At 47.9% G+C, this 56,870-nt stretch carries 49 protein-coding genes, 1 tRNA gene, 5 pseudogenes and 1 CRISPR repeat array; of the genes and pseudogenes, 34 read left to right on the top strand and 21 right to left on the bottom strand.

The window, feature by feature from the left end:
• Positions 1–344: 344 nt before the first annotated feature.
• Positions 345–3,101 carry a S8/S53 family peptidase gene (locus AC4BAN_RS11200; protein ID WP_490564490.1) on the top strand — a complete coding sequence of 919 codons (2,757 nt, stop codon included), beginning with the start codon at positions 345–347 and terminating at the stop codon, positions 3,099–3,101.
• 70 nt (positions 3,102–3,171) lie between these two features.
• On the opposite strand, the gene AC4BAN_RS11195 is transcribed toward AC4BAN_RS11200, so the two are convergent.
• Together AC4BAN_RS11195 and AC4BAN_RS11190 are read right to left on the bottom strand one after the other, a co-directional pair.
• A complete protein-coding gene (locus AC4BAN_RS11195) occupies positions 3,172–4,461 on the bottom strand; it encodes a site-2 protease family protein (RefSeq protein WP_490564489.1) in 1,290 nt (429 codons plus the stop codon).
• Entirely contained in the window at positions 4,448–5,083 is a 636-nt protein-coding gene (locus AC4BAN_RS11190) for an HAD family hydrolase (protein ID WP_490564488.1), read from the bottom strand. The genes AC4BAN_RS11195 and AC4BAN_RS11190 overlap by 14 nt, the downstream gene beginning before the upstream one ends.
• Positions 5,084–5,180: 97 nt before the next feature.
• Here AC4BAN_RS11190 and AC4BAN_RS11185 point away from each other — a divergent pair.
• Positions 5,181–5,254, top strand: a tRNA-Ile gene (locus AC4BAN_RS11185).
• A 132-nt stretch (positions 5,255–5,386) separates the two neighbouring features.
• Positions 5,387–8,811: a CRISPR direct-repeat array (repeat unit 37 nt; unit sequence GTTTCAATCCTTATTACTCTGGATAAGCTACTGGAAG).
• Positions 8,812–9,006: 195 nt separating this feature from the next.
• Here the strand turns inward: AC4BAN_RS11185 and cas4 are convergent.
• The 11 genes from cas4 to AC4BAN_RS11130 all read right to left on the bottom strand — a co-directional run bounded on the left by cas4 (position 9,007) and on the right by AC4BAN_RS11130 (position 19,442).
• Entirely contained in the window at positions 9,007–9,579 is a 573-nt protein-coding gene (gene cas4 / locus AC4BAN_RS11180; protein WP_490564487.1) for a CRISPR-associated protein Cas4, read from the bottom strand.
• A gap of 5 nt (positions 9,580–9,584) precedes the next feature.
• Positions 9,585–9,875 (bottom strand): CRISPR-associated endonuclease Cas2, encoded by a 291-nt coding sequence (gene cas2 / locus AC4BAN_RS11175; protein WP_490564486.1) that lies wholly within the window; start codon positions 9,873–9,875, stop codon positions 9,585–9,587.
• Entirely contained in the window at positions 9,872–10,870 is a 999-nt protein-coding gene (gene cas1, locus AC4BAN_RS11170; RefSeq protein ID WP_490564485.1) for a CRISPR-associated endonuclease Cas1, read from the bottom strand. Before cas1 ends, cas2 begins: the two co-directional genes overlap by 4 nt.
• A gap of 44 nt (positions 10,871–10,914) precedes the next feature.
• The gene (locus tag AC4BAN_RS11165) at positions 10,915–11,583 is read right to left on the bottom strand and encodes a CRISPR-associated endonuclease Cas6 (RefSeq protein WP_490564484.1); all 669 of its coding nucleotides are present in this window, start codon (positions 11,581–11,583) and stop codon (positions 10,915–10,917) included.
• A gap of 40 nt (positions 11,584–11,623) precedes the next feature.
• On the bottom strand, positions 11,624–13,876 hold the full coding sequence (cas3, locus tag AC4BAN_RS11160; RefSeq protein WP_490564483.1) for a CRISPR-associated helicase Cas3': 2,253 nt from the start codon (positions 13,874–13,876) through the stop codon (positions 11,624–11,626).
• A gap of 15 nt (positions 13,877–13,891) precedes the next feature.
• Positions 13,892–14,593 (bottom strand): CRISPR-associated protein Cas5, encoded by a 702-nt coding sequence (gene cas5 / locus AC4BAN_RS11155; protein ID WP_490564482.1) that lies wholly within the window; start codon positions 14,591–14,593, stop codon positions 13,892–13,894.
• 60 nt (positions 14,594–14,653) lie between these two features.
• Positions 14,654–15,550, bottom strand: a complete 897-nt coding sequence (gene cas7i, locus AC4BAN_RS11150) for a type I-B CRISPR-associated protein Cas7/Cst2/DevR (protein WP_490564481.1) — start codon at positions 15,548–15,550, stop codon at positions 14,654–14,656.
• A gap of 16 nt (positions 15,551–15,566) precedes the next feature.
• Positions 15,567–17,429, bottom strand: a complete 1,863-nt coding sequence (locus tag AC4BAN_RS11145) for a hypothetical protein (protein WP_490564480.1) — start codon at positions 17,427–17,429, stop codon at positions 15,567–15,569.
• Between the two features lie 26 nt (positions 17,430–17,455).
• A complete protein-coding gene (locus tag AC4BAN_RS11140; RefSeq protein ID WP_490564479.1) occupies positions 17,456–18,391 on the bottom strand; it encodes a helix-turn-helix transcriptional regulator in 936 nt (311 codons plus the stop codon).
• A 257-nt stretch (positions 18,392–18,648) separates the two neighbouring features.
• The gene (locus AC4BAN_RS11135) at positions 18,649–18,840 is read right to left on the bottom strand and encodes a CsbD family protein (RefSeq protein ID WP_490564478.1); all 192 of its coding nucleotides are present in this window, start codon (positions 18,838–18,840) and stop codon (positions 18,649–18,651) included.
• Positions 18,841–19,070: 230 nt separating this feature from the next.
• Positions 19,071–19,442 carry a DUF7793 family protein gene (locus tag AC4BAN_RS11130; protein WP_490564477.1) on the bottom strand — a complete coding sequence of 124 codons (372 nt, stop codon included), beginning with the start codon at positions 19,440–19,442 and terminating at the stop codon, positions 19,071–19,073.
• Positions 19,443–19,538: 96 nt separating this feature from the next.
• Here AC4BAN_RS11130 and AC4BAN_RS11125 point away from each other — a divergent pair, with 96 nt between their 5' ends.
• From AC4BAN_RS11125 to AC4BAN_RS11115, 3 genes are all read left to right on the top strand, one after another.
• A complete protein-coding gene (locus AC4BAN_RS11125; protein ID WP_490564476.1) occupies positions 19,539–21,983 on the top strand; it encodes a GNAT family N-acetyltransferase in 2,445 nt (814 codons plus the stop codon).
• A 16-nt stretch (positions 21,984–21,999) separates the two neighbouring features.
• Entirely contained in the window at positions 22,000–23,703 is a 1,704-nt protein-coding gene (locus AC4BAN_RS11120; protein ID WP_490564475.1) for an ATP-binding protein, read from the top strand.
• A 92-nt stretch (positions 23,704–23,795) separates the two neighbouring features.
• Positions 23,796–24,191 (top strand): hypothetical protein, encoded by a 396-nt coding sequence (locus tag AC4BAN_RS11115; protein ID WP_490564474.1) that lies wholly within the window; start codon positions 23,796–23,798, stop codon positions 24,189–24,191.
• An 85-nt stretch (positions 24,192–24,276) separates the two neighbouring features.
• Here the strand turns inward: AC4BAN_RS11115 and AC4BAN_RS11110 are convergent, their stop codons facing one another.
• Positions 24,277–26,772 carry a TonB-dependent receptor gene (locus AC4BAN_RS11110; RefSeq protein WP_490564473.1) on the bottom strand — a complete coding sequence of 832 codons (2,496 nt, stop codon included), beginning with the start codon at positions 26,770–26,772 and terminating at the stop codon, positions 24,277–24,279.
• Positions 26,773–27,030: 258 nt separating this feature from the next.
• Between AC4BAN_RS11110 and AC4BAN_RS11105 the strand changes: the two genes are divergently transcribed.
• From AC4BAN_RS11105 to AC4BAN_RS11090, 4 genes are all read left to right on the top strand, one after another.
• Entirely contained in the window at positions 27,031–27,444 is a 414-nt protein-coding gene (locus tag AC4BAN_RS11105; protein ID WP_490564472.1) for an OsmC family protein, read from the top strand.
• A gap of 173 nt (positions 27,445–27,617) precedes the next feature.
• Positions 27,618–27,923 carry a ribosome hibernation-promoting factor, HPF/YfiA family gene (hpf, locus tag AC4BAN_RS11100; protein ID WP_490564471.1) on the top strand — a complete coding sequence of 102 codons (306 nt, stop codon included), beginning with the start codon at positions 27,618–27,620 and terminating at the stop codon, positions 27,921–27,923.
• 88 nt (positions 27,924–28,011) lie between these two features.
• Positions 28,012–28,650, top strand: a complete 639-nt coding sequence (locus tag AC4BAN_RS11095; protein ID WP_490564470.1) for a DsbA family protein — start codon at positions 28,012–28,014, stop codon at positions 28,648–28,650.
• Between the two features lie 246 nt (positions 28,651–28,896).
• Entirely contained in the window at positions 28,897–29,256 is a 360-nt protein-coding gene (locus tag AC4BAN_RS11090; protein ID WP_490564469.1) for a DUF1801 domain-containing protein, read from the top strand.
• Here AC4BAN_RS11090 and AC4BAN_RS11085 read toward each other — a convergent pair.
• On the bottom strand, positions 29,253–30,170 hold the full coding sequence (locus AC4BAN_RS11085) for a cation diffusion facilitator family transporter (RefSeq protein ID WP_490564468.1): 918 nt from the start codon (positions 30,168–30,170) through the stop codon (positions 29,253–29,255). The genes AC4BAN_RS11090 and AC4BAN_RS11085 overlap by 4 nt on opposite strands.
• Positions 30,171–30,320: 150 nt before the next feature.
• Here AC4BAN_RS11085 and AC4BAN_RS11080 point away from each other — a divergent pair, with 150 nt between their 5' ends.
• From AC4BAN_RS11080 to AC4BAN_RS11070, 3 genes are all read left to right on the top strand, one after another.
• The gene (locus AC4BAN_RS11080; RefSeq protein WP_490564467.1) at positions 30,321–31,004 is read left to right on the top strand and encodes a response regulator transcription factor; all 684 of its coding nucleotides are present in this window, start codon (positions 30,321–30,323) and stop codon (positions 31,002–31,004) included.
• The gene (locus tag AC4BAN_RS11075) at positions 31,001–32,398 is read left to right on the top strand and encodes a HAMP domain-containing sensor histidine kinase (RefSeq protein WP_490564466.1); all 1,398 of its coding nucleotides are present in this window, start codon (positions 31,001–31,003) and stop codon (positions 32,396–32,398) included. Before AC4BAN_RS11080 ends, AC4BAN_RS11075 begins: the two co-directional genes overlap by 4 nt.
• Positions 32,399–32,527: 129 nt before the next feature.
• Positions 32,528–34,099 (top strand): SulP family inorganic anion transporter, encoded by a 1,572-nt coding sequence (locus tag AC4BAN_RS11070; protein ID WP_490564465.1) that lies wholly within the window; start codon positions 32,528–32,530, stop codon positions 34,097–34,099.
• Between the two features lie 138 nt (positions 34,100–34,237).
• Here AC4BAN_RS11070 and AC4BAN_RS11065 read toward each other — a convergent pair whose 3' ends face one another.
• Positions 34,238–35,059, bottom strand: a complete 822-nt coding sequence (locus AC4BAN_RS11065) for an SWFGD domain-containing protein (protein ID WP_490564464.1) — start codon at positions 35,057–35,059, stop codon at positions 34,238–34,240.
• Between the two features lie 498 nt (positions 35,060–35,557).
• On the opposite strand from AC4BAN_RS11065, the gene AC4BAN_RS11060 reads away from it, so the two are divergent.
• The gene (locus AC4BAN_RS11060) at positions 35,558–35,959 is read left to right on the top strand and encodes a hypothetical protein (RefSeq protein ID WP_490564463.1); all 402 of its coding nucleotides are present in this window, start codon (positions 35,558–35,560) and stop codon (positions 35,957–35,959) included.
• 57 nt (positions 35,960–36,016) lie between these two features.
• Here the strand turns inward: AC4BAN_RS11060 and AC4BAN_RS11055 are convergent, their stop codons facing one another.
• On the bottom strand, positions 36,017–38,443 hold the full coding sequence (locus AC4BAN_RS11055) for a type IA DNA topoisomerase (protein ID WP_490564462.1): 2,427 nt from the start codon (positions 38,441–38,443) through the stop codon (positions 36,017–36,019).
• Between the two features lie 249 nt (positions 38,444–38,692).
• On the opposite strand from AC4BAN_RS11055, the gene AC4BAN_RS11050 reads away from it, so the two are divergent.
• From AC4BAN_RS11050 to AC4BAN_RS11000, 11 genes and pseudogenes are all read left to right on the top strand, one after another.
• Positions 38,693–39,586 carry an oxidoreductase gene (locus AC4BAN_RS11050; RefSeq protein ID WP_490564461.1) on the top strand — a complete coding sequence of 298 codons (894 nt, stop codon included), beginning with the start codon at positions 38,693–38,695 and terminating at the stop codon, positions 39,584–39,586.
• Between the two features lie 648 nt (positions 39,587–40,234).
• Entirely contained in the window at positions 40,235–41,062 is an 828-nt protein-coding gene (locus tag AC4BAN_RS11045) for a metallophosphoesterase family protein (RefSeq protein ID WP_490564460.1), read from the top strand.
• Between the two features lie 6 nt (positions 41,063–41,068).
• Positions 41,069–41,683: a hypothetical protein gene (locus AC4BAN_RS11040; protein WP_490564459.1), complete on the top strand. Its 615-nt coding sequence runs from the start codon at positions 41,069–41,071 to the stop codon at positions 41,681–41,683.
• Between the two features lie 36 nt (positions 41,684–41,719).
• Complete coding sequence (locus AC4BAN_RS11035) at positions 41,720–41,941, top strand: DUF2905 domain-containing protein (RefSeq protein ID WP_490564458.1); 222 nt, start codon at positions 41,720–41,722, stop codon at positions 41,939–41,941.
• 142 nt (positions 41,942–42,083) lie between these two features.
• Positions 42,084–42,848 carry a YdcF family protein gene (locus AC4BAN_RS11030; RefSeq protein ID WP_490564457.1) on the top strand — a complete coding sequence of 255 codons (765 nt, stop codon included), beginning with the start codon at positions 42,084–42,086 and terminating at the stop codon, positions 42,846–42,848.
• Between the two features lie 562 nt (positions 42,849–43,410).
• Positions 43,411–43,704 carry a type II toxin-antitoxin system HigB family toxin gene (locus AC4BAN_RS11025; RefSeq protein WP_490564456.1) on the top strand — a complete coding sequence of 98 codons (294 nt, stop codon included), beginning with the start codon at positions 43,411–43,413 and terminating at the stop codon, positions 43,702–43,704.
• Between the two features lie 44 nt (positions 43,705–43,748).
• Positions 43,749–44,129: a helix-turn-helix domain-containing protein gene (locus AC4BAN_RS11020; RefSeq protein ID WP_490564455.1), complete on the top strand. Its 381-nt coding sequence runs from the start codon at positions 43,749–43,751 to the stop codon at positions 44,127–44,129.
• A gap of 260 nt (positions 44,130–44,389) precedes the next feature.
• Entirely contained in the window at positions 44,390–45,316 is a 927-nt protein-coding gene (locus AC4BAN_RS11015) for a tyrosine-type recombinase/integrase (RefSeq protein ID WP_490564454.1), read from the top strand.
• Entirely contained in the window at positions 45,303–46,133 is an 831-nt protein-coding gene (locus tag AC4BAN_RS11010; RefSeq protein ID WP_490564453.1) for a tyrosine-type recombinase/integrase, read from the top strand. Before AC4BAN_RS11015 ends, AC4BAN_RS11010 begins: the two co-directional genes overlap by 14 nt.
• Positions 46,134–46,232: 99 nt before the next feature.
• A pseudogene (locus AC4BAN_RS11005) lies at positions 46,233–47,126 on the top strand (RHS repeat domain-containing protein); the annotation flags it as partial.
• 13 nt (positions 47,127–47,139) lie between these two features.
• A complete protein-coding gene (locus tag AC4BAN_RS11000; RefSeq protein ID WP_490564452.1) occupies positions 47,140–47,682 on the top strand; it encodes a hypothetical protein in 543 nt (180 codons plus the stop codon).
• Positions 47,683–48,465: 783 nt separating this feature from the next.
• Here the strand turns inward: AC4BAN_RS11000 and AC4BAN_RS10995 are convergent.
• Entirely contained in the window at positions 48,466–48,756 is a 291-nt protein-coding gene (locus AC4BAN_RS10995) for a HigA family addiction module antitoxin (RefSeq protein WP_490564451.1), read from the bottom strand.
• Between the two features lie 28 nt (positions 48,757–48,784).
• Positions 48,785–49,069 carry a type II toxin-antitoxin system RelE/ParE family toxin gene (locus AC4BAN_RS10990; protein WP_490564450.1) on the bottom strand — a complete coding sequence of 95 codons (285 nt, stop codon included), beginning with the start codon at positions 49,067–49,069 and terminating at the stop codon, positions 48,785–48,787.
• A 170-nt stretch (positions 49,070–49,239) separates the two neighbouring features.
• Between AC4BAN_RS10990 and AC4BAN_RS10985 the strand changes: the two are divergent.
• The 8 genes and pseudogenes from AC4BAN_RS10985 to AC4BAN_RS10950 form a co-directional block, all read left to right on the top strand.
• A pseudogene (locus tag AC4BAN_RS10985) lies at positions 49,240–50,076 on the top strand (RHS repeat domain-containing protein); the annotation flags it as partial.
• A complete protein-coding gene (locus tag AC4BAN_RS10980; protein ID WP_490564449.1) occupies positions 50,066–50,545 on the top strand; it encodes a hypothetical protein in 480 nt (159 codons plus the stop codon). The pseudogene AC4BAN_RS10985 and the gene AC4BAN_RS10980, both read left to right, overlap by 11 nt.
• A gap of 209 nt (positions 50,546–50,754) precedes the next feature.
• Positions 50,755–51,690: pseudogene (locus AC4BAN_RS10975) on the top strand (RHS repeat-associated core domain-containing protein); the annotation flags it as partial.
• On the top strand, positions 51,671–52,228 hold the full coding sequence (locus tag AC4BAN_RS10970) for a hypothetical protein (RefSeq protein WP_490564448.1): 558 nt from the start codon (positions 51,671–51,673) through the stop codon (positions 52,226–52,228). The pseudogene AC4BAN_RS10975 and the gene AC4BAN_RS10970, both read left to right, overlap by 20 nt.
• Before the next feature lie 243 nt (positions 52,229–52,471).
• On the top strand, positions 52,472–53,458 hold the full coding sequence (locus AC4BAN_RS10965) for an RHS repeat domain-containing protein (RefSeq protein WP_490564617.1): 987 nt from the start codon (positions 52,472–52,474) through the stop codon (positions 53,456–53,458).
• Positions 53,459–53,475: 17 nt separating this feature from the next.
• Positions 53,476–53,790, top strand: coding sequence for an outer membrane protein assembly factor BamE domain-containing protein (gene bamE / locus AC4BAN_RS10960; RefSeq protein WP_490564447.1), 315 nt, complete (start codon positions 53,476–53,478; stop codon positions 53,788–53,790).
• Positions 53,791–54,126: 336 nt separating this feature from the next.
• Positions 54,127–55,026 (top strand): annotated as a pseudogene (locus AC4BAN_RS10955) (RHS repeat domain-containing protein); the annotation flags it as partial.
• A 2-nt stretch (positions 55,027–55,028) separates the two neighbouring features.
• Complete coding sequence (locus AC4BAN_RS10950; protein WP_490564446.1) at positions 55,029–55,361, top strand: hypothetical protein; 333 nt, start codon at positions 55,029–55,031, stop codon at positions 55,359–55,361.
• Positions 55,362–55,677: 316 nt separating this feature from the next.
• Here the strand turns inward: AC4BAN_RS10950 and AC4BAN_RS10945 are convergent, their stop codons facing one another.
• Positions 55,678–55,800 (bottom strand): hypothetical protein, encoded by a 123-nt coding sequence (locus tag AC4BAN_RS10945; protein WP_490564445.1) that lies wholly within the window; start codon positions 55,798–55,800, stop codon positions 55,678–55,680.
• 79 nt (positions 55,801–55,879) lie between these two features.
• Between AC4BAN_RS10945 and AC4BAN_RS10940 the strand changes: the two genes are divergently transcribed.
• Both AC4BAN_RS10940 and AC4BAN_RS10935 read left to right on the top strand, forming a co-directional pair.
• Positions 55,880–56,335 carry an excisionase family DNA-binding protein gene (locus AC4BAN_RS10940; RefSeq protein WP_490564444.1) on the top strand — a complete coding sequence of 152 codons (456 nt, stop codon included), beginning with the start codon at positions 55,880–55,882 and terminating at the stop codon, positions 56,333–56,335.
• Positions 56,332–56,790: a PIN domain-containing protein gene (locus tag AC4BAN_RS10935; RefSeq protein ID WP_490564443.1), complete on the top strand. Its 459-nt coding sequence runs from the start codon at positions 56,332–56,334 to the stop codon at positions 56,788–56,790. Before AC4BAN_RS10940 ends, AC4BAN_RS10935 begins: the two co-directional genes overlap by 4 nt.
• Here AC4BAN_RS10935 and AC4BAN_RS10930 read toward each other — a convergent pair.
• A pseudogene (locus AC4BAN_RS10930) lies at positions 56,770–56,870 on the bottom strand (IS982 family transposase); the annotation flags it as partial. The gene AC4BAN_RS10935 and the pseudogene AC4BAN_RS10930 overlap by 21 nt on opposite strands.

Raw genomic sequence — 56,870 nt, 5'->3', positions numbered from 1 at the left:
ATAAGGCTAAAATATTTAGGATTTTCTATTATCTGCGAGGTAAATAAAATGTTATTTTAATTATATGTATTGGGTGGGTAAAATATGACTGTGCAACTGATGGCATCGGTTATAAATGGGTTAAAAGGCTGTATGTTTGCTATTTGTGAAGTGAAAGCGCTTTGATTGTTCTTTGATAGGTGCCAGTAGTTTATAGTAAAATATAATTCTTTGGGGTAGAGGCCGCGTATAAGTTTTTTTGTGCCATAGAGGGTTCACGCAATCCGAAGGCCGTTCTAAATCGAATATACTTACATCTCTTAACACCTTAAACAATTTATGTCACACTTTTACAACTAAACCTTATGAGAAAAATTCTAGCCGTTGTTGCTTTCTGCCTGTTGGCGGTAAGTCAGGTCTTTGCACAGGCCTATGTAGACACTAAACTGAAAGCAGCTATCACCGACAGAATAACCCCGTTACAAGTAGTAGTTACCTTTAAAGGGCAAGGGGCCCCCTCTTTACTCGACGTGGCTGCCCTAACGCAGGCCGGCATAGTAAAGGGCCTTACGCTGCGGGCACTTCCGATAGCCGGAGTTGTTGCCACAGCCGCCCAGGTAGAGGCGCTCGCCCTTAATTCCAGAGTGCTGTCGCTTTACCTGAACGAGTCGCTGCAGTACGAAAACAACTCCGCCACCGCGCTTACAGGCGTAGATAAGGTGCGGAACGAACTTGCCTTCACCACCCGGAACGGTGGTTTTCCGGTTTCAGGGAAAGGCATTGGCGTTTTGGTGAACGACAGTGGCGTGGATGGCACGCACCCTGACCTGACGCTGGGTAAAAACCTGAAGCAAAACGTAACGGCGGCCACCAACCTGAACTCGGTTTCTGGCATTCTGCCTTATACCCCGGTAGAGAACATTCCGAACACCGATGCCACCGGCGGGCATGGCACGCATGTGGCTGGCATTGTGGGGGGCACCGGCCAGGCCTCAGGAGGCAAGTATGAAGGCGTGGCCCCGGGAGCCGGGCTGGTAGGTTACGGCTCAGGCGCAGCATTGCTACTGTTAGACGTGCTATCCGGTTTCGACTATGCCCTGATCAACCAGGCAACCTATAACATCCGCGTTATCACGAACTCGTTTGGCACAACCAGCGATACAGGCACCGACGTGAATCCGGCCGACCCCATTACCATGGCCACCAAACGCTGCGTAGACCGTAACATTGTGGTGGTTTTCTCGGCCGGTAACTCCGGCCCCGGCTCTGGCACCATGACGGGGCAGTACAAAAAAGCGCCCTGGGTAATAGCCGTGGCCGCCGGTGACAAGTCAGGCCGACTGGCAAGCTTCTCTTCCCGAGGCATTAAGGGCAAAGGAGGCGCCTTTACGCTCGATGGCACAGCCTATACCTGGCAAGACCGCCCAACGGTTACCTCACCTGGCGTAGACATTGTTTCTACACGCGTAATTGCCCCGGTATCCTCTTTGGGCGCGCAGCAGGATGTAGAAAACCTTGATCCGGCGCACATTCCCTTCTATACGCATATGAGCGGCACCTCGATGGCTGCACCTCATGTGGCTGGAATTGTGGCGCTTGTACTGGATGCAAATCCCGCACTTACAGTGGCGCAGGTGAAGGAGATCCTGCAGCAAACCGCAACCAACATTCCTAACCGCGAGTCGTGGGAGGTGGGTGCCGGATATGTAAACGCCTACGCTGCCGTAGACAGGGCCTTTAGAACAGCGGCCCCCTATGGCGCTACCCTTAACTACACCAGAACCTTTAACAGCAATGTGAACGCCAATACGGTGTCACAGAACTTTACGATAGACTATAACCCTGCCACCACGGCCACAAACCGCTATACTTTTACTGTGGCCTCTGGTACTACAGGTATTGAGGCTAAGATAAAAGCTACCGGTATTGAGGGCGAAACCGGCAACCCTGTCAGGCTGTCGCTTATCTCCCCAAGCGGTGTGAAGACGAGTGCAGGCATTCCGGTGCTGTTTGCCCTGAGCAACGACCGAGGTGTGGCAGTGGCCTCGCCGGAAGCAGGCACCTGGACGGCAGAAGTGTCTGGCCTGAATGGCGTGGCTTTCCCGGAGAAGATCTCAGGCGTTGTGAACATGATGACAGCTGCCGGCGTAACCGGGCTGAACGACATCGCCGGTCACCCGGCCGAGGCGTCTATCAAAATGGCAGTAAGTGCCCGTTTAGCCGATGGTTTAGCAGGCGCTGGCTTTAAGCCCGACGAGCTGCTGAAGCGCATCGACCTGGCTGATTACCTGATGATGGGAGAGGGCATTCGACAGTTCCTGCCTGTGGACGGGACATTCACCCTTACGGATGTGAAAGACAAAAACCTGCTGGCTGAATCTATTGTGGCAAAAGGAGGCGCCTTGCGCGACCAGGAGCACAAGTTCGGCGGTATCATGCAGCCAGCTGCTCCTGGCAAGTTCTCGCCTGCCGGCAAAGTGAGCAGAGCGCAGCTGACTTACTCCCTGGTGCAGGCCCTGGGCTTACAGGAGTTTGCGCTGGCACGTAATGGCAAAACCCCAACGGTGGAGGTAAACGGCACCGCTTACCCGATAGAGGATGCAGCAGAGATTCCTGCCGGTTTGGAGGGTTATGTTAGCGTGGCGCTGGAGCTTAACCTGATCAACGCGTATTACACTGTTACACAAGGCCCTTACGACCTGCAGCCTACCCTGCACGCCACCTTTAAGCCACAGCAGGATGTTACCCGCGCTGATTTTGCCGTGATCATCACGCGCACCCACGCACAGTGGAACGCCGCCACCCAGCCAATGACAGCTTCAGGAACCGCCTCCGCCGTGGCTGCCTCCGATGTTAAAACGGCAAGGGAAGGCGCCTACAGCTATCCGAATCCATTTACCGGCAGAACCACTATCAGCTATGTAGTGCCACAGGACGGACCTGTGCAGATAGCCGTTTATGACGTGCTGGGCAAAAAAGTGAAAACGCTGGTGGCTACTTCGCTGCGGTCAGGCAGTTACACGGTAGACTTTGACGGAAGCAAGTTGCCCGGCGGCACCTACATCTACCGGGTAGAGGCTGGCGACAAAGTATACAGCAACCGCATGGTGTTAACCAAATAAGTTTACCTGTACGCGCTGCAGGCAGCGCGCAGCAACTATAGAAAGGTCACCCTTATGGGGTGACCTTTTTTTATTCTATAATAAAAGGAGAAGGGCTGAAGCAAAGTATAAAAACTACGAAAGCCAGGATGCCCAGCGCTTTTCTGGCGGGCGTAAGCGGCGCTTCGATGGGGCTGGAGGGATGGAAAATGCCCATCACCCTGGATAGCACAAGCCCGAACAGGAGCCAACCGCTGTACCCGTCAGCATCCGGGAAAAAAGTGCTGATGCCCAGCTGCGCTACAAGTATGACAGCGGCCAAAGCCAGGCTATACGTTAGAGTAGGAGTAGCAGGTTGCAGTACGAACACCAGGTAAAGCAGGTAAAAGGGCCACATCCAGATATAGGCTTCCAGGTGCGGAAAGAACCCGGCAAAGCTATACTGCAGCAGCAGCATGGCCAGCATGGCAACCAGGCCGGTGCGCCGGTTGTCAAAAAATTTCCAGAATGCCCAATACGCGAAGGGCGCGAAAATATAGAGCAGTTCCCCGGCCCATACCGGCTCGCTGTAAGGCGATATCACCCCCAGGCCGGCATAAAGTATAAACAGGCTGAAAAAGATAGGGGAGAGGCGGTTGAAGCGCTTGTAACCTAACAAGCCGTACAGCACGTGCCCGCCATCCAGCTGCCCGATGGGCAACAGGTTCAGCGCGGTGAAAAACAAGGCCAGGTATCCCGCAAAAAGCAGCGGGTAGTGCATCATCTCGTACTGGTTGGGCAACAGGGCCGGGTCGGCCACAAACCGCTCAAAAAACATAAAGAGCAGGTTGGTACCCAGGGCCAGGCTACCCAGCCCATCCTGGTACACCTGCTGCGCATAGTCCGGGCCAAGTTGTTTGTACTCGGGGTGAATGGTGAAGATGTAGTCGGGCTGCGGCAGGTGCGTAAAAGCGTAGAACAGCAGCGGAATGGCCACCGCAAACCCAGCCAGGGGGCCTGCCACGCCGATATCGAAGAACTGCTGCCGCGACACGATCCGGCTTTTGATGCGGATAAAAGCCCCCATGGTGCCGATGGAAGCCGTAATGCCGAACCAAAGCGGGATATAGTAGGGTAGCGTGACAGCTGTTCGGTAATACCGGGCCGTAAAGTAATGCCCGAACTCATGCACGGTAAGCACCCCCAGAAAAGGCAGTGAAAAGTATAAACCTGTTGTTAGCTCTTCCCAAGAAACAGTGCCTGTCCACGAAAAACCCTCACTGCCCAAAAAGAACAGTTTGCCGAAAGTCCATTCGGTGCCGGCCAGGGTGGTGGTAACAAACGTGATGCAGAACAGAAGCAGGTGCAGGCCATGCGTTTGCCGCTGGCTAAACTGCCTCATCCTGAAATACCTGGTTTATAGTGAGCGGCGCTTGCAGGTGCAGCGTTTGGATACCCAATTCGCGGGCGCTTTCGATGTGCTGCAGGCTGTCGTCGATGAACAGCGTCTCGTCCTTGCGTAGGTGGTGCTGGTCCAGGATCAGCTCAAAAATGTCGGCATCGGGCTTGCGCTTGCCCACCAAATGCGAGTAATAAGCCTGCTCAAACAGCGAGTCGAGGCTGGGGATGGTGAAGCTATGGGCCACAATCTGGTTGAAGCGCTTTAAGTGGATGGCGTTGGTGTTGCTAAGCAGGAAAATGCGGTACTTTTTGCCCAGCTCCAGCAACAGGTCGATGCGCTCTTTGGGAATATCGAGGAGCATGGCGTTCCAAGCGGCGTCGATCTCCTCGTCGGTGGCCTCGCGCATTTGGTAGGCCTGTCGCAGGTTATCCCGGAACTCGGCGGGCGAGCTGTCGCCGGTTTCAAAAAGGTCGAAGAGGTGCGACTGTTCTTTTTGGCTGTACTCGATATGGCAGTTATCCTTGCACAGTTTCTGGAGTTCTTTCACACTCCGCTGGTAATCAATGTTTATGATGACCCCACCCAGGTCGAAGATGATATTTTTTATGTTTGTCAGGTTCACGCGGAAAAAAAATAGTAGATGAGTATTTGATATATTGCATGCAAATATGTAAAATTGCACTCCCAATTCAAAGAAAGCGCATTTCTAAGAAGGGAACGGGCCTATAGCTCATTCGGTTAGAGCAACTGACTCATAATCAGTAGGTGCCTGGTTCGATTCCAGGTGGGCCCACGTTGATAATCAAGCACTTATATCTTAAAGGATGTAAGTGCTTTTTTGTTTTTAATTGAGATTTGAGAAACAACTCGCTTTATTCATTAGACGGCTGCTATTCGTTTTCGTCAATATTTCAGGTTTCGTTTTGTTTCAATCCTTATTACTCTGGATAAGCTACTGGAAGATTTGAAGCGTGCTTTACACGAATTTCAACAGCCGGAAGGGGGAATAAAAAGACAGTTTCAATCCTTATTACTCTGGATAAGCTACTGGAAGAATCAAGTTTGTAAAGGAAGAAGTAAGCACTGATGAGTTTCAATCCTTATTACTCTGGATAAGCTACTGGAAGTGTACGAACCCTGTCCTTGTGGCAACTACCAGAAACGTTTCAATCCTTATTACTCTGGATAAGCTACTGGAAGGGCAGCAGCCACGAACAACTTCCTCACTAAGCACTGTTTCAATCCTTATTACTCTGGATAAGCTACTGGAAGCTAATGTGCAGCCAATCCCAGCAAACGCACATTTTCGTTTCAATCCTTATTACTCTGGATAAGCTACTGGAAGTGGGGAAAAACACCCCCCTAAAATAATGAAAAGCTTGTTTCAATCCTTATTACTCTGGATAAGCTACTGGAAGACATGCGTGCCTGGGATGGCTGTGCCGACCATACCTGTTTCAATCCTTATTACTCTGGATAAGCTACTGGAAGTTGTGCGTCCTGATTCCTGCACACATTGCCAATTTGTTTCAATCCTTATTACTCTGGATAAGCTACTGGAAGTCATTGAAAATGTAGGTCTCAAAAAACACGGTAATCAGGTGAGTTTCAATCCTTATTACTCTGGATAAGCTACTGGAAGCTCTTTGTCGGCTACCTGACGCTTTTCCAGGCGTTGTTTCAATCCTTATTACTCTGGATAAGCTACTGGAAGATGTAAGGAGGCACCAACACCAAAATAATTTTAACGTTTCAATCCTTATTACTCTGGATAAGCTACTGGAAGGACCATTCATACTCCCTTATTACTTAACCTAATCATGTTTCAATCCTTATTACTCTGGATAAGCTACTGGAAGAAAAAGAACGATTACGCGTAGCCTACGAAAAAGAATGTTTCAATCCTTATTACTCTGGATAAGCTACTGGAAGAGAAGGAACAGGAGCAGGAAGAGCTTCAGGACAAGCGTTTCAATCCTTATTACTCTGGATAAGCTACTGGAAGAATTGCAATCTGAGGGGATGGATTGGTATAAGAATCGTTTCAATCCTTATTACTCTGGATAAGCTACTGGAAGTATTTTCCCTTCATCTATCGCTAACATTAAATTTGAGTTTCAATCCTTATTACTCTGGATAAGCTACTGGAAGTCAATCGTCCTTCTTGTGCCTGTGCGCTCGGTCACGTTTCAATCCTTATTACTCTGGATAAGCTACTGGAAGAAATGATTCCCCGAATACGGCAAACTGATTAGTGGCGTTTCAATCCTTATTACTCTGGATAAGCTACTGGAAGTCCCAAAGGAGGAGCCGCCAGTTGAGCCAGTTGCCGTTTCAATCCTTATTACTCTGGATAAGCTACTGGAAGAACTGAACAAGGTTTTGAAGTTTTAAATGCTTATGGTTTCAATCCTTATTACTCTGGATAAGCTACTGGAAGGACTGGAGAGCAGCCCCACAGCTCTGAAGGTGTATGGTTTCAATCCTTATTACTCTGGATAAGCTACTGGAAGAACCATCTTAGAAAGGCTTGAATACTTTAAGACACAGTTTCAATCCTTATTACTCTGGATAAGCTACTGGAAGTCAATCAAAGCGCCTAAGGCCATTTTACCGAGCTTGTTTCAATCCTTATTACTCTGGATAAGCTACTGGAAGGCTGCTGACTTCCATCGGCTACCTCCTCCACGGCTAGTTTCAATCCTTATTACTCTGGATAAGCTACTGGAAGACTCGATGCGCTTTGTGGCGGTACCGGAACACCAGGGTTTCAATCCTTATTACTCTGGATAAGCTACTGGAAGATGCCCCGCTCTGCAAGCACTCCTTTTACGAATTCTTGTTTCAATCCTTATTACTCTGGATAAGCTACTGGAAGCCCATAACCACACAAGGTTGTTGTTTAAATCTTCTAGTTTCAATCCTTATTACTCTGGATAAGCTACTGGAAGTTTGCCACTAACATTACCTTTTTATCTGATTCCCGGGTTTCAATCCTTATTACTCTGGATAAGCTACTGGAAGTCATACTTTTCGTGTTGCCCTCCTTTTTGATGGCGGGTTTCAATCCTTATTACTCTGGATAAGCTACTGGAAGATCAATCTTTTCTTTGGCCCCGGCGGTGTTACCGGCGTTTCAATCCTTATTACTCTGGATAAGCTACTGGAAGTCAACGCGGGTTTTACCTGTTTTGCCGGTGTTATCGGGTTTCAATCCTTATTACTCTGGATAAGCTACTGGAAGTTTATTTAACCGCCCATCGGCCGTTTGTGGGTGGCTGGTTTCAATCCTTATTACTCTGGATAAGCTACTGGAAGCCGTTTACCGGCTGTTCTGCTATACATGGCATGGGCGTTTCAATCCTTATTACTCTGGATAAGCTACTGGAAGCTCTTTTATTAAGGTAACGCCAGTGGCCGTAACGCTGGTTTCAATCCTTATTACTCTGGATAAGCTACTGGAAGAAAAGCTGTTACTGGGTTGCTGGGCTTGCTGTGTAGTTTCAATCCTTATTACTCTGGATAAGCTACTGGAAGGGAAGCCGCCTGAGCCAGGTTAGCCTGAACATGGAAACCTTGTTTCAATCCTTATTACTCTGGATAAGCTACTGGAAGCCTTCATGGTGCTACAAAGATGTTGTAGGACGTGAAGGGTTTCAATCCTTATTACTCTGGATAAGCTACTGGAAGGATCTTTTATGGTACTCATACAAAGTTAATTTCGTAGGCGTTTCAATCCTTATTACTCTGGATAAGCTACTGGAAGAGGGCTGCGAAACATGCTGAAAAACTACTTTTTGCGTTTCAATCCTTATTACTCTGGATAAGCTACTGGAAGTGTACGATGGGTTATCCCCGGAATCATACTTGTAGTGTTTCAATCCTTATTACTCTGGATAAGCTACTGGAAGTTGCAGTCCTCGGAGTGACGCTTACTGAGCATGGGAGTTTCAATCCTTATTACTCTGGATAAGCTACTGGAAGAGGAAGCCTACAACCATCCGAATATTGCTGCTTTAGGTTTCAATCCTTATTACTCTGGATAAGCTACTGGAAGTATCTCAGCAACAGGATTTACAGCCGTACAGACCAGTTTCAATCCTTATTACTCTGGATAAGCTACTGGAAGACAGGAGACTACAGACCATTGGACAGCTACTGGAAAGTTTCAATCCTTATTACTCTGGATAAGCTACTGGAAGATCGAAACAAAGAAGATAACATGAAAAAGTTACTTAGGTTTCAATCCTTATTACTCTGGATAAGCTACTGGAAGCGGGTATGAGGTGAAGTTCGTGCTGGTGGTGTGGAAAGTTTCAATCCTTATTACTCTGGATAAGCTACTGGAAGTCGTAAATTCTTGTTAATGACTGATTACTAGTGCTATAGTTATTATTTACTATTCGGTGTTTTGCCATTTTACAATACATCAAAGAGCTGTTTTTCATGCAAAAGCTGAATTTTCCGAAATCACAAATTATTATTAATCAATTAGTTGTGGCCTATTTTGAGGTGTGTCAAAATAAATTTACATCCGGAAAGCTCCTATTTCACACAAATATTCCGGTAGGTGCAATCTAAGCATCTTTTGCGGTATTTGGTAGCCTTTGGGTAGAAGTTATTGTCAATAATCTCCATAATCTGTTTAGCACAATTTTCAACTTCCTTCTTGTTTACATCGGAGATGGGTACCTCCACCAGCTTGTGCTGGCTACGGGTATAAACAAGGTAACCCTTGTTAACTTTTCTTCCAAAGTTCTGCTCAATCAGCCAGGCATAGCAGTAAAGTTGAGTACGGTAGGTCTCATAAATCTTATCTTTAAATTGGGCGAACTTATAGTCGAGCGGTGCCATGGTTCCGTCCTGCAACAATAGCACCTCATCTATGCGGCCACGCAGCAACTCGTTGGTCAGGTACTGGTCCATATACTTTTCCTGCACACCTATCTTCCTGCGTAGATATTCTTTGTTGCGTTCCAGCTTCTGGTCATGCACCTCACGCCCCCGCATCACTTTGTAGTTCTTTGTCTCATATTGCGGTATAGCCAGCACGTATTCAAAGTAGGTGAACCTGGGGCAGTACAGGTACTCGATGATATGGGAAGGGGTAAGGCTCATGGTGCTTAAAAAAACAGGGCTCTTACCTCATCCGACACCAGTTCCTTGTCGAAGGCCTGGCCTAGTAATTCGGTCTGCTGCAACTCGGCCTTGTTCATAGGGAAGATATATACTTTGTCTATCTCCTCGTCTATGTAATCTTCTATCTGTAGCCGCAGCGTGTCTTTCTCGTGGGCACCCAGCGAACCCAGGAATACCGAAAACTGTACCCGGTACAGCCCTGCTTGTTTACACAGTTTAGCCACCTTTGTGCGGCAGCGGTCATTTTTAATGTCGTAGAGCACCCAAACAATCATACTTTCTGAATTAAGCTGTTAGCGAATGTGTGTGCGTCAAACTGTATCGTGTTTGTACGCGTCTGATTCTTGCCTTTATAGCGGATGGTTTCCTCGTCGAAGTACTTGTTGAAGGCAGCCACCAGCAGTGCCTTCCCCTCGCTGTTAAGCGAGTAGCCGTTGGTAATATGGTCAGTATGAATCTTGTTTACTTTTTTACCCGAAAAGAGTCGGAAAACCACCGTTTCGGCATATATCCGGTAGGGCTCTATAAAATCATACACAAAGCTGAGTTGGTTATAGTCATCCCGGTGCAGAAAGCCCAGGTATGGATCGAGACCTGCTATAATGAGTGCCTTCTCGATTTTACTATAAAGTATACCAAAGGCATAATTTAGGAAGGCATTGAAGGGATCTTTGGCAGGGCGACTGCTGCGCCCACTGAACTGATGTTTTTTTGTAAGCACGTAACTTAGCGTCTCAAAATATAGCCTGCCTGCCGTTCCTTCAAGGCCCCTAAGGGTGTCGGCTATTTCAGAAACCAGCTCTGCCTGAAGCAACGAAATAGAAACAGCTAAAGCCTCAAGCCTTGCTATTTTATCGTTTAGGTAGTCAGCCTGCGGTGCCCGGTGCTTCTTCAGGTCTTGTATAAAGTCGCGCTGGTTCTCAAGCTTAGTAAGTAACCAAGCCTTGGTCCATTGCACCCCTGTTTCATTCAGACTGGCTTCTAACTGCCGCTTACGTATTTTTGTCGTGCTGCCCAGCTTGCTGTGCCACACGCGGCCCAGCGGATGCCCGTCTTTCTCGGTAAATACAATATCCACATTATTGAGGATAGCTAACCTGATCGCATCCGTGCTCAGAGCGGCTCCGGTAGTCATTATGATGCTTGTCACCTTAGAGGCAGCAAAATGATGTTTTTTTACCTCGTTAGACTCCTTCTCCCGAATGCGCACCTCAAACAGTTCGTCTTTGATGTGCACATAAGTGCCATACGTATTAATGTATAGTTGCATACTTTTTATGTTAGCATTTGCATGGTTATGGCAAGCAGTTACCGCTATATCTTTTTCACCGTACCAAACCCTCTTGAAACCGACTTGCCCAGGCCGGCAAAGTCAGGCAAGAGCGCGTTGGTGGTGAAGCCGCCACTAAAGGCCAACATCTGCTGGTCTTTGAAGCGGGTGCTCTTCTCCTGCACCTGCAGGCTGAGCAGGATGCGCTGCTCCTTGGGCAGCAGCAGGTCGAAAGATTTGTAGAACGCTAGGATGTTGCTAACGGCGATGCGCTTGAGCTGCTCCTGCCGCTCCCGCTCCGACTCAGTCTGCATGTACCTGCGGTGGTTGTCCTGGTTCAAGCCCATCCAGAGCGTTTCGTAGCGGTAGTTATGAAGGTCGCTGTCCAAGCCGATAGTCCAGCGCTGGTTGCGGATGTTCTTACTCAGCACCGGATAAAGGCATTTATCAATTTGCAGCTCTTGTACTTTCAGAAATAAAGAAGAAAGTAGTTCTCCCCCTTCATTAATGCCCAACCACATGGGCGTATTTTCAATAACCTTGTATTGCACCAGCGGGTAACGGTACTGGCTCTCTCCGTTTTCCAAATGATTGTGCAGGAGTGGTGAGTGGTCTTTGAAAAGATTTCCGAAGTATCCCCGCAGCTTGTGCGCATCGCGGGTTTGCAGCTGGATTTCGGGGAAGGTAATGGCGGTGGTAGAAATTTGTATCATTAATTAAATGTGTGGTCTTGTACATTTATAATAAGCTTCTCTATCCAAAGAAGGCCATAGTAGCAGTCGGTACATCAAACCGAAGTCCTGTTTCTGGACTCTTTTCTGAATCATAAATACAATCTATATACCTAAAGCCTTCATCATCAGGTTTTGAGACTTTAAACTTATATTCCTTAGATCTTCTAATGCTTAGCTCATGTTTTGCCTTCTCTTCAATAGATTTTCCAACTAAAGAATGTCTAAAAATTTCAGGTATAACATTGATTGTATCTAATCCTTCACGTGTATAAATTTCATCATTTCTTGAGTTGTCTTTAATATAGCTAAGGTTGTCTTTCTGGATTTGTTGATATTTCATTAGACCATCCAGATAATGAGCATTAGATTCAATATCAATTTCTTTATATACCTCATCTACCAGCTCGTTTAGAACACGTTCAGTCAATTGTTCCCCATGATGCTTCTGCAGTACTGTGAATGTGTTATCTAAAATGCCATCAGTACTGTAAACAAACTTTTCAGAGACTTCAGAATGTTGGAAAACAATAACTTTACTGTCTTCCTTTTGCCTTTTCCTGTTCACTCTTCCTGCCCGCTGTATGATGGCGTCAATGGGTGCATTTTCTGTGAAGAGAATATCAAAATCAATGTCCAGAGACACTTCTACAACCTGCGTGGCAATCAGGAGTAAAGGTTCATTTATACTTTCCTTTTGAAGGATTTCCTGCTCTTTCTGACTTCTATGTTTTTGAATAAAGCGGGAGTGATAGCAGATAATATTATCATCGGATACATAAGATTTGTACTGCTGATAGAGCCGAATAGCTTCATCTACGGTGTTAACGACTATCAGCACTTTCCTGCCTGCTTCTATTTCTTCTGTGATTTCTTCTTCCAGTTCATCTATTGAGTTTTCCCTTACCTCAAATGTATTTCTGGCAAGATCCAGGAGCTCCTTGTCTTCAATAAGCGTAAAGCCGCTGCTACCGTTGTTGCTGCCAAGTGTTTTTGAAAGTAAAGACTGTAGTTTTTCAGGCATGGTGGCAGTCATGATGTAAAACTGCGTGTTGTAAGCTTCTTGTAAGTAGGCGATGGTTGATATGATGAGCCCCAAAGTATATGGCTCATAAAGATGAATTTCATCTATGATTACTTTGGCATTGAGTAGGTGGAATGTTTTTATTTCCCAGAAGCCCAGGTTAAAGCCTTGGGTAAGGATTTGGTCAATAGTGCAGACGTTCACGTTTCTAAAGAACGTCCTATCTTTCAAATAAACTGTTTTGGTGAAGGTGTCGTCTAATTCTTTCCTGAAGAAGAAGGCGGACGAATGAACAACAGCGCAATTATCCGTGCCGAAGTATGATTTAAGGCGCTGGTATATAGCGTTGGAAGTTACGCGTGTAGGCAAGAGATAAATAATCTTTTCAAACTCCCTCTTTTGCGATGCCCATAATAAAGCCGCTTCCGTTTTCCCGCTACCAGTAGGAGCGATAGCCAGCATATTTCCAGGACGTATACTTTCCTGCTGGAACGGCAGGAACGAAAACCCCGTAGCAATTTTCTCTTTTCCTTCTGCTCTGAGTTTAGCTACTATTCTATCTTGAAGAAAATCCTGCTGGTATTGAAGTCCGTTTGTTAGCGATTTGTCACCAGCAGAGGCTGTCCAGTCTGCAATGTTTAGAAGCGCCTTATGTAAAATGTATTGCCTGCGGGCCTTGGCTGGCAAATCAGCTAACACCCTTTTGTAAAAGCGGTTGTTCCCTTTAAAGGATTCCCATAAATGTATACAGGTATTCTGTTTAGCAAAATTTTGAATTAGCTTCTCCGGAATAGCAAAAGATTTGTTGCAGAAAAACTCTTGAACTTGAGTGTTGATGAATACAGAAAGTTCTTTTAAATCATTTTCATTGACAAAAAGAGGCTTATGGGTTTCCTTTTCAAATATATCATCATTAAGTTTTTTATGATGACTAAACACAGCAAATAAACTTTCCGGATGGTTCTCATAGTATTTTCTGTCTGATAATAATAAAAGCATCCCTGAAATAAACTCATGCCGGATATGGTCTTCGTTCCTGGCATTATACTTTAGTGTATTCTGAAAATTGCCTGTCACTTTCCCTGTATCATGAAACAGTACCGCAACAAAGGAGCGAAACCAGAACTCGTCATGCATATTCAGGACTGGCTGATACCGCTCCCTTAGCTGTTGCCATATAGCCAGTGCATTGCAGGTGTGCTCCGTTAGCTTTTCTTTGGGCACTGACTTAGCGAAGATATTATCTAACATAGGGCTATTGTGGCGTCACAATCTGAACAAGGGTACAAATACATCATCAACTGCTATTCCTTTCTTCTCCACATTCAGCAGCATTTCTTCTCCAATAAAAGAAAACTCCTTCCGCTTAGTTACTCTCCGCATGCCGTAGTCTTTGGTATAGCTAAATTGTACTGGCAGTTGGTATGCAATAGGGTCTGAGGTGGAGTAGATAGAAAACTCAAGCCCGTTCTGCGCATTGTTTATCACTTCGTCTACCACATTACCTTCAAGCAGGCAGTGGCTTAGCTTATGGCTGCTGCTTGTTTGGGTGGTCGAAATGACTTGCTCTACTTTAGCCAAGGAATCGCTGCTGCCCATGGTGAGGCAGTATGTAGGATTACTGAAAGCCTGCTCCAGTTCATTAATTTTATCCTGATTCTCGCTTCCGTAGATGATTACAAACTGATTATGGAACATAATTTCCCGCTGAATGATGCTACCAGTGGCAAAGTCGTTATATTTCCACAAATCATTGGCAACACCCTGTGTTAATGCATAAGCTCCCATTTCAAACTCCTCCTCATCAAAATAAGCTTGCGCTTGTTTCGGGCTGAGACCTAAAGCCGCTCCTGCTATTCCTATAAGCGTTGTAGGTGGAGGTATCAGGAAAGATTTATGATAGTTAAAAAACTCTGGATTTCTGAAAGTAGCTGTTTGCGACTTTAGCTTTACAACGCAATATTTCATAAGTGTTTTAGATGTAAGTAGCGACGCAATACTTTGCGCCGCTACTGTATTTCTGCTTATTTAAGATTCAGAATAATAGTCTCTTACCCAAGCCTCTAAAGCTTCGAAACCTTCTTTCAGGCTTATTACATTCTCGCCGTTTCTGGCAAAAACACTCTCCTGGCTAGCAAACACATGGTCTTCCATAAATTTACCGTAATCGCTTGCAACAGTCTCCAACTGCGCCACATTTACCTGCATTTGCTCGTTCACATTCACAGCTTCCAGAAAAACAGGATTCTTTGCTTTCATGTAAGCCGCTGCAATAAACTTTGGTGAAATGTCAGCAAGGAATCTTGACTGGCGACCAGAGCTCCACAAGTTTTGGAAAGCGTCTAAGAACGCCGTAACGCGATTTGTTTTTTCTTCACCGCTAATTTCCCCGCTTTCAAAGCCCTCTCCCTTTCCAATTCTATCCAGTTCTATCAGGATGGTGCCTCTGTAAATGCCTGAATGAATTTCGGTTTCAAAAATATTCGGGTCTGCGCCCGCTGCTTTTCCCATATAGTTAGTCGCAAAGTCTAAATCACCTTTATAGGATGATAAGGCTAAAAGTGACTCTACTCGAACAGGGGAAGTTCGCGTGGTTGATTTGCCCTTGGTTTCGTTTTCGCCTTTGGAGGCATCCATGTAGCCGAACAAATCATCATCGATATATTTTGCGGGGCTTAAACTCGTTTTGGGAGCACCTTTTTTAACGCTTGCCTCACTTACTGGTGAAAGTTCCCAACCCATTTCAGATAACCTGTCACGTAGGGCACGGCGCAAGGCCTGTGAAGAAACATAGGGCAGTTCTTCGCCAGTGCTCAGCGTTACCTTTTTGATAGGATTAATATTATCAACTTCTTTATCAGCGCCGTTAAGGCTGGCAAAGGACACTTTAGAAAGGTAAGTAACAGTGATGCTATTCTTTTTCATTGTTCTGAGTGTTGTTTTATGAGTGTAAAGCGGAATTAAGTTGATTTAAAGCGCTGATGGTTGCAAACTGTTTGATATAGACAAAGTTCTCTTGCTTTATCTCTTGTAAAATGTCGTTGCTAACGCTGTTCCCGAACTTGAACTGAATGCGTGTCAGTTCGTCCAAGAATTGAGTTAAGGTGCGGGCTTTTCGGATGGCGATAATGTAGGCTTTACCTTGTTTTGCGTTAGCGGTTTTAGTTTGGCTGGCATCGTGGTTCAGGATGCCTTGCCCGATACTTTTGCCGAGGTTAATGGCTCTTTGCTGAAGTTCTGGGTTCATGTTGTTATTTCCTCCATATTTAACAATTGGTTCATATAAGTTTAAGAGCAGTAGCAACTGCTTGTAATTTTTGAAGCCGATATTTTCGTTAGACATAGTATATCTGAAGCAGTCGAAGAAAAGAGTTTCCATTTCCTGAATAATGGGTTTTGTTCGAATCAGCTTTCCTAATACCTTGTCGCGGAATTGCCGTTCCAGTTGAAAAGAATTTTTCTTATTTCTGAGAGAAGGCTTTAAGAGCAGTAGTCCTCTGAAGATGGCTGAGAAGTCAATCTGTTTCTTCTCCAGGTAGTAAATCATTCTGACCAGAAACTTGAAATTGTTCAGCTCCTCGAACGCGCTTGGGCGCATTGTTTTTGAGAACTTATTTGCTCTGAAATAAACCAAGGAAAGAGGGATATGCTTAAAGTCAGAATCTTCAAAAGGGTTTGCTTCTGCACTTTTTTCTTCAAAGTTCGCTATTTCGCTCTTTAGCACTCTTCTATAGAAGGTATATAGCAGCATAAATAAGTTGTCGTACTGGCCTATATAAAACTCCTTCCATTTATCATTGAATTTAGCCAGTTCAAAATTGGACATATAGTTGCCTTCAATGAGCTGGACAGAATCTTTTTTTATATTATTCTGCCTATATATTTTGTCTAGGTTTAGGAGATTGCTTGAATTATACAGATAAATAACCAAGCTGTCGAGGCCATTCACATATTGGTGAAATGACAGCTTAGGAGAAAAGCGGCTGAGATACATTGCTTTCCAACTAATCTTCTTGTCAGAGATATTTAGAAAAGAGCTGAAGTTTCTGAAGTTTGAAAATGGTGTAGTGCTTGTGGTATCCACCAGTTCTTTATAGCTTTCACCTGTCAGGTAACACACTTCATCCCCGGCTTCTAAAAATTTTTCCCCAAGCGGTAAATCTGTAGTTTTAGTATAGGGAGCATCTATAAATATTTCAGATTCCCCTCCTTTATTCTCAATACGTTTCTTCCCGCTACTGATGGGGTTCTCTTCTAACTCGCCCACTTCATTGAAAGAGTAGAATTTGAGCTTTTTGCCTTTTGAGCTTAGAAACTCAGCAACTTTAATAGCAAAATCTCTGTCTTCGGTAATTAACTTTTCAAACTTGATTTTTCTGCCTTTTTTGCTTGCAACGGCAGTAGGGTCGTTCGTAATTAACGCGCCTAAGCCATAGGTTTTCATTTTGGCGAATGCTTCTGCTTTGAAAGGTTCTTTTACAAAAAAATACTTATCTGCCTTATCAATAGCATTCTTGCCACTTGTATCATAAACCTCTTTTCCCATTAAATAATACACGTCCTCCAGTAGCGTAAACAGCTCTTCTGATTCCACAATCAATTCTTCTTCAGTCAGTTCAAAATCGAAGGCATAAGCTATCTCTGTGTTTTCTCTGTGCTTTTGTAGATAATGGTATAGCGCCACTATTCCCGTATTCATGAAGATATTGGCGCTTTTACTGAATTTAACCTTATTCATATCTATCTTATTTATTGTTTTATCTACCTGTAGCGCGGCTTCAGAAATACCTATGATGTCAGCCAAACCTTCCGCTAATCTACTACTGCCCTTCAGCCAAATTCTGTCTGACCGGAATATTTTTTCAGGGCTTTTTTCAATTCATTGGCTATTTCCTGCCGCAGTAGGGGCGGCTCCAGCACCTCCACGTTGCTACCGTAGCTGAGCAGCTGCATTCTTAGGTCGTAGTTCAGCACCACCAACAGCGAAATGCGCAGCTCGTCTTCATTGTCTAGCAGTATGTTTTGGGAGTGGTGCAGGGGCAGGCTTTTGATGTACTTGCCCTGCTGGGGCTTGAATGCGAGCACCACCTGGCTAGGTGGTTCAGCCAAGCAAGTGATGCCGTAAGTATGCTCAAACAGCTTTTTATAATCGAAGGATGCAGCTTCTAAATAGGGCTGTAGGAGGTGCACCTGCCGCATGCGGTCGAGCCCAAAGGTTTTTACCTTGCCTGCCTCCTCATCGTGGCCAAGCAGGTACCAGCGGTTGCGGTGCTCCATCAACAGGTATGGGGCAATGGTATACTGGTCAGGTAGCGGCTTCTGGTAAGAATGGTAGGCGAAACTGACGCTGATTTTCCGCTGAATGGCGTCTGCCAAAAGCTTCAGGTGCTCCGAGCCTCTAAAAAAGTCATTGTGCTCAAACACAATGCTGCGGGAGGCTGTGGAGGCGGATTGCAGCGTTTGGGCAATCGTCTCTACGCGTTCGGCCAACTCCAGTAGCTTCAAAAACTGCTGGAAATCGCTGACGTCCTCGTCGGTGGGGGTGCAGATAGCGTAGCCGCGCTTTCGGTTGTCGTGCTGAATGTGAATACCAAACTCTGCATGAATTGCCTGAAAGTCGCGTGAAAGCGTTCGGCTGGAGATATTGCGAAAGCCGTGGCTGTCCAGGTGGGCCTGTATATCCTTCAAGGAAGATGCTTTCAGTTTGTTTTCATGAAGCAGCCTTATGATAAGCAGGTACTTCTTCAAATTTCCGGAACGGCTCATTTTCAATATTAAAAAGGCAATATATATAAAAATACTCTTGATCTTTCTATTTTGCCTAAGAATAATTTTAATCTATATCAATTCAGTGCTTTAGTAATTGGTAATTTTTAAATAAGTTTTTTTGAAAAAAAATTCAATTTTTGTTTAGAACATATCATTCCAATAGGCACTTTTAAATACTTAGCCCTACACCCCTCACAAAGAAAATCCCCCTACCTGGCATCTGCCAAATAGGGGGATTTTTTTTACTGACCCGCTTACAAAGAATCAATCCATTTTTTCAGGTCGCCTTTTGCCTTGCCGGTCTTTTGTTGCAGTTTGCCCAGCCACTCGTCCTGCTTGCCTTCGTCGTAGGTCAGGTCATCATCGGTCAGGTCGCCGTACTCTTGTTTAACTTTACCTTTCAGCTCGTTCCAGTTGCCTCGGGTTCTATATTCTGTCTCGTTCATGGTAATAAAAGTTAGGTATGTGATACACTTTATACTTGACTTTACGCGAGCAGGCGGGGTTCGTTCGGCTTACAGAAGTATAAATTAAATGCCCTGCCGAACATAAAAAGCGAACAGAATTTAGGCGCACAAAGCAGTAGCCTGAAAGCCGATTGGCAACAAAATTAGCATACGATGTAAGGATGGTGTGGAAACAGGGAAAGGCAGGTAATTTTTTTTAGGGATGGATTTTAGTCTTTAAACTGCTCCAGCCATTCCAGAGCGGTTGCTTTGTCGGTAAACATGCGGGTGGGGTTTTGGGGCTTGTTCACCATAATGTAAAAATTTGTCATCATTTTAAAGGCCGACGACCTGACCAGGATGGCGTTGGCAGTAATGCCCTGGTTACCTTCGTTCGCAAAATAATCACGGGCATCTTTGGTCGTGCTCTTCAGTTGGATCACATCCACTAAACAAGGATAGGATTTATTCTGCGTAAACTCCATTCGGTCTTTTACAAAGGTTTTGGCCATAGCTAGGTCCATGTTGTCTATTTCTTTGTAGTAAAAGTGCAATATTCCATCCAGGATAAACATTTTAACATGTTTATTGTCCTTTGCCATAACTACATTTTCTTTATTGGAATTTGCCATTAAAATTGAATATTTACAATAATTTTACTGTTATCAGGACTTACGTTGCAATATTAGCAAAAATAGGTGGCAAAAATAAGACATAACAACATACTAGATACGGTAGACTCGGTGCTTTCTGTTTCCAAAAAGAAGGGAATCATTCATCTACACGCAGAGGATCAACAACTTGATGGGAAGTCCCTGACACTAAACGGGAAAAAAGTATTGCATTTCGGCACCTGTGGTTACTTGGGGCTGGAGCATCACCCTGCCGTAAAACGTGGGGCAATAGATGCCATTGAGCGCTACGGAACCCAATTTCCGATGTCCAGGACCTATGTATCGAGCCCCCTGTACCGCGAACTTGAAAGTATGGTGCAGGAAATGTACGGTGCATCTGTTGTTATATCTAAGAACTGCACGCTGGCACACCTCACCACCATACCCAGCTTGGTACGCCAAACCGACCTGGTTATCTTAGATCACCAGGCACATGCCAGCATACAGGAGGCTGTCAAAAAATTGCTTGGGCAAGGGGTAAGCGTAGAAATGATCCGGCACAACAACCTCGAAATGCTGGAGGACCGCATCAAAAAGCAGCGTAACAAGTATGACCGCATCTGGTATATGGCCGATGGCGTGTACTCCATGTACGGAGATTATGCACCCGTGAAGGAGATGATCGCGCTGGCCGAGAAGTATGAGCAGCTATACCTGTACGTGGATGATGCCCATGGCATGAGCTGGGCCGGCAAAAACGGCACCGGCTATGTGATGAGCCAGATGGAAAACGGACTCTACCGCAAAATGATCCTGACGGCAAACCTGGGCAAGGGGTTCGGCGCCTGTGGGGGCCTGTCGGTTTTCCCGAACGAGGGATGGTACCACAAGGTGAGTAATTTTGGCGGACCGCTCACTTTTTCTGTACAGCTAGAACCTGCCACTTTGGGGGCTGCCCTGGCATCTGCCACCATACACAGAAGCGCGGAGATAACCGGCTACCAGGAAGCACTGCAGGAGAAGATTGCCTGTTGCAATGCCTTGCTGAAGCAAACCGACCTGCCGCTGGTGCATGAAAACAACAGCCCGATCTTTTTTATAGGAACCGGCACCATGGAGATGGGCAACTACCTGGTGCATGCCCTGCTGCAGAGGGGTATATACGTAAACCTGGCCACTTTTCCGGCTGTGCCAGCCAAGAACATCGGTATCCGAATCACCATTTCCCTCAACAATTCGCTCCAGGATATCAGCTACATGGTTACAACCCTGGAGGCAACTTTTAAAGAGGCGCTGCTGGCCACCAGCCAAACCAACGAAAAGATACGGAAAGCTTTTAAGCTGGCTCAGCATGCCCCCATGCCTCGGCAAGCGGTTGTGCCACCCGGCGCCGCCGAAGTCCTGGCGTTAAAGGTCTACACCACCATCGGGGATATTGATGAATCCGATTGGAATAAGTATCTTGGACACCGGGGTATGTTCGATTGGGAAGGGTTGAAATTTCTGGAAGCATCTTTTTGTGCCAACGCGGCAGCCGAGAGCAACTGGAAGTTTGCCTATTATAAGGTGGAAGACCCCCAAGGGAATGTAGTGCTGATGACCTTTACCGTGGTAGCGCTCCATAAAGAGGACATGTTCGCGCAGAGTTCGGTTTCGGAAGCGATAGAGGCAGAACGGGTACACAACCCGTATTACCTGACTTCGAAGGGTATCTTTCTGGGAAGCCTTTTTACAGAGGGCAACCACCTGTACCTTGACCGGGAAAGCGCATGGTGGCAGCCGGCCCTGAAATGCCTGCTGAACGAGCTCTTTAAAGAGCAGGAGAGAGAACAGGTAAGTAACATACTGCTGCGCGATTTTGATGCCCGAGATCCGGAGCTGGATGAATTTATGGTGGAGCAGGGCTTCGTGAAAGTAGACCTGCCGGAGTCGTGCGTGGTGGAGGAGTTAAAAGGCTGCACGGAACTTAACTACGTCCGGATGCTGTCGCAGAAGAACAGGCGGCATTATGTGCAGAAAATAAAACGCAACCAGCACTTTTTTAATGTGGAGGTGCGCAGTGAGTTAACGCCACCTGAACTGAAACATGCCATAGCCCTGTTTCGCAACGTGAAAAATAATAACTTTGCCATCAACTCCTTCCACTTCCCTGAAAAGTTGTTTCAGCAGATGAATGAAAGCAGGGCATGGGAGTTTGTGATGTTGTACCTAAAGCCGGAGTACGCCGGTAACGCAAACGCAGTGGCGGTGTGCTTCTGCCACAAAAACGCCCAAAAGGTGTACAGCCCCATGCTGATCGGAATGGACTACGAATACGTGCTGTCCTTCGGTGTTTACAGGCAGAGCTTGTTCGAGGTGATCAAGCGCGCGAACGCCCTGGGTTGCAGCAAAGTTAATTTTGGAATTTCAGCTGCCCTCGAAAAGAAAAGAGTAGGGGCGTTGCTGTACCCGAAGACAGGATATTACCAGGCAAAAGATACATTTGCCCTGGAGATGATGGAGGCTACCTTTGCGGTAGCGCAAGAATAGAAGCTGTTGCCGTACCATGAGAAAACAAACGAAAGTGAACAAAGATAGGATTGAGGAGATCATGACGCTGATAGCAGAGGTAGCCAACGGAAACTTCGATTACCAGCTAGAGGTCTCTGATGAGGGCGATGAGTTGGATGCGATCATTTCCGGAATCAGCATGCTGGGGCAGGAACTGAAAAGCTCCACTGTTTCCAGGGATTTTATGCAGAGCATTTACCGGGGCGTGGTGGACATGCTCCTGATCCTGAATACCGACTTCACTATCCGGAATGTAAACGAAGCCTTCGAAGAGCTAAGCGGCTATAAGGAGCAGCAAGTAAAGGGAAAACCCCTTTCTGAGTTTTTCCACTTGATGGATGGCCCGATACTGTATGCCTTATTCGAGCAGTTTAAAGACGAGGGCAAGTTCCTGAATGCGGAGCTCAACCTCACCACGCGCCTGAACCAGGAAATCTGCACTTCCTGCTCGTTCTCCTACCTCATGAACAACCAGCGGCAAGAAGATGGCATTCTGATCATCGCCAAGGATATATCAGAATTCAAGAAAAAGGAAGAAGAGCTAAAGGAGGCCAAGGAAAAAGCAGAGGCAGCTAACGAAGCCAAAAGCAGCTTCCTCTCCAGTATGAGCCATGAGATACGGACACCCCTTAACGGCATTTTGGGCTTTACCGGTTTGCTGCAGTCCAGCCCCCTGAATGACGTGCAGGCGCAGTACGTTAAACTGATCAAAACATCTGGCTCAACGCTCAACAAGCTTTTAAACGACATCCTGGACCTGCACCGCATTGAGCAGGACAAGATAGCCATTGAAACGATACCCTTTGATCTGCGGGAGAATTTAGCCTCGCACCTGGAGCCTTACAAGCAACTGGCTAAAAACAAGCAGATAACCTTCTCTTACACTTTCGATGCAGAGGTGCCCCGTGTCGTGTCCGGTGATCCTACACGCATCAACCAGATTCTCATAAACCTGGTGAGTAATGCCATAAAGTTTACTTACTCGGGCAGTGTTTCCATTCATGTTGGCCTGGTTACACACGATAAGGCAGCGGAGCATGTGGAGTTGAACTTCTCGGTTTCCGACACAGGAATAGGCATCCCGGAGGCGAAGCAGTCCCTTATCTTTGAGTCCTTTACACAGTCAGACCAATCCATGTCCAGGAAATACGGCGGGTTTGGTCTGGGCCTTTCTATCTGTAAAAGGCTGGTTGAACTAATGCAGGGTGAAATAGGGGTTACAAGTCCGGTGTCTGGTAAACAGGCAGGCGCTACTTTCTGGTTTACCTTGAAATTAGGTGCCGTGAACAGCGATGCCCTGGAACAAGACCTGGATGAGCAGGACACAACCTTTGCCCTACCCCCCGAGGCCCGCATTCTGGTAGTGGACGACAATGCCATTAACGTGATCCTGATGCAGGATGTACTGGAGGGCATGGGCGCAAACGTGACAACGGCCAGCGATGGCGAAAAGGCAGTTGAAATTGCGCTGGCCAGCCAATTCAACATGATCCTGATGGATATTCAGATGCCGGGCATGGATGGTTTAGAGGCAGCTACCCTTTTAAGAAGAGCGAAAGTTACCAGCCCCATCATTGCTTTTTCGGCCAACGCTTACAAAGATGATATCGCCAAAAGTATAGGGGCAGGCATGAACGATCACCTCTGCAAGCCCTTTACAAACAAAGAACTTATTGCCCTGCTTAAAAAGTGGATATAAGCCTGTGCTGCAAGTGATTATAAAAGCCGCTATATTCAAATATTTGCGTTAAAATATTCCTACTATTTATAGGATGTTACGTATGCAGGGATATGGCGATTCCCATCTTGCCCTCTCCTTACCGTAGCCTGGCCCGTACAGCTGTTAACCTACTAGGCGGCGTAGAGTTAGATGCCTATAAATTCTATGCCTATGTCTTTTTCAGCGAGGACAGGAACTGTTTGCAATGCGGACTGTACGTGGGAGACGGAGGCGTGGTGCATGGTGCCAGTTTTTCACCCGCTCAGTTCAAATCCCCTGATAAGTTAGATACCCTGGTCAGCCTGACCCGTTACACGATAACTGTTCCCACCGCTAATACCAAATACCTGGAATGGCGCGACACCCAGCAGGCCAGCCAGGTGGATATGTTGTTAGAGCGGTATGTGAGTTCGTATGGCGATGCGGTGGTTGCGCTCTACAATGCCTATTATACCCTGCAGAGGTAAGCTCAAAACCGAACTGCCTGTAAAATGGCCAGGCCCCTCCTGAAAGGGAGAGGCCTGGCCGGAGAGTATACTTGATTTAGCTTTATTATCCGATGCCGTTTCCGTCGCCTTGCTTCGCATCATCGTTTCGGATGCTCTTCTTTGGTTTACGGGCCTTTGTTTTCTCCATTTTGCCAAAGCGGTAATCGAAACTTACCCGCGCGCCGCGGTTGTAGTTGTTGATCAAAATGTTTTGTTCGTAGTCTATCGCGTTTATCTCGTTCTTCATCTGCATACTCTTTCTGAAAGGGTTATCCAAACCTACGCTAAGCCCGCCTTTTCCATCAAACAGCTCTTTTTTAACTGCCAGTGTATGATAAGAGAAGGAGGCAGAACTGCCCTGCAGCTGTAATCTGCGCGAGTTAAAGCCCCCGTTAAACTGGGCGCTGTATCCTTTTCCGATCGTGTAAGACGAGTTGGCATTGATGTTATACATCCAGCCGCTGTTCTCGTACTTTGTGCTTTTCAGGTCCACGAAGTAGATGTTGGAGCTTCCGCTGATGGTCCAGTCTTTTACAGGCTTTACGGAGCCAAACAAGCTGGTGCCATAGGTCTTGTTTCGGGCCACGTTTGCAAAGGTGATCACGGTGGTGTTACCCTCTATGCCCGGCACGGTTTCGATGGCGTTATCTGTCTGGCGCATGTACAAAGTGGCGCTGATGGAGGAGGTTTTGAAATAGGTGCTGTACCCAAACTCATAGAGGTTGGTTAGCTCAGCATCCAGGCCAGGATTTCCGCGCACCACGGTTCCGGGTGCCTGCTCCTGGTCAAAGGGGTTTAGGTAAAACAGCGACGGACGCTGGATGCGCTGGGTAAAGTTGGCTTTTAACGTGTGCTTCTCTTTTAAAGTATAGGAGAGGGCGACACTCGGTATCAGGTTGTTATAGCTCCCCGAGTACAGAGTGCTTCTTTTCAGTCCGTCCTCTTTCGCCCGGAAATACTTTCCTTCAATTTCTGTATGCTCAAGGCGGGTGCCCAGCTTTACATTCAGCTTCTTTTTTACTGCAAACCCATAGGTCAGGTAGGCGGCATACACGTCCTGGGCATAGTCGAAGGTCAGGCTGCTGGTCTTATCCGGATCCGTCGAGAAGATGTCGTGGTAAAAGCCATCGCTGTCCACGTCCCTGAAAATGCTTTTCGCTCCGATCTCCAGGTTGGTCTTGTTCTCGAAAGGATGCACGTAATCTACCTGAAAGGTAAGTTCGTCGTTGCCGCCGTCGTTCTGGTTACGCTGCTTGTAAAAAGGGGCTTCTCCCTCCTGAAAACGATCCTGATAATTGCGTGTGTCGGTACCGGCGGTGGTGTACTGCGAGAGCACAGTGAGCTCGCGGCCTGGTTTTGCGAACGTGTGCAGGAAATCTAGGTTAAAATCGGTTCCTTGCCGCTTGTTGCGGTTCTCGATGGCAGTAAAGTAAGATTGCTCCGGTTGCTCCGTTCCGCCAAGGGTAATAAGCTGGCGCTGGTCGTTTTCCATCCTAAACTCACCTCCATTGCGGCGCACGCTTCCTGAAAGGCTGTTTTGGGCTGATATCTCGTAGTCAAAACCCAGTAAGCCGTTCATAAACCCGCCCCTGATATTCGTTTCCCCAAACTGTGACCGTACCATACGGCTTGCTGCCGGCTGGTTAAAAGTCGTGATGTTGGACATGTCGCCGTGGTTGTAGAACTGGAAGGTGCTGGCCGTGGCATTAACGCCAAGCTTGCCGCGGCGCACGTTCAGGCTGGCGTTGCCGTTGCTGGCGCGTGTGCCGGCTGTAGCGCTTACAGAGCCGTTCACACCTTGCAGGCCACTGTCCTTTTTAGTGATAATGTTGATGATACCCGCAGTGCCCTCGGCATCATACTTGGCCGAAGGACTCGTGATCACCTCCACTGACTTGATCATATCTGCCGGGAGCTGTTTCAGGGCATCGGCCACGCTGCCTGCCATAATTGAGGAGGGCTTGTTGTTGATCAGTACCCGCACGTTCGAGCTTCCGCGCAGCTGTACGTTTCCGTCGGTGTCCACGCTCAGCGAGGGCACCTTCTGCAGCACGTCGGCGGCATTGCCACCGGCATTGGTCAGGTCTTTCTCGGCGTTGTAAACCGTGCGGTCGATTTTCTCTTCCACCAAAGGCTTCTCGCCCGTAATCACCACCTCGCTCAGCCTTTTGGCATCGGCGGCCAGCGTTACCGTGCCTACGTTCACGTCGGCATTATCGGAGGCCACCACCACGTTTTCGATGGTTTTCGGCTGATACCCCAGAAACGAGACGTTGAGCTGGTAGGTGCCCGCCGCCACTTTCTGGATGGTGAAGCGTCCTTTGTCGTCTACCATGGCGCCGTCTATGGGCTTGCCGGTGACGGTGCTGATCAAAGCGACCGTCGCAAACTCGATCGGCTGATTAGTGGCCGCATCCAGCACCTGTCCACTGATCCTGGCATTGCCCTTCGGGACAACGTAGCCGGATGGGGCTGCTTGCTTTTGTGGGGACGAGGGTCCCTGGGCGAATGCCGAGACGGCGCTAAAGCCCAGAGCGAGTAATAGTAATTGCTTTTTCATAGGATTATTAACAAAATGTTAGCAGATGACGGGTAATTTTATACTTTTAGTCCAGTTAAAATGACTGAACATTACAAAGTAAGGGGGCTTTTTGGATTGCTAAAACGGATTATACCAATACAACACATTTCTATATAAAGAGGCATAAGTAGCCGATGAGCAGTTCGTCGGGGATAAGAGCGTTTTGATCGGAGCAGTAACGGGCCCCTGCGATTTGAATCCTATTTTTATACTTTATACTTTCGGGAAAAAAACAGCATGGAAGTTTACTTAACCCGCGTAGACCAGGATTACCATTTCGCCGCCACCGGCTCGGCAGGCGTAGCCGTTCACCTGGACGGCTCCCCGGAGATTGGCGGACACAATGCCGGGGCGCGCCCCATGGAGATGCTCCTGATGGGGCTCGGCGGCTGCAGCGCCATCGATGTGATCCAGATACTGAAAAAGCAACGCCAGCAGATCGACCTGTTCGACATAAAGGTAACCGCCGACAGAGCCAAGGTGAACGAGCACACCGAGTTCCGCAACATCAACATACACTTTATACTTGGCGGCCCCCTGGACGAAGGAAAAGTTGAGAAAGCCATTAAGCTATCGCTGGAGAAATACTGCTCCGTAGCCATGGTGCTCTACAAATCGGCTGAGATTAGTTACACGCTGGAGCTGGTGTGAGTTATGGGTTGGATTTGTCAGGGTCGCCCAAACCAGACTTATTGATCTCACTTTCACCCCACTGCCCATTCCACATAAACTAAAGCGCCGGCCTTGCGTTTAAGAGCAAGGTTAAGCGAGGCAGATACTTTGGTAAGATCAGCCGCTCACTAATCATTCAGAAAAGATATACTATGAACTATACAGAACATTTTGAAGGCATAAAACTCGACGTGCAGTCCGTGGATATTGAAGTTTCGGACGCTATTCAGCAAGGTGTGCGCGACACGATCACTAAACTAAAGCGGTACGCTAAAAAGATAGACTCCGTGGATGTATACTTTAAAGAAGAGGCCAGCCAGGCCACCAATCAAAAAAGCGTGCACATGCGCGTGGGCATACCCGGCAACGATGTTTTTGCTCAGGATGAGGGGGGTAACTGGTTTGAGCTGCTTAAAAACGTGGAGGATAAACTCAAGCGCCAGTTAGAGAAAAGATAAACCTGCACAGGCACTTTACGGTTAAAATTTAACCGCACCACAACCAGCGTCTGTTAATAAAAGTAAATAAAAGGCAAAACAAAACCATATGGTCCGACAGCCCGGTGCGCCCACCTTAATTTATGTAACCAACCCAATGTGCGCCTGGTGCTACGGGTTTACGGCGGTGGTACGCCGGTTGCGGGCACTGTGGCAGGGGCGTTTAAATGTGCAGGTGCTTTTTGGCGACCTGAACGCACATGCCGAAAGGCCCCTGCTGCAGGAGGAAAAAGAGCGGCTCGCCCTGAGCTGGCACCGGGTGCAGGAAAGAACTTTCCTGCCTTTTGATTACCGTTTTTTTAAGCAGCAAAATTTTATCTACAACACGGAGCCCGCCTGCAGGGCCATGCTTTGTGTGCGTTTGCTGCGGCCCGTGCTTACACTGGAAGTGCTGCGGGCCATGCACTCGGCCTTCTATGTAGATGGCCAGGACCTGAAAGACCCCCAGGTGCTGCTGCAGATCATGCGCCTGTTCGGGATCCCGGAAAGTTTATTTCTGGCCTTGTTCGAGTCGGATGAGATCATGGAGCAGCTTGAAGAAGAGTTTGGCTACGTAGATGCTATCGGCGCCACCAGCTTCCCGAGTCTTTTTCTGGTAACGGAGCATGGCGCCGAGCAACTGGCACAGGGCTTCTGCGAACTGCATGAGCTGGAGCAGCGCCTGATGCACATCCTTACCGCCAGCTAACAGCAACGGCACTTAATTTATAAATACCTATATTTGTAAACATTTTTTGGCGGCACTTGTTGTAAGTGAAGATCAAAGCCACAGCAGGCTGAAAAACAAGCAGCTAGGCTTTGGGAAGCGAAGTGCAAATTAATAAGCGAAACATTATTTCTACGATAAAACGTCCTGTGTTTTATTACCTAAATATTACAATCTTCGTATATTTAGGAGCAAGAGTATAAGCTCTATTCTGTCACAAAATCCTTTATGAGAAGCAAAACAGCAACCAACCAAGTAGACGAGTATCTCGAAAACCTGACTCCTGAAAAACAATTGCTGGCGCATGAGATTCGCCGGATCATTCACGCCTCTGTGGCGCACCTGGAAGAGAGCGTGCGTTGGGACTGTGCCTGCTATTTCTTTTATGGCCCCGTATGTTACTTTATTTCCTCACGTAGCGGTATTCACTTCGGTTTCTTCCGCGGTAAGGAGCTGGCAGACCCAAGCCGTAGGCTGGTGAGTCGCAACGGGCAGAACCCACACATAAAGATCCGCACGCTGGAAGACATCGACGAGAATTATTTTGCAGAGCTGGTGCGTGAGGCAGTGCTGCTCAACCAGAATTAAAGCGCGGGCTCACAGTCCTCGTGGCTGCATTCCTCGCCTGTCACTTCCAGCTCTATCGTCACATGGTTAATTTTTATGTCGGCCATGGCAGCTCGAATGTGCTGCTTAATGCTTTCAGCTTCCTGTAAATACAGGTTCTGGGGTACTACTGCATGCATGGTCAGGATGTTGTAGGTGCCATCCAGTGTCCAGATGTGCAGGTCGTGTATGGACTCTACATTCGGGAGTTTCTCCAGCTGCGCCTGCACCACTTCGAGGTTAATGTCGACGGGAGTGCCCTGCAGCATGATCTGCATGCCTTGCTTCAGGTTACGCACCACATTATAGAGCACATACAGCGTGATGCCAATGGAGAGGATGGGGTCAATCACGGGCAGGTCGAAAAAGTACAGCACAATGCCGCCCAGCAATACGGCCACCCATCCCAGCACATCTTCCAGCAAATGGAGGCGCACCACACGCTCGTTCAGGGAATCGCCTTTTTTCAGCCGCAATACAGCCGCCCCGTTTACGATAATCCCCAGTATGGCAAAACCGATCATGCCCGGCGCGTTCACCGGCTCGGGGTGAATAATGCGCGGAATGGCCTCGGATAAGATGATAACCGAACCTACCAGTAGGATGACAGAGTTGATGATGGCGCCGAGCAGTGAAAAGCGCTTGTAGCCAAAGGTGAATTTCTTGTCGCGGCCCCGTTTTGAAACGTTCTCAAAATACCAGGCCAGCCCCAGCGAGAGGGAATCGCCCAGGTCGTGGAGGGCATCCGACAGGATGGCCACACTGTTGATCCACAAGCCGCCGAAAAGCTCCAGGATGGTGAAGCTCAGATTCAGAAAAAAGGCTATTTTTATGTTGCCACCCGTATGATGATGGTGGCCCGGGCCGTGGCTATGCTGGTGATCGGTATCTTCCATTACCCTATACAACGATAAGCGCGTTTTTTTGATACTATAAACCGCGCAAGGCATCATGTGCCGGATATTAGCCGCAAGAACGTAACTTTGTGGGAGATAACCTGAATGCCGGTGTAATGCCAGACAGCAAAGTATAAAAACCGCTGAACCATGAGAATACTGCTGATAGAGGATGAACCCAAAGTGGCTGCTTTTATAAAAAGAGGCCTGGAGGAGCAAAACCACGACGTAGACCAGGCTTACGACGGTACTTTTGGGATAAAACTCGCCCTACAGCATGCATATGACCTGATTATACTGGATATAATTCTGCCGGCTATGAACGGCTTAGAAGTATGCCGCGAGATCCGGAAACACAATGCAAACATTCCTATACTGATGCTTACAGCGCTGGGCAACACCGACGATAAAATAACGGGCTTGGATGCCGGTGCAGACGATTACCTGACCAAGCCCTTTGCGTTTCAGGAACTGCTGGCGCGCCTGCGTGCCCTGGGCCGGCGCGGCACAGAGGCAAACCCGGGAGAGCAGTTGCAGATTGCTGATCTGGAACTGGATGTAGCCCGAAAAACAGTTACCCGTGGGGGCAAGCCCATCAACCTGACTGCCCGCGAATTTGCCCTGCTCCATTACCTGCTCCGCAACAAAGGCCGGGTGATCTCCAGGGTGGATATTACAGAGCAGGTTTGGGAAACTTCTTTTGACACAGGCAGCAACGTGATTGACGTATACATTAATTTTCTGCGCAAGAAAGTGGATAAAGACCATGAAGTGAAGTTGATACACACCCTGGTGGGCATGGGCTATGTGCTACGGGAGCAGGCTAAAGTATGAAAATCAGGTATAGACTCACCTGGCAGTTTGCCAGTATCTTTGCGCTCATCCTGATCCTCTTCTCGCTGGTGATCTACTATTTCACCTCCATTTACCGCCAGGATGACTTTTATAAACGCATCAGCCGTCGTGCGCTGGTTACGGCTGCATTTGTGCTGGATGCGGATGAGGTGAATAAGGCGCAGCAACAGCGAAACCAGATCAGTTATTACCAGGTGCTGCCCCTGGAGGCCGTCCGGATCTATGACGCCAGCGGCAAGCTGGTGTTTTCGGAGGGCGAGGGCAAGCTGGGCGTAAACCCAAGACAACTGGCAGCGGTTAAGCAACGGACAAAAGTGCAGTATGAGCTGGGCGTGCGCCAGGTGGTGGGCATCTATTACCCCGATAACCAGAGCGACTACTATGTGTTTGCCTCTTCCGTGGACGCCTATAGCTTACGCAAGCTCATGCACCTGCGGGTGGTGCTGCTCATTAGCTTCCTGGGTTCTATGGTGATCGTCCTCATTGCTGGCTGGATCTTTTCGAAGCAGGCGATGCGGCCTATTACCAAGGTAGTAAGCGAGGTGGAAAAGATCAGCGCCAGCGACCTGCACCTGCGCTTAAGCAACGCCGCCGGAAAAGACGAGATATCGCACCTGGCACAAACCTTCAACAAGATGCTGGACCGTCTGGAGCTGGCCTTTGAGATGCAGAGCACCTTTGTCTCCAACGCCTCCCATGAACTGCGCACGCCCCTTACCGCCATGATCGGGGAGCTGGAGGTAGCCCTTATGAAACCACGTGCGCCGCAAGAGTATGAACGGGTGCTGCACTCCACCCTTGATGATGCGAAACTGCTGACGGCGCTCTCGAACGGCTTGCTTCAAATAGCCCAGGCAAGCATAGACCCCTCTAAGGTAAAGCTGACGACGCTCCGGTTTGACGAACTGGTGTGGTTGGCACGCGAACAAGCCCTGAAACGACACCCTAACGCCCGCATCACCATCGATTTCCTTAATTTTCCGGAGGAGGAAGAGCGGTTAGTGATCAAGGGAAATGAGGCGCTGCTGCTGATCGCGGTGGTGAATGTGTTCGAGAACGCCATTAAATTCTCCCCATCCGGGCAGGCTGTGAGCGGGCTGATCAGGGTGCAAAACCACAGGGTGGCACTGGAGGTGAGGGACAAGGGCATCGGGATTGGGAGCGATGACCTGCGGCATGTGTTCGTTCCGTTTTTCAGGGCCGGTAACGTGAGAAACATTACTGGACATGGCATCGGGTTGCCCTTGGCTGAGCGCATTTTAAAGCTGCATAAAGGCAGTATTTCCGTTAACTCCCAAATAGCTGAGGGCACCACGGTGACCCTCAGCATCCCACAGGCGTATGGCTTTATTCCATCCCATCCTTCATTTTAATGCCGTTTTAATGTGGTTTTAATACCAGGTTAATCTCGGTAAGCTAGCTTTACGCTCTAAACAAAGTAATGTAAGCCGGCCTGCCAGTTTTATGGCTGAACAGCAAAGCGGGCCTGGATCAAGTGAAGGATGAGAAAAAACAATCAAAAATCAAAGTACCTGGCCAATCTTGGGAAAGATATCCCGTCAGGTTTAGTGGTCTTTTTCGTAGCGCTGCCCTTATGCCTGGGCATCTCCCTGGCTTCCGGGGCGCCCTTATTCTCCGGAATAGTAACAGGTGTAGTGGGTGGCGTGCTGGTGTCCTGGCTGAGTGGCTCGCAACTGAGCGTGAGCGGCCCCGCTGCCGGTTTAACCGTGATCGTGCTGAATGGCGTTGAAACCCTGGGCTCGTTTGAGTCTTTTTTATTGGCCGTTGTGATAGCCGGAGCGCTGCAGTTGGTGCTTGGGTTCTTGAAAGCCGGGGTGATCGGGTTATACTTTCCCTCCTCGGTGATAAAAGGGATGCTGGCCGCTATCGGCCTTATCCTGATCCTGAAGCAGATCCCCCACTTTTTAGGTGCCGACGAGGATTTCTTTGGGGAGATGCAGTTTTTCCAGGCCGACGGTAGAAACACCTTCTCTGAACTGGCCTATTCCTTTTCCAAAATACAGTTGGGCGCCTTGATCATCGGTGTGATCTCGATGGCCATTATCCTGCTCTGGGATACGCCCGCCATGAAGCGCAATAAGTTGCTGAAGATGGTGCCCGGGGCGCTGGTTGCAGTGGCGGCGGCCATCGGCATCAACTACCTTTTTAGATATTTCATGCCCGAACTTGCCATATCGGCCACGCACCTGGTAAATCTGCCGCAGATAGGCAGCTTCAACGACCTGACCCGTGAACTCCAGTTCCTTAGCCTGGAAAAACTAACTAGCCCTTCGCTGTACATCGTGGCCGTTACAATAGCCATTGTGGCCAGCCTGGAGACCCTGCTCAGTGTAGAGGCCATCGATAAGCTGGACCCGCATAAGCGTCGCAGCGATACCAACCGCGAACTGAAGGCGCAGGGTATCGGAAACTTGGTGGCCGGTTTGTTGGGCGGCCTTCCCATGACGGCCGTGATCGTGCGCGGGTCAACGAATGTAGCCGCCGGCGGACAAACCAAAGTATCAGCGTTTGTGCACGGTATTCTTCTGCTGCTCTCAGTCTTGTTGTTTGCGAGCCTTATGAACCAGATTCCGTTATCGGCCCTGGCTGCCGTGCTGTTGGTGGTAGGCTTTAAGCTAACGAAGCCCTCTTTGTACAAGTCGCAACTGAAGATCGGCTCTGAGCAATTCATTCCATTTATCGTAACGGTGCTTGCTATTTTGTTCACTGATCTGCTGGTGGGTATCTGCGTCGGTCTGGCTGTCGGGATATTTTTCATCCTGAAGGCTAATTACAAATCACCGTATTTCTATCACAAGGAAGCCTACAAGGACAAAGAGATAATCCGCATAAAGTTAAGCGAGCATGTGTCTTTTCTGAACAAAGCCAGCATCATGCTCACCCTGGATCATTTGCCAGCCAACAGCCATGTGATCATCGACGGGGAGAACTCCACCTTTATTGATTACGATGTGGTGGAGGCTATCCAGGAGTTCAGCAAAACTGCCCATGAGCGCAACATTGTGGTGGAGCTCCTCAACGTGCCAGAGGTAGAGATAATGGACATGCACTAAACGCCGGGCCTGAATTCCACAGGAGGAAAAAAATATAAGCCCAGCTGAAAAACAGCTGGGCTTACTTGTGGAGTTAATCCACTATCTCAGGTAGTTTACCACTGGTAGCCATAGGAATACGGCCACCGGTAGCTGCTTCTACCACTCGTAGTCTCTCTTCGAAGATGATCCGTAAGAGTAGGGAGGTCCGCTATAGGTGTTTCCGTAGCTGCTTGAGCTTCTCCCATACCGGTTGTAGTTAGACTCATGCTCCCGGTCGCGGCGCTCATCCATTCTTCTCCTGCGTTCTGCTTCGTCATCGCCGAACCACGATTTTACCTCATCACCGGCACGGTCGAAGAAGCCGCGGTCATGTCTGTCTCTGTCTGAAGAATAACGGTTGCTGTCGTTATCGGAATAGTAGCGATTAGACGAGTAACGGTCTCTGTCAGAATAGTTTGACGTACCATAGCCCGATGATCCATAGCCCGATCCGTATGATGAACCAGATCCATAGTTAGAACCATAAGTTCTGTTTGAGCTGTATCTGTTGTCGTTGTCATCGTCGTCGGTGGCGCGATCCCAGGCATTAGAAACGCGGTTCTTGGTTCGTTCCCAGCCACTTTCTAAGCGGTCCCCTGCACGGTCCCAGCTGTCACGGTCTGAATAGCGGTCTCTGTCGTAATCAGAGCTATAGCGCCTGTTGCTGTAATCTGAGGAGCCGGAGCCATAAGAAGAACCTGAGCCATAGTTAGAGTTACCTGCAGAGCGGCCATATGTCGATGAATTACCATATCCTGAATTTGAATAGGCATCACGACCTGAACCTAATCCTCCGGATCGATAGTCATCGCTGCCGTAGCTTCGGTTGCGGCTCGAACTGTCGTAGTCACTCGAAGAGTAGTTTCGTCCGGAGCCTCTGCTCTCTGATCTGTAATTGTCATTATACGGGTTGTATCCCGAATTTTCATAGCTTCTCATAATAGGTTTTGGTTTAGAATTTAAAAAATACATTACGTGTCGCAAAATAAGAGCGACGTGTTTTTTTACGGCTACCAAAACGAATTGTTATCAAGTATATTAAAATAGACAGAAGTAATAGTTTTATTTATATGCATAACAGAAAATAACGTCATCAGGCAGACTTATACTTTAGAGCTAGCACAGGAAGATTGAATAAATGGCAAAACATATTAAAGCATAAATTGTATTATTTTAATAAAATAATTTTATGTTTGGTGCAGTTTAAAGTTTGATAACATTGTTGATAAGTCTTTTGTGGCATCTTTTATATAAATAGTGGCAAGTTGGGGCTACCAGGGAATTATAAAATAAATTTGCCGAATAGTTTGCAGTTAGCGATTAATTAATAATTTTACAGGCAATAAGCGATTAGCCAATGCCTCGTAACAATGCAATTTTAATGCTGATTTGTCTGTTACTTACAATGGAAGAATTCAACTTTTAGTCAAACGCCACATGAAATTGAAAACAATGCTTGCCTCATTATTGGCTGTAAGTATGCTTACAGGTTGCGAGGATTTATTTGAAGACGGAAGCCTGCAGCCCGATGGCTCCACACCGAGCGTAACAGTGCATGCACCAACCAATAACCAGACCATCACCACCACCCAAGGACTTAGAGTGGATATAACCGTGGTGGACAAAGACCTGGTAAAGGAACTGGAGCTAACAGTTGTAGGAGAAAATTCTGAGAACAAGCTGGTTAATTTCACCAAATATCCGGGGAAAAATGTTGTGGAACTCGACACCACCCTTTCATTTGCTGGCGTTACCACAGGCAACTACACGCTGCAAATAAAAGCAACGGACAGAAGAACGAATCTGGAGCAACAGGAGATCAAATTTACGGTGAAGTAAGGGTAACTGTAAAGTATAAACAGGAAGGGCGCTGCAGATCTGCAGCGCCCTTCCTGTTTAAAACTGGTATACCACCTGCCATTGCTCATTAAGAATGAGAGCGGCCTCAAAAGTATCGCCGGTCTTCTCAGATACAAAGCCTTTAATCTTGGGCGTTTTACCTTTCTGCAACAGTCCCGCGACCTGCTTGTCGGTCAGCTGCTTGCCTCCCTTCTCGAATGGCACCAGCAAGTGGCAACCCTCCCGGAACCTGCTGCACCCGTAGGCGGCTTTGCCTTTCAGTATTTTGCCCTGTTTGCAACGCGGGCATTCTGCATAGGGGTCGGTAGCTGGCGTTTTTATAGCCTTACGGAACTCCAACTGATGGTCGGGGCTCAGGACAAGCACGGCATCAAAGCTTTCGTTCAGTGCATCTTTAAAATTTTTGATCAGGGGTGTTTTGCCTTTGCTTAACAGGGCTTGTACCTGTTTCTCGGTAAGCTGCCTGCCTTGCTGCGCGATGGGCAGTAAAAAGCGGCAACCCTCCCTGTAGCGGCTGCAGCCAAAGGCACTGGTGCCTTTCAGGATGTGCCCCGTTTTGCAGGCTGGGCAAGAGCCCAGCCCGGCAGCCGGGGCCTTTGCCTTTGGGCTTGCAGCAGGACTGGCTTTTCTGGGAGAGGTAGCCGCCTGTTTGGGTTGCTCTTGCTGGGGTTCCAGGGTAACGGTGGCTTTGTCATACTTTACCTCCTGCACCAGCCCGATCACAAAATCCTGCAGCTCCTGTAAAAAAGCCTCAGCCTTAAACTCGCCCCCCTCAATCTGGCGGAGCTTGCGCTCCCACTGGCCCGTCATCTCGGCAGACTTCAGCGTCTGGTTCGGTATAACGCCGATCAGGTCGATGCCCATCTGGGTGGGTACGATCTTTTTTTTCTCCTTCCGAATATACTGCCTTTTATACAAGGTCTCGATGATGGCGGCGCGGGTGGAGGGGCGGCCGATGCCGTTCTCCTTCAGGGCTTCCTTCAGGTCGTCATCGTCCATTTGCCTGCCTGCCGTTTCCATGGCTCTAAGCAAGGTTGCCTCGGTGTACTCTTTGGGCGGGCTGGTCATTTTTCTGTCGAGCAGGGGGGCATGGGGACCGTGTTCTCCCTTGTCGAAATGGGGCAGCACCCCCGACGCCTCTTCTTCGTCTTTGCCGGTGCTCTCCGGTTTAATGTCTTCTGCGCCATACAGCACGCGCCAGCCTGGCTCCAGTATCTGCTTGCCCTTCACCCTGAAAGTATAGCCTGCAGAATCAGCCAGCACCGTGGTGTTGCTAACGATGCAGTCGGGGTAAAAAGCAGCCAGGAAACGCCTGGTAATGATATCATACACATCGGCTTCGCGCCCGTACAGGCTGTTGGCTGAGGCGCCGGTTGGAATAATGGCGTGGTGATCGGTTACCTTGTTGTTATTAAATACTTTTTTTGTCTTGCGGATCTTGGTTTCCAGCAACGGCGCCACCTCCTGGCGGTAATTGCTCAGGCCCTGCAGGATGGCGGGTATCTTGGGGTAAATATCATCGGGTAAAAAAGTGGTGTCTACGCGCGGATAAGACACTACTTTCTTTTCGTAAAGGCTCTGCACCGTTTTCAGCGTCTCGTCCGCCGACATGCTCAGCTTATTGTTGCACTCGATCTGCAGCGAGGTCAGGTCGAAAAGCCGGGGCGTGGATTCGGTGCCCTTCTTGGTTTCTACGTCCGTAATCGTCAGTTCGGCCTGCTGGATGGCTTCCATGATCTTTTGTGCCTCCTCCTCCTGCTGGAAACGCCCGTTGGTGCTGGAGAAAGTGGTATCGCGGTATACGGTTTTTAACTCCCAAAAAGGCTGGGGCACAAAGTTGGCGATCTCGTGGTGCCGGTTCACGAGCATGGCTAGCGTAGGGGTTTGTACACGGCCGATGGAGAGCATCTGGCGGCCTTGTGCATACTTTAGGGTGAAGAGGCGGGTGGCGTTTAAACCAAGAAGCCAGTCGCCAATGGCGCGACTCTTGCCGGCCTGGTACAGCAGGTCGAAGTCGGAGCCGTCTTTGAGTTTGGCAAACCCCTGCCGGATCGCCTCCTCGGTGAGCGAGGAGATCCAAAGGCGCTTGAAGGGCTTGTTATACTTTGCCTCCGTCAGGACCCAACGCTGGATCACTTCCCCCTCCTGGCCGGCATCCCCGCAGTTGATCACTTCATCGGCCTGGTCGAGCAGGCGCTTGATGATCTTAAACTGTTGCTCCACGCCTTTGTTCTTGATCAGTTTGATGCCGTAGCGCTCGGGCAGCATGGGCAGGTCGTACATGCTCCAGCGCTTCCACTCGGGGCGGTAGTCGTCGGGTTCGCGCAAGGTGCAAAAATGCCCGAAAGTCCAGGTTACCTGGTAGCCATTGCCTTCAAAGTACCCATCCTTCTTCGTTCGGGCACCTAACACCGTGGCTATCTCGCGGGCTACGCTTGGTTTCTCAGCAATACAAACTTTCAAGGTAATTCGGGGTTAGGGTACATCAACAGAACTCAAATTTAAGCTTTTTATCGATCTTTTGCTTGCTAAACCAAACATAGCGCGCTTTCCGTTTGCAGCCGCCCTGGTGTAGCCGGCAGCAGTATAAATAGGAAGAAACCCGCGCGGAAAAGTTTTGCATTAGTCACGATGGGTGCATTTAAAACTTCAGAAAAGCAGCAGGAATGTGGGGCTTTAAAAACATCCGGGGCACATTTAAGTTAAAGGAGCATGAAAGAAGCGGATAACGCAAGAAGAATAGCCGTTGTAACGGGGGCCAATATCGGCTTAGGCTACGAAACAGCGCTGTATTTAGCCGGCCAGGGCATGCATGTGATCCTGGCCTGCCGAAACGAGCAAAGAGCCCGTGGTGCAAAGGAGAAGATCCTGCAGACACACCCCAAGGCGGTGGTGGAGGTACTGTTGATCGACACGAGCAGCCTACAGTCGGTGCGTGACTTTGCAACCGCCTATAAGCAGCGCTTCCAGCGGCTGGACCTGCTCATTAACAACGCGGGTATTATGATGTCGCCTTACCAACTGACAGCGGATGGGATAGAGAGCCAACTGGCGACGAACTTCACGGGCCACTTTGCCCTGACTGGCCTGCTTTTACCGCTTCTGTTGAGCACGCCTCATTCGCGCGTGGTGTCGTTAAGCAGCCTGGCACACGCCTGGACCCCGGTGCAGTTGCATGACCTGCACTTTGCGCAGGGATACAGCAAGCGCAAAGCCTACGGGCAGAGCAAACTGGCCTGCCTGCTGTTTGCCTACGAACTGGACAGGCGATTAAAGAAAAACAACCGGCAAACCTTGTCGGTGGCGGCGCACCCTGGCCTGTCGGACACCAACCTGGCACAACACCTGCCAGCGGCACTGCAGTGGCTTAGCCCGCTTTTGGGGCAAAGTGCCGCCGCCGGTGCCGAGCCAACGCTATACGCCGCTTTGTCGCCTGACATAAAAGGAGGGGAGTACGTAGGCCCTGACGGGTTTAAGGAGTGGCGCGGCAAACCCACGCTTGTCCGCTCTAACAAGGCATCGAAAAACCTGCGGGTGGCAAAAGAATTGTGGCAAAGAACAGAGGAAATGACCGGTGTAGTGTTTGATTTTACTGGGAGCAAGTAAGCGCGTTTAGCGTGGTGGCGAAGGTGCTTTCGCTACTGTTATTTAGGCAGGTGGTTGTTGGGCAAAGCGTGCCTTGGGAGATTGAAGAGAAAGAAGCAAAAATTAAAAGGTAGATGCCTTTAGCAAAGGTAAAAGACTCATGCTTTTAGAAGGTGTAAAAGGCACCTAAACCGGCCTGTAATACCGGTAAGGAAGAGATGTTGTTCTTAGGCGATTATGAATTAATTCTGGTTGCGATTTATACGATGCATGGAAGGTGTAAACCCACCCCTAACCCCTCCGAGGAGGGGAATCACGCTGCCCTTTTACTTTGATAAGGACTAAATGCCAGTTGTGGATCCATGTGCAGAAGAACTCACATACCAGCATTTTATATTATGCCAACTTGCTACATCATGATTTCAAAAATTGGAAACAATTCCCCTCCTCGGAGGGGCTAGGGGTGGGTGAATCGTAACTTGATTTAACCATAAAGCTAGAATCTGAATATCATTCATGCCTCTAAAGCTTTATACGACACAATTTGCTTCTTAAAATTAAAATTAAAGAAGCATTATATAGTAATAAAACAACCTTTACACGAACGCTGCAACATTACGCCAGCAACTGTGGTAAAATCAAAAATAAATATAAGCGAGAAAGCTGACCATGTTTACCAAAAAAAAGGCGCGACGCCAGGCACTGTTTGCGATGGCCATTTTAATGCCGCTGGCTATGGCTTTGCCGTCCTGCGAGGAGTTTGCGTACAGTCCGTATGAAGTGCGGCTGAAGGAGAGTGAGAAGGACATCAACAAGAAGAACATCGAAAAGATAAGCAAGCTGACACTTGCCCCCGACGATACGCTTACGTTTATCCTGACATCAGACACACAGGGCTTTTACGAGGAAAACGAGCAGCTGGTGCGCCATGCCAACCAGCGCAACGACATAGACTTCCTGCTGCTGGGCGGCGACCTGACTGATTTTGGGCTGACCAAGGAATTTACGCTGATACACGACGACTTTAAGCAGCTGAAAGTACCCTACGTGGCCGTAGTGGGCAACCACGATGCCATAAACAACGGTCAGGAGGTATTCAGGGCCATGTACGGGGATTATAACACCAGCTTTGCCGTAGGCGACAACCGGTTTATACTTTTAAATACCAACTACCTGGTGTTTGACAAGCAAGTGCCTGACCTGGACTGGCTGGAAAAGGAGTTGGAAGCCTCCTCAGGCTATCAGAATGTGTTTGTGCTGTCGCATATCCCGCCCACCAACCAGGAGTTCGGGCCGGACAAGCAGGAAAGGTATTTCCGTTTGCTCAGCAAGTATAAAGTGCGTTTCTCGTTGCATGGCCACAACCACAGTTTTAATTTCTATCGGCCTTTTGATGGCACCGTGCCCTACCTGGAAACGGCTGCTACGCAAAAACGGGAATACGTGGTGTTTAAAGTGATAGGGGAAGAGGTGCGTTACGAACGTGTTAATTTTTAAAAGTATATGATGCGTGTAAAATTACTCCTGCTCTTTATCTGTTTGCTAAGCATCCCCGCCCTCGCTTTAGGGCAGACGATACCGGATAGCACAGCAGCCCCCCGAAAATGGTATGCCCCGGATGGCGTTACGCTGCAGTTTGCCGGAAACATAGGCCTACTGTCTGCCGGTCCGAGCTATAGTTTTAAGCACAAGCATTTAACGGCAGAGCTACTGTATGGCTTTGTGCCAAAGCAGGACGCAGAAGAATCGCTGCATTTGCTTACCCTGCGCACCAGGTACAAGCCTTTTAAGCGAATAGAACTGAACGACAAGTATAGCCTGACGCCCTTGCGCGTTGGTTTGGGGCTTAGCTATTATTTCAGAAGCCAGTTTTCCACGAGTTGGGATAGCGCTTATCCCACCAAAGACTATTATTGGTGGAGGAGCAGCTTACGTGTAACAGGCGGGGCCGGCATGGAGCTTAACCGTGCCATAAATAACGGCGGGCTCATAAAAGAACTTAGCCTGTTTGGCGAAGTGGGCACCTACGACCTGATCGTGACCTCTGCCTTTAAGGATGAGTCTTTAACAAAATGGGATATACTTAGCTTCTCGCTGGGGTTGAGTGCCGGGTTTTAATGAAGTTGAAGTATAGATAACAAAAGGCAGTAAAGTATGCAGCCGCTTGGTAAAACGATCGTTGTAATTGGGGTGCTGCTTGTTGTGGTTGGCTTGGTGCTCTGGCTTGCGGGGGATAAACTCGGCTGGTTTGGTCATTTACCAGGCGATATCAGGCTGGAGCGGAAGAACCTGCGCTTTTTTGCCCCCATCACCAGCATGCTTTTGCTTAGTATACTGCTCTCTGTGTTGCTCTGGGTTTTCCGCAAATTCTTTTAGCTGGGTTTTCTCCTTCGGAGGTAATTCCTAACTTGCTGGCCGCAACGGATCATTTCCCCCATGTGCTTTCGCCTGCTCAGGTTCTGATTGCAGGCTGGCCATGGGGTTTGTGTCTGTATTACTTAGCCTGCGTTTGTGACCCATGTTCTTCCTCCTTTCTAAAACACTGATGTTTTTGCTGATGCCCTTTATCTGGGTGTTGCTGTTCCTGGTTCTGGCTGTGCTCCTGAAGTCGCGGGAGCGGCGGCGGTTTTTCCTGCTGGCCGCGCTGGGCATCCTGCTCATCCTTTCGAACCCGTTTTTATCGAATGAAGCGTGGCGCTCCTGGGAAGTGGAGGCCATGCCCGTGAAGGATGTGGTGGATTATGACGTGGCGGTGATCCTGACGGGTGTAACATCGTACCGGGAGGATGTTCCAGACAGGATTCATACTTCGAAAGGGTCGGACCGCTTTCTGCATCCGCTGCAACTTTACCGCATGGGCAAGATCAGGAAGTTTCTGGTAACCGGCGGCAGTGGCTATATTCTAAAGGACAGGATACCGGAGGCAGAACAGATAAAAGCACTGCTCCTGCTTGCCAACGTTCCGGAGCAGGATATTATAACAGAGAGCGATAGTCGCAATACCCGCGAGAACGCACAGAAAACAGCTGCCTATTTACAAAAACATCCGGAGTTCAAAAAGGTGCTGCTGGTAACTTCCGCGTTCCACATGCGCCGGGCCGCAGCCTGCTTCCGGAAGGCAGGCGTGCAGGCCGACAGCTTTACCACCGACTTTTACGGCTACGAGCGCCGCTTTACCCCAGACGAACTGATTATACCCAACATCGTCTCCTTCAGCTCCTGGCACCTGCTCATCCACGAAATTACCGGCTTCGTTACCTATAAACTGTTAGGGTACTGTTAGCAGGATGCGGTTTTGTTTAGTCTGGGAGCAATTGTGAAGTTTTGAGATGCAGTATTGGGATTTTGGTTTAGAATACTGTTTTTTTTAAATTGTTAATGTGATAAAGAAACTGTTAGAAGTTGGGCGAATACATTTGCGGAGATTAAGCTGCCTACCATTCCTATCTATAGCTAAATCGCTATATTTCCGAGAGTAACAGCGCCGGGCGGGCACACTATTACCTTCTTTAGCACTACGATCCGTAGGGCTAATCTCGCGGGCATCGAGCGACAGGGCACGCCGGACCACAAGTTCCAAACAGCAAGGAGAAGCAGACTGAGCTAGGTTTAAACTGGATGGAATATGGGGCACGGATGTACGATGCCCAGATTGGCAGGTGGCACGTGCTGTATCTATTGACAGAACTTAGTAGTAGGAGATGGAGTCCATATACGTAAGGTTATGTTAAGCGGAGGCCTAGTCAGATGTATCCTGTTTTGCTTGTGGCAGAGCATAACAAGATAAAAAACAAAAGTTGTCTTTATGACAACAAATTATTACCTTTGCCGTAAACATTTAACCCATGCACATCATCAGCTACAAGGCCATCAGGGAGTACTATGAAAAGCATGCAGCCGCCAAGCCCTATCTGACCGCGTGGTTCAAGACGACCAAGAAGGCCGAGTGGGGGAGCGTGAATGACATGCGGCTTGACTACCCAAGCGCGGAAATGGTGGTGGACGGAAAGGTTGTCTTCAACATCAAGGCAAATGACTATAGGCTGGTGGCCCTGGTGGGGTTCAGGGCAAAGAGAGTGTTTGTGCTGTGGATCGGCACACATGCCGAATACGATAAGATCAAGCTAAAGGACCTTTAACAGGAAAGCCACACATTACCTGTATCACTTAAGGAATCTCAACCATGGATATTAGATTAATTCATACCGAAGCCGACTACCAGACCGCACTCCAAAGGATACGGAAGCTGTGGGAAGCGGAGCCAGGTACCCCCGAGGCGGATGAGCTGGAGATTCTGGCTATGATCGTCAACAAATACGAGGAGGAGCACTATTCTATAGAAGAACCTGATCCGATTGAGTACATCAAGATCCGCATGGAGGAACTGGGGCTGAAGCAGGAGGACCTGGTGCCTTATATGGGCAATAAAGGCAATGTATCCAAAGTGCTCAGCCGAAAGCGGTCACTCTCCCTGGAGATGATCCGGAACCTGCACCGGGGGCTGCACTTCCCGTTGGATGTCCTCATTGCAGCGTCAAATTTAAACGGCAAAGCCACCGGATAGCAGTGGCTTTGCTGTTTAAATTTGACTTCTTGTTTGTAACTGCATTGCCAACTTGTCATAACCCTTGTTGTTGGTAAAACCTACCCCGTGTTTTCCTGCTGCGACGTTTTCGATCTTCTTTCTCACATCACTACACGACATTTTTCCCGATTCAGAAAGTCATTTTAGATCGCTGAGTTGTTGCTATTTTGCAGCTTAACAGAAGTAATTGCTAACACTTCCACTGCTTGCATGATGACACACTCAATAACTGGCGGCCGATGAAACAGCTGCCGCTCGACAATCCACATTTCCTGGAGCTCCAGGCATCCTTTGCTGACTGGCTCCTGGTGCTGGGCTACGCTGAGAGCACCCTAAGGTACGCACCTTTGCATCTGCGCGAGTTTCTTTATTTTCTGGAAACCCAGGAAGTAGACAGGATCCGGCAGGTCAAACGGGAACAGGTAAAGGCTTTCTTCTCCTATCTATCCGAAAGGGCCAGCAAGCGCAGCGGGGGCAAGCTGTCGATGGCCTATGAAAGTAAGTACTGGCAGGCGTTGAAGCTGCTGGACCGCTACCTGCGGGAGACCGGGGAGTGGGGACTGACGCTGCCTAAAAGCTCCGTGCAGCCGGAGCGCAAGCTGCACGCCGTGCTGACACAGGACGAGGTGCAGCTGCTCTTCAGCGCTGGCGCAGATGACATGCTCGGGATCCGCGACCGCGCCGCCCTGGCGCTCTTCTACGGCTGCGGGTTGCGGCGCTCAGAAGGCATCGGCCTGGACGTGGGAGACGTGCTGCTGGAGAAGGGGCTGGTGTATGTGCGCAAGGGGAAGAATTACAAAGAGCGCTACGTGCCCATGAGTGCCGGTGTGGTCCGCCACGTGCGGCGCTACCTGGAGGAGGCAAGGCCTGAGATCCTGGATACGTGCCGGTACCGATGCAGGCGCGATAAAAAAGCGTTGCTGCTGAGTGCCCGTGGTACCCGTGTCAACGACCGCACGATCACGCTGCGGTTCAGGTCCCTGCAGGCGGATGCAGGGAACCCGGGGCTTTTGCAGAAGCGCGTTAACCTGCATAGTTTTCGCCATGCCATCGCCACCCACCTGCTGGAGCGCGGTATGGGGCTCACACGCATCGCCCGCTTCCTGGGCCACACCAAACTGGAGTCCACCCAGATCTACACGCACTTGCTGGATGGAGCAGTTTAAGGAGCATCTGCAGGCAGAGAAGGGGTTTAGCCCTGAGACCACTGCAACCTATGCCTTTGCCCTGGGCAAACTGCATACCTGGATGAGGCGGGAAGGGTTGACGGCAGAAAACCTGACTTACCGGCACATGCTGGGCTATGTGAAGCAGCGGCTGCTGCGTGGGGACAGCAAGCGTGACTTCAACCAGGGGCTCACGGCAGCCCGGCACTACTTTGAGTACCTGATTCACATGGGGCTTACCGACTACAATCCAGCCACCAATCTCTATGTAAGGGGTGATGTGCGCCGGTTGCCGCACGGGCTGCTGGAGCGTCGAGAACTGGACATGCTCTACCATGCCACCGGCGGATTGCAGCGAAAGGTGCTGGTGGGCCTGCTGGTCTTCCAGGGTTTGAGTGTGGGAGAGCTGCAGTCGCTGGAACCCGGCCATGTGGATCTGGAGCAGGGCCTGTTGCACGTTCCGGCCACCCGCAGGAGCAATGGAAGAGTGCTGCGGTTAGAGGAGCCACAGCTGGGCCCACTGCGCGATTACCTGGACGGGTATGGTCAGGCTGCGCTTTTGACTGCGCCGGAAGGGGGAAGGGATCTGACCAACGTGCTGATGTTTCTCATGGAAAAGCTGCGCAGGACAATCCCGGGGGTACGGAATGCCACGCAGCTACGCATGAGCGTCATCAGCCACTGGTTGAAAGGCAGGGATGTGAGGGTAGTACAGCACATGGCAGGGCATCGGCACGTCTCTTCCACAGAGCGCTACCGGCAGGACCGGCTGCAATCGCTGCAGCGTGACGTGGAGAGTTTCCACCCGTTGGAGTAGGCAGGTTAGAAAAAGATTCAGCACTTCCACTATCTTTATGAAGCAAAGCTGCGCCAGCAGGGCGCATCTGCGCGCATTTAGAGGCACTACGACCCGTGGGGCCTCAACCTGGCGGGCATCGAGCGGCAGAACACGCCGGACCACCTCTTCCAGTACAATGGCAAGGAGCGTCAGACCGAGCTGGGCCTTAACTGGCTGGACCTGAAGGCGAGGAACTACGACCCACAGATTGGCAGATTCCATGTGGTAGACCCTAAGGCTGACCAGGGCGGACAGGAGAGCCTGAGTCCTTTCCAGTATGGTTACAACAACCCAATACGCTTCAGTGACCCTGACGGGGAATGTCCAACCTGCCCACTTGCAGCAGTTGGAGCAGCGGGCGGTTTTATATATGGAGCCTTAAAATATGGCTTTAAGGATGGCGGTTGGAAAAAGGTGATGGCTACTACAGCTGCTGGAGCTGTGGCAGGTTTCACAGTTGGATTAGGGGGAGCTGCTGTAACGGCCGCAGGATTGGCTGGTGCTAACGCAGCATATGTAGTCGGTGCAGCGGGTATTGGAGGAGCAGTTGCAGGTAATCTAACAGAGCAGGGAGTTAACATGGCCTTGGGTTCCCAAGAAGGATTTGACCAGACTGATTTCATGCTTTCCCTTACTTTGGCAATTTCCGAAACTTTATTGGGTGAGGCTGTGATGGGACCTGTTGAGAACAGTATAAAGTCTAGCATAAAATCTGAACTAACTAAAGAGATAGGCTTTCAGGAACAGAAAAAGTTTTTGAAAGAGACTGTTAAAGAGATTAAAAAAGCAAGCGGTGGCCAGCTATCAACACGGGAGTCTAGGACTGCGGCTCAGAAAGCTCTAAATTTGGCTAGGGAAACACAACAATCTACCATGAACGCAACCATTAAAGTAGCTGATGGAGCAGTTAGTGTAGGGACTGTTGTAGTTGATAATGCAAAGTCTGATAAATTAAAGGAAGTTGTACAGTAGGATTTTTATCAAAATGAATTTTTTAAACAAAGGCGACTATTACAGCAAAGCAATATTTGTTTTCATCTTTTTAACCTTTTTATTCTTCTCTAAGGAAGCTTTTGGCTCTGGCATATATAGTTGGATAGGTGGAGGGGTTGGAGCTATAATTAGCTATTTTGTAGTATCTAAAATAGTAAACAAGTCATCAAGGACTAAAAAGATGGCTTTAGCGGTGGTTTTTACTCTGTTTGTTTTGATTACTTACGCCTCAGTTACTCTCTTGTCAGGAGATATGTCCGGGAGCTACAATAATTATAATGGTACATGGATTTCAAATGACTCAGATGGTGTTGTTATAAAACTGCGGTTCAACGAGGAGAATGGAGATTTAAGCATGTCGCCTGACTTTGAAGAGATAGGATACTCATATAAAATTGAAAACGATTCTATGTTCCTCAGCAAAGACGGAGAGATTAAGTTTAGATGGCTTATAGTATCCTCTAGCAAAGAGTCCTTTGAGATTAAAGATGCTAGCAGCAAAGTAAAATTCATGAGAGATAGCGGCAGAGAGTAATATAATCAAGTATTGGCCGCTACCTGAATTCTCCTGTAGAATCAACAAGAAAGCCCGCTCCTTTATCAGGGGCGGGCTTTTTCTTTTTCGACTGAGAGCTGTTTCCGGGCTGTTTTCAGAAAAAGATGCCAAAAATAGAAACTGCTTATCCAGAGAATAACCGCTACTACCGTTTGACGGGTTCTTGGCAGGTTTAAGCGGGATTCATGCGTGTTCTCGGCTGGAGTGCTCTGCGGTAAAATAAGGCTAAATACACTCCCTCTGGCCGACCTTGCTTTTGCCTTGCCTTTTTGTTTTTGATCGGTGTAAGCAAAACCATACTTTCTATATGACCGTACGGGGCTTCGTTGTGGTGCAATATAACCCGCTGCATATCCAGATCCTAAGCCGTACCTATAGCGACTGCAGGCCAAAAATTAGCTTTTACATCTTGATCTCAAATTTAAGGGAGCAAAGAACCAGAAGAAAAATTGATGATTTAACTGATCAGCTTTTTAGGACGGGTCACTGAGCTTAAAGTCCCTTAAAACGCCCATTTTGTGACACACTTGCGCCTATGTAAGGCATGTGTAACTTGTTTTTAGGATAATCATTTCGATGCTATGGCCAATTCGGCCAATTACCGGCCAATTAGTTTGTCCTGAATTACTTTAGGCCACCACGCAACACTATAGCATGCATAAAAGCAGGTGCGGAGAATAATTTATTTATTCTCCGCATATTTGCGGAATAAGAGCTCATATGCTGAATAATCAGTTGCATCAGCCAATGAGATCTGTTGATTCAGGCAGCAGACTGCAGCAGGTTCTTTATCCTGGACACATCCACTTTCTGTTGGGCCTGCCACAGGTCATAGTTCTTCTGGAAGTTGACCCAGAACTCGGGGCTGGTACCAAACGCGGCGGACAGCCTCCAGGCCATCTCGGCGCTGATGCCGGCGTGCTCGTTGAGAATCATGGACAGGTTCTTTCGGCTGATCTCCAGGCTCAAGGCGATCTCCGTCACTGACTTGCCAGTGCCGTTTACATACTCGCGGAGGATCTCTCCCGGATGCGGGGGGTTGAACATGAGCATAGTATTAATGTTTAGTTTTACGGTCTACTTAATGATAATCCTGATAGTTGACATCGAGCACTTCCACCTTATCGCCCATAAATCGGAAGGTTATGCGCCAGTTGCCGTTCACCTTCACTGACCAGTGGTCCTTCAGGTTCCCTTTGAGCGGATGCAGGTCCCAGCCCGGTACGTTCACGTCCTGAACGCTTGCGGCCGCGTGCAGGGTGGCCAGAATCAGCCTGATCTTGCTTAGGTGTGCGTGCTGCAGCTTAGAGCCGTCCCCTTTGAGGAAGAAGCGCTCCAGGCCCTTGTGTTTAAAGCTGACGATCATGCTGCAAGTATAACTTGTTACGTTACAAGTAACAAGTGTGTTGTAGAATAAATTTCATTCTACTGCTCTTATAAGACGGCGCAGTGTCTGAAAAACCCTTAACTTCAAACATGATTTCGGTGCATCAGCAGGGGGCATTAGCTTGCATTTAAGAGCACTACGATCCGTGGGGTGCCAACCTCGTGGGCATCGAACGGGCTGGTACTCCGGACCACCTCTTCCAGTATAACGGCAAGGAGAAGCAGGAAGAGCTGGGGCTCAACTGGATGGACCTGAAGGCCAGGAACTATGATCCGCAGCTGGGCAGGTTCCAATCTGTGGACCCGATGGCCGATGAGGCGGCCCAGGAGGACCTGACTCCGTATCAGTACGCCTACAACAACCCGGTGCTCTACAGCGATCCAGATGGCCTTTGCCCTTGCCTGGTTGCTCCATTTATCCCGGTTTTCGTGGAGGCTCTGGCTGTTGCTGCAACTGTAGTGGCAGAAGCGGTTGTAGCTACCGGGGCTGCAGTAGGCTTAACCGAGCTTGTCAAGCATACGGATACATCGGCGCCGGGCATCTTGTACAGTAGCCCGGCGGTTTCTGCCGCTCAGTCTCTAAGACAGCCAGGCGAATCTACCAAGCCGCTGTCATTAAATAGTACAGGGAAGAGTAATAAACAGGAGCAGAAAGGTTCTGAGGGTAACCCTCATGATACATCTCGTGCTGCACGTAGAGATGCTATGAGAAAGGGTGGAGTGCCTACAAGTCGACCATTGCATCAGGACAAACAGACTAATTCTAAAGATAAAGTATATCTCGATAGAGATGGTGAACATACAGTTCAAGATGCAAAGAATGATGAAAGCCACCGTGGTAAACCTCACTGGGAAGCTGGTAGAACAAAAAAAGATGCGAGTCAGCCTGATGGTTTGAACCGAAGTGGAACCGGTAGAAGCACTACTAACAAACCTCGAATGGAGCAACCGAAAGGAAAATCATATTATAAGAAAGATGAACAGTAAACTAGACTTGGTTATTAGGAAAAATAAGGGGAAGAGTCTTTTAAGTAGGTACAAAGAAACTTTCCTCTCTTCAGGCTTTAGAGAGGCCGACTTAGAGTATGTAAGTTTAGAAGAGTCTGATAAAGTAATAAATCATGTGAAACAGGTTTTTCCTAAAATTGAAGAGCAGGTAGAATTACTTCCAGATAACGCAACTTCTACTTCTTCAAGGTTATTAAAATCTATATTTACTAGTGTTAATGATGAAAGGAAATGCTACATATTTTCCGATGATGTCTACTACTGTGGTATGTATATAGTTAAAAATTCATTAGCCAAAGAACATTGTTTAAATGTAGCTAAATACGGGTATAGTAACACTTGCTTCTTAGTGGATACTGATTTTGATTTTTCAATTACAGTAAACTATTATAACAGGCAAGAATCGGAACTTAAGGATATGTATAATATCCATTTAAAAGCTATTTAGATACAACTGAAGCCTTTTAGCTTGCTGTAAGGTAGCACTCTCTATTGGCGTGGGACTATAGCCTTTACTTTATTTCTAAAGAAAGCAACAAAAGTCCTTGCAATGACATGATTATGTCATTGAATGAGAGGGTGAAGGTTTACTGAAGTCTCTTAAGGTGATGAATGTCATTCGCCCCTTATAGAAATTGATAGCACTACGATCCGTGGGGTGCCAACCTCGTGGGCATCGAACGGGCTGGTACTCCGGACCACCTCTTCCAGTATAACGGCAAGGAGAAGCAGGAAGAGCTGGGGCTCAACTGGATGGACTACGGGGCCAGGATGTATGATGCCCAACTGGGAAGGTGGCATGTGGTGGATCCGCTGGCGGACCAGATGCGCCGACACTCGCCCTACAATTATGCCTTCGACAACCCGATCAGGTTCATTGACCCGGATGGGATGGCACCAACAGGAGGTTGGCAAGGTGTAACTTTTGTCTATTTTGAAGGTTCAGCATCTGCAGGAGTAGGGTACGGAGGTAGTATACTTCAGCAATCAGGAATTGCATATGATAAAGTTGGAAAGACACACTTTACTCTTGCAACCGCTGTAGGGCCTACAAACCAGAATCTACATAGTGGAAGCAATAACCCTCAATTTATTCTTGGAGCCGATGCCGGACTGTCAGTAGGAGTTGGACAAGATTGGTCATCAGATACTTTTGTTGAATCAGTTTCTAAAACATCTCAGTCATTCGGAGTGCCTACGGCTAAGCCATCCGCTAAGCTTGGACTTGGAGTAGGGATAAGTGGAGGCGAGAACTCTGCATCTTTTTCACTTGGTCTACAAGCAGGTGCTAAATTCTCAACGACAAGTACTTTTGTTCAGGAGTCTGTTTCCCTTACTGACAGAGAAGCTGAGGTTGTTAATAATTCAACAAATGTAGTTGCTGAGTCTTGGAAGATAAACAATCCGACGGCAGTTTTAGATTCTGACAAAAACGTTGTAGGTTATCAAGCAACAGTTGCTACCATGAATACAAAAGGCAAGTTGATCGACACTGGTGTCAAAATCTATAGTGGTGTAAATGTTTCACAAGAAGGTGTCACCTCATCTAACAATATGTGGATGTCACGAGACTATGAGAAGAAAGCTAGGTAGCTATCAAAATAAATCGGGGAAGACAAATTATTGTATGAGATCAAAGAAAACTAAAAAAGTTATTTACGGTACTCTGTGTGTAGTAATAGTGATAGTTATCTGGAATGTAATAGCACACAATTACTCTCAGAACTTTCATGTTGACGTACACAATAAGCCAAAAATGTACAGCTATGATGACACCCGTGGGGTCTTGAACCCTGTAATGGTTATTGATGATATAAAGTACAAAGATGGGATTACTGAATATTATGACGAGTTGATTAGTGGCAATGAAACGCCAGTATTTAATTTCCCTTTAAAAAGCATATTATTCAAGAAACCCGTTTACGTAATGGGCTTTACTCCCGATTCACAATTGGCTGAAGTCGTTTATTATTTAACAGATGATGAAAATGGCAACTACCTCAGAGGTTATATAGATAGCAGAACTTTACATGAAAGTCCTGCTCCAGATAGTCTGATGAAGCTAAAAGATAATGTTAATTATAATTTAGATAAACTATACCATTCTGATAGCATTCAATCTATTCATTAGACCAAATAAGCATAACTGTTGAAGCTAAGCTCCTTAAGCTTAATGTTCGGATAAACTGAAAGCAGGGGGGCTTGTTAAGGTATTCAATTAAAGACTGGCGTTATTATACAAGAAAATGCGGAAGCCCTTTCCTATGTGGATTGGGCTTTTGTTTTCCATTGTTTGTCCAAAGTCCCACAGCCGCTACTACTTTATAAGTAATACACGGCTAAACGGTGTTCGTGCGCTGCTCATTTCGTTGCGATAGCCACAACGCAACGCTTATTCCTTCCAATAACTTGTCATGAATGTAAATCCGCTATCTTTAATAGCGTAAGCAGCGACGGTCAGGCACAGTCTTGCACTCTGGAGCACTACGACCCGTGGGGTGCCAACCTCGTGGGCATCGAAAGGGCCGGGACGCCGGATCATTTGTTCCAGTACAACGGCAAGGAGAAGCAACAAGAGCTGGGGCTGGAGTGGATGGACTATGGGGCCAGGATGTATGATGCGCAGCTGGGCAGGTGGCATGTAGTGGACCCGCTGGCGGAGATAAGCAGGAGACATTCGCCTTATAATTATGCTGTTAATAATCCTCTACGCTTCATTGATCCTGATGGAATGGCCGTTGAGGATGTAGTTGGAGGGGTGAAGTATACAGGCATAGATGCCCAAAATGCTTTCATTGAGTTAAGAGCAAGCCTAGGTTTCGGTGCAGGAAATGAAAATGAGGATGAGGACAAGAATGACCAAAATGGTGACAAACCTAAACAACAGGATCCCTATACTAATCAATATAAGAAAAGGCCTCGAAGCGTAGACGATTTTGTAGATAGATTCCAAGGTATGACCTATGAAGAAATCATGTTGGGAGACGAGTCATTTTTAGGAATTGAATTTCCAAATAGATTGGCTGATGCTCGGTATGGTTTTGTTAGAGACCCATTGAACCCTGGAGAACAAATTGATATGATACACTTTTTAGTTGTTGGAAAGAAAGGTGTAATGATGGGGTTAGGCAATGAAGTAAAGCAATTCTTTAAAGGCTTGTATGGACTTGCGACTGGAGATGATCATGCAATGGATAGTGCTTTCCACCCACAAGATCTATTTTCAAATCGTTTAGGAGTAGAATTTTTCCAAAAATACGGGACTCTGATTGATAAAAACCCTTCACAAATAGCTACATATATTGGTGAGTTTCTTAACGATGTAGGGAATAGAAATCAGTATAAGAAAGTATTCAACTAGTTAAAGAAGAATTAGATATGAAAGGGAAGTTTCTGATTTTATTCATTATTGTTAGCATATTTTTATTTGTAATAGGCTATTCAATTTATAACAGCGAGTTTAGTAAAGAAGCTATTGTAGGTAAAGAAACAATCAATAATGTGAAGGCCATTAGAATTGGAATGGACACAACTGAAGTAATAAAAATTATGGGTAGTCCTATGGATAGAAGAGAATATAGAGGTGAAATATATTATGACTACAGAGTTCCACCCGGCTCGTCTTATCAATGCCAGATTATTTTTAATAATGCTGGAAAAGTTATTTATGTCTCAGATACCCCTGATGAATAATCTCTAATTATTGCTGGTGTGGACTTATGGCTCATGCTCTTGTTTTATTTCAAATAGGCCCTTCCACTTAGGATGGGCCTATTCCTTTTCTATCGTCCATGTAAAAGTAAAAGTCACTAAAACACAAGAGATTGTGCGATAGAGTGATATTCCTGTACCGCCCATTTAGTTATTTTAGTCAACAAAACAACGTATCCCCTCGGCTCTTCCTATAGCTACATGATTCTCTCTACCATTTCCAAGACCTGACTATTTTATAGTAAATCCACTATCTTTAGTGACGTAAGCAGCGCTGGCCGGGCGCAGCCTTGCATTTAGGAGCACTACGACCCATGGGGCCTTAACCTGGCGGGCATTGAAAGGCAGGGAGCGCCGGATCACCTGTTCCAGTACAACGGGATCGAGAAACAGGAAGAGCTGGGGCTGAATGTTAGTATGGCCAAATACCGGGTTTTGGACCCGCAGTTAGGTCGTTGGTGGCAGATCGACCCAATGGTTGAAGGGTACGAAGAGTGGACGCCTTATAACAGTAATTTAAATAACCCTATCAGGTACGACGACCCGGACGGTGATTGCCCGACTTGTATTACCGCAGCAATAGGTGCCGGAATCGGCGCAATGGTTGGTGGGGCAATTGAAGCTGGTTCACAATTATATGAAAACGGAGAAGTAAGCGACTGGGGTGCAGTTGGCGGTTCAGCCCTTCAGAGTGGAATAACGGGCGGCGTGGCAGGGTTTACCGGCGGGGCAAGCTTATTTGCTACAACGGGCGCTTCTGCGGCTGCAAATGCGGCAGGTGGAGCGGTAAATAACCTGGTTCAAGGGAAAGAAGTTACCGTGAAATCTGTAGCGATCGATGCCGCTGTTGGGGCTGCCGCTGGCGTAGGGGGCAAAGTTTTAGATAAAGTTGTTAATAAAACTGAAAATGTTGTAAGGGCAATGTCTAAAGCAGAACTTGCTGCCACAACAAAAACAGGCTTGGTTAGAGGTGGTAGAGAAGGAACGCATTACGCAACAACTGCAGCCAGTAATGATGCTAAGCGTGTAACGCAAAGATTAGCACTTCCTGTAAAACCTGAGGTTAAAGTTACTTTGAAGATACCTAAAGGAGCCTTTTCAAAGCCTACAAAAGTACAGCCTGCATATGGAATGCCCGGAGGTGGAGTAGAAAGGACAGCAACTGGTAAGGTAACTGCTGAAGTTATGAAAGTGAAGCAACTGAAGAACGGAAATTAACAATGGAAAATCAGAATAGAGTTTGTAAACTTAATATTATTGAGCCTTGGAAATTTGGGACAGAAAAAGCAATAGATGTTTCTATTCTTGGTAAACATAATAATGAATATCTAATTATTATTTTTAAGCCATTGTTAATTAAGGGAATGGTGGTTGATCATTTGCTTGGAGAGTTAAGAGATAAAGAAAATTCGTTAAACTTACTTTCCCGGGAAGCTAAAGGTACATTTGCGATGAATTTAGTCTATTCAGAAAAGATAAACGAACAGAGTTTCAAAAGTCTTTCTATTAAAGACTTTAGAGAAAATTTTCTCTTAGGGGAAGTTATTGTGTGACTTATTCAAACCCTGTAAATGTAAGCTTGTATTTTCAAAGCCCGGCTAATGGCCGGGCTTTTTGCTTCCGGGCTGTTTTGAAAAACGGTATGGGAATGGGCTAAAAAGTCCGGGCCCGAAAATCATTTTCCGGTTGAGCGGCAGCCCTGCCGGGAACAGCGTGTCTGCCCGCGAAAGCGGCTTTTGCCGCGCACAGGCGCTGTAGCTGTGGCTTTTTCAGCAGGCGGCAACAGGCAGCAACGGCCCTCGTTGCTGCCTGTTGCCGTGTCACAATACCCCAGAATTTCGGGACGAGCAGTGGCCAATTCGCGGCCAATTACCTGGCCATTTCATATTTGGAGCCACGGCCATGGCCCGTGTGGGTGAGGATGGCCTTGTCCGCCAGCTGCTGCAGCTCCTCGGTGGCCGTGGTCTTGGCATAAGCCAGCTTCCTCTCCAATGGTTTTCAAAACAATTTCTGCGCTGAACTTTGTTTCGTTTATTTCGTTTATTAGATTTGAATGAAACAAGATAGCAGTATGGAAGCAGTGATAGAAAAACCGACTTTACAAGACCAGGAGATAGCCAGCAAATCCCTCTTAGGGTTTAGAAATGCCATCAGGACAGGCAGAGCCATCCCTGATGTCATTAAGATTAGGATTCAGGAAAGCGGGGAGTACATCACCTTGCCAAAGAAGGCCCTGGAGCTGCTTTTCCATATCCTGTCGAACATGGCCGAAGGGAAGACTGTCTCGCTTATTCCTTCAGAATCGGAGGTGAGCACCCAGCAGGCGGCAGACATGCTCAACGTGTCCAGGCCGCACATCGTGAAGCTGCTTGAAGAGGGGACCATTCCCTTTAAGAAAGTGGGGAGCCACAGAAGGATCCTGTTTGAGAACCTTCTAAAGTACGAGGCGGAGCTAAAAGAGAGGAGAAGCAAGAACCTGGAGTTTTTGGCTAAACAAGCCCAGGAGCTAAATCTAGGCTACGAATGATTCATTCCCCCAGGTTTGTTGCCGTTCTTGATGCTTGTGTGCTTTACCCAGCCCCTATCAGGGACTTGCTGCTGCATTTAGCGGCTTTGGACCTATACACCCCTAAGTGGACTGACAAAATCCAGGAGGAGTGGACAAGGAACCTTCTCATGAACCGCCCTGATCTCAGCAGGCAACAGCTACAGCGCGTCCCTGAGGCGATGAACGGTTCTTTCCCTGATTCCAATGTGGAGCAGTATGAAAGCCTTATTGCAGCAGTCGCTTTGCCTGACCCCGACGATCGCCATATTGTGGCTGCAGCCATCCGCTGCCACGCGGATGTGATTGTAACGGCTAACCTGAAAGATTTCCCTAAAGAGTGTTTAAGCCAATTTGATGTTGAAGCCCAACACCCTGACTACTTTATCTCGAACCTAATTAACTCAAGTTGCGAGTTATTGGATGATTTGATTTAATGTATAGGCAAATATAAAGAGGATAAGTTTGAGGATGAACCCTTTGGCAGTTACGGCATGGATTTTCTTAGGGAAGAAGG

Source organism: Pontibacter sp. GD13 (genome assembly GCF_058216355.1).
This window is presented reverse-complemented; position numbering and strand designations above follow the sequence as displayed.

What these genes read in the sequence shown, in the direction of transcription:
- AC4BAN_RS11200 (WP_490564490.1), top strand. Translation starts at nt 345, where the DNA reads ATGAGAAAAATTCTAGCCGTTGTTGCTTTCTGCCTGTTGGCGGTAAGT.
- AC4BAN_RS11195 (WP_490564489.1), bottom strand. Translation starts at nt 4,461, where the DNA reads ATGAGGCAGTTTAGCCAGCGGCAAACGCATGGCCTGCACCTGCTTCTG.
- cas4 (WP_490564487.1), bottom strand. Translation starts at nt 9,579, where the DNA reads ATGAGCCTTACCCCTTCCCATATCATCGAGTACCTGTACTGCCCCAGG.
- cas2 (WP_490564486.1), bottom strand. Translation starts at nt 9,875, where the DNA reads ATGATTGTTTGGGTGCTCTACGACATTAAAAATGACCGCTGCCGCACA.
- cas1 (WP_490564485.1), bottom strand. Translation starts at nt 10,870, where the DNA reads ATGCAACTATACATTAATACGTATGGCACTTATGTGCACATCAAAGAC.
- AC4BAN_RS11165 (WP_490564484.1), bottom strand. Translation starts at nt 11,583, where the DNA reads ATGATACAAATTTCTACCACCGCCATTACCTTCCCCGAAATCCAGCTG.
- cas3 (WP_490564483.1), bottom strand. Translation starts at nt 13,876, where the DNA reads ATGTTAGATAATATCTTCGCTAAGTCAGTGCCCAAAGAAAAGCTAACG.
- cas5 (WP_490564482.1), bottom strand. Translation starts at nt 14,593, where the DNA reads ATGAAATATTGCGTTGTAAAGCTAAAGTCGCAAACAGCTACTTTCAGA.
- cas7i (WP_490564481.1), bottom strand. Translation starts at nt 15,550, where the DNA reads ATGAAAAAGAATAGCATCACTGTTACTTACCTTTCTAAAGTGTCCTTT.
- AC4BAN_RS11140 (WP_490564479.1), bottom strand. Translation starts at nt 18,391, where the DNA reads ATGAGCCGTTCCGGAAATTTGAAGAAGTACCTGCTTATCATAAGGCTG.
- AC4BAN_RS11135 (WP_490564478.1), bottom strand. Translation starts at nt 18,840, where the DNA reads ATGAACGAGACAGAATATAGAACCCGAGGCAACTGGAACGAGCTGAAA.
- AC4BAN_RS11130 (WP_490564477.1), bottom strand. Translation starts at nt 19,442, where the DNA reads ATGGCAAAGGACAATAAACATGTTAAAATGTTTATCCTGGATGGAATA.
- AC4BAN_RS11120 (WP_490564475.1), top strand. Translation starts at nt 22,000, where the DNA reads ATGAGAAAACAAACGAAAGTGAACAAAGATAGGATTGAGGAGATCATG.
- AC4BAN_RS11115 (WP_490564474.1), top strand. Translation starts at nt 23,796, where the DNA reads ATGGCGATTCCCATCTTGCCCTCTCCTTACCGTAGCCTGGCCCGTACA.
- AC4BAN_RS11110 (WP_490564473.1), bottom strand. Translation starts at nt 26,772, where the DNA reads ATGAAAAAGCAATTACTATTACTCGCTCTGGGCTTTAGCGCCGTCTCG.
- AC4BAN_RS11105 (WP_490564472.1), top strand. Translation starts at nt 27,031, where the DNA reads ATGGAAGTTTACTTAACCCGCGTAGACCAGGATTACCATTTCGCCGCC.
- hpf (WP_490564471.1), top strand. Translation starts at nt 27,618, where the DNA reads ATGAACTATACAGAACATTTTGAAGGCATAAAACTCGACGTGCAGTCC.
- AC4BAN_RS11095 (WP_490564470.1), top strand. Translation starts at nt 28,012, where the DNA reads ATGGTCCGACAGCCCGGTGCGCCCACCTTAATTTATGTAACCAACCCA.
- AC4BAN_RS11090 (WP_490564469.1), top strand. Translation starts at nt 28,897, where the DNA reads ATGAGAAGCAAAACAGCAACCAACCAAGTAGACGAGTATCTCGAAAAC.
- AC4BAN_RS11085 (WP_490564468.1), bottom strand. Translation starts at nt 30,170, where the DNA reads ATGGAAGATACCGATCACCAGCATAGCCACGGCCCGGGCCACCATCAT.
- AC4BAN_RS11080 (WP_490564467.1), top strand. Translation starts at nt 30,321, where the DNA reads ATGAGAATACTGCTGATAGAGGATGAACCCAAAGTGGCTGCTTTTATA.
- AC4BAN_RS11075 (WP_490564466.1), top strand. Translation starts at nt 31,001, where the DNA reads ATGAAAATCAGGTATAGACTCACCTGGCAGTTTGCCAGTATCTTTGCG.
- AC4BAN_RS11070 (WP_490564465.1), top strand. Translation starts at nt 32,528, where the DNA reads ATGAGAAAAAACAATCAAAAATCAAAGTACCTGGCCAATCTTGGGAAA.
- AC4BAN_RS11065 (WP_490564464.1), bottom strand. Translation starts at nt 35,059, where the DNA reads ATGAGAAGCTATGAAAATTCGGGATACAACCCGTATAATGACAATTAC.
- AC4BAN_RS11060 (WP_490564463.1), top strand. Translation starts at nt 35,558, where the DNA reads ATGAAATTGAAAACAATGCTTGCCTCATTATTGGCTGTAAGTATGCTT.
- AC4BAN_RS11050 (WP_490564461.1), top strand. Translation starts at nt 38,693, where the DNA reads ATGAAAGAAGCGGATAACGCAAGAAGAATAGCCGTTGTAACGGGGGCC.
- AC4BAN_RS11045 (WP_490564460.1), top strand. Translation starts at nt 40,235, where the DNA reads ATGTTTACCAAAAAAAAGGCGCGACGCCAGGCACTGTTTGCGATGGCC.
- AC4BAN_RS11040 (WP_490564459.1), top strand. Translation starts at nt 41,069, where the DNA reads ATGATGCGTGTAAAATTACTCCTGCTCTTTATCTGTTTGCTAAGCATC.
- AC4BAN_RS11035 (WP_490564458.1), top strand. Translation starts at nt 41,720, where the DNA reads ATGCAGCCGCTTGGTAAAACGATCGTTGTAATTGGGGTGCTGCTTGTT.
- AC4BAN_RS11030 (WP_490564457.1), top strand. Translation starts at nt 42,084, where the DNA reads ATGTTCTTCCTCCTTTCTAAAACACTGATGTTTTTGCTGATGCCCTTT.
- AC4BAN_RS11025 (WP_490564456.1), top strand. Translation starts at nt 43,411, where the DNA reads ATGCACATCATCAGCTACAAGGCCATCAGGGAGTACTATGAAAAGCAT.
- AC4BAN_RS11020 (WP_490564455.1), top strand. Translation starts at nt 43,749, where the DNA reads ATGGATATTAGATTAATTCATACCGAAGCCGACTACCAGACCGCACTC.
- AC4BAN_RS11015 (WP_490564454.1), top strand. Translation starts at nt 44,390, where the DNA reads ATGAAACAGCTGCCGCTCGACAATCCACATTTCCTGGAGCTCCAGGCA.
- AC4BAN_RS11010 (WP_490564453.1), top strand. Translation starts at nt 45,303, where the DNA reads ATGGAGCAGTTTAAGGAGCATCTGCAGGCAGAGAAGGGGTTTAGCCCT.
- AC4BAN_RS11000 (WP_490564452.1), top strand. Translation starts at nt 47,140, where the DNA reads ATGAATTTTTTAAACAAAGGCGACTATTACAGCAAAGCAATATTTGTT.
- AC4BAN_RS10995 (WP_490564451.1), bottom strand. Translation starts at nt 48,756, where the DNA reads ATGCTCATGTTCAACCCCCCGCATCCGGGAGAGATCCTCCGCGAGTAT.
- AC4BAN_RS10990 (WP_490564450.1), bottom strand. Translation starts at nt 49,069, where the DNA reads ATGATCGTCAGCTTTAAACACAAGGGCCTGGAGCGCTTCTTCCTCAAA.
- AC4BAN_RS10980 (WP_490564449.1), top strand. Translation starts at nt 50,066, where the DNA reads ATGAACAGTAAACTAGACTTGGTTATTAGGAAAAATAAGGGGAAGAGT.
- AC4BAN_RS10970 (WP_490564448.1), top strand. Translation starts at nt 51,671, where the DNA reads ATGAGAAGAAAGCTAGGTAGCTATCAAAATAAATCGGGGAAGACAAAT.
- bamE (WP_490564447.1), top strand. Translation starts at nt 53,476, where the DNA reads ATGAAAGGGAAGTTTCTGATTTTATTCATTATTGTTAGCATATTTTTA.
- AC4BAN_RS10950 (WP_490564446.1), top strand. Translation starts at nt 55,029, where the DNA reads ATGGAAAATCAGAATAGAGTTTGTAAACTTAATATTATTGAGCCTTGG.
- AC4BAN_RS10940 (WP_490564444.1), top strand. Translation starts at nt 55,880, where the DNA reads ATGGAAGCAGTGATAGAAAAACCGACTTTACAAGACCAGGAGATAGCC.
- AC4BAN_RS10935 (WP_490564443.1), top strand. Translation starts at nt 56,332, where the DNA reads ATGATTCATTCCCCCAGGTTTGTTGCCGTTCTTGATGCTTGTGTGCTT.